Source organism: Pseudanabaena cinerea FACHB-1277 (genome assembly GCF_014696345.1).
Classification (GTDB): Bacteria; Cyanobacteriota; Cyanobacteriia; order Pseudanabaenales; family Pseudanabaenaceae; genus Pseudanabaena; species Pseudanabaena cinerea.
On the sequence record NZ_JACJPY010000010.1, the window covers coordinates 1 to 57,671 of the forward strand.

Annotated in this window: 56 protein-coding genes and 2 pseudogenes (1 of these 58 running past the window's edge); 31 read left to right on the plus strand and 27 right to left on the minus strand. The window is 44.2% G+C overall.

The features are described from left to right. Window positions 1-89: 89 nt before the first annotated feature. The 5 genes from H6F44_RS05230 to H6F44_RS05250 all read right to left on the minus strand — a co-directional run bounded on the left by H6F44_RS05230 (window position 90) and on the right by H6F44_RS05250 (window position 4,427). A complete protein-coding gene (locus H6F44_RS05230; protein WP_190349904.1) occupies window positions 90-575 on the minus strand; it encodes a GAP family protein in 486 nt (161 codons plus the stop codon). Between the two features lie 29 nt (window positions 576-604). Then, window positions 605-1,777 carry an ABC transporter permease DevC gene (devC, locus tag H6F44_RS05235; RefSeq protein ID WP_190349905.1) on the minus strand — a complete coding sequence of 391 codons (1,173 nt, stop codon included), beginning with the start codon at window positions 1,775-1,777 and terminating at the stop codon, window positions 605-607. A 14-nt stretch (window positions 1,778-1,791) separates the two neighbouring features. After that, window positions 1,792-2,475 carry a GNAT family N-acetyltransferase gene (locus H6F44_RS05240; protein WP_190349906.1) on the minus strand — a complete coding sequence of 228 codons (684 nt, stop codon included), beginning with the start codon at window positions 2,473-2,475 and terminating at the stop codon, window positions 1,792-1,794. A gap of 19 nt (window positions 2,476-2,494) precedes the next feature. After that, entirely contained in the window at window positions 2,495-3,676 is a 1,182-nt protein-coding gene (locus H6F44_RS05245; RefSeq protein ID WP_190349907.1) for an ABC exporter membrane fusion protein, read from the minus strand. Window positions 3,677-3,851: 175 nt separating this feature from the next. After that, window positions 3,852-4,427 (minus strand): TetR/AcrR family transcriptional regulator, encoded by a 576-nt coding sequence (locus tag H6F44_RS05250; RefSeq protein WP_190349908.1) that lies wholly within the window; start codon window positions 4,425-4,427, stop codon window positions 3,852-3,854. A 333-nt stretch (window positions 4,428-4,760) separates the two neighbouring features. Between H6F44_RS05250 and H6F44_RS05255 the strand changes: the two genes are divergently transcribed. Next, window positions 4,761-5,000, plus strand: a complete 240-nt coding sequence (locus H6F44_RS05255; protein ID WP_190349909.1) for a DUF2281 domain-containing protein — start codon at window positions 4,761-4,763, stop codon at window positions 4,998-5,000. Between the two features lie 13 nt (window positions 5,001-5,013). Here H6F44_RS05255 and H6F44_RS05260 read toward each other — a convergent pair whose 3' ends face one another. The 5 genes from H6F44_RS05260 to H6F44_RS05280 all read right to left on the minus strand — a co-directional run bounded on the left by H6F44_RS05260 (window position 5,014) and on the right by H6F44_RS05280 (window position 9,775). Then, complete coding sequence (locus tag H6F44_RS05260) at window positions 5,014-5,388, minus strand: DUF5615 family PIN-like protein (protein WP_190349910.1); 375 nt, start codon at window positions 5,386-5,388, stop codon at window positions 5,014-5,016. Then, a complete protein-coding gene (locus H6F44_RS05265; RefSeq protein WP_190349911.1) occupies window positions 5,385-5,618 on the minus strand; it encodes a DUF433 domain-containing protein in 234 nt (77 codons plus the stop codon). Before H6F44_RS05265 ends, H6F44_RS05260 begins: the two co-directional genes overlap by 4 nt. 90 nt (window positions 5,619-5,708) lie before the next feature. Further along, window positions 5,709-6,899, minus strand: coding sequence for a restriction endonuclease (locus H6F44_RS05270; RefSeq protein ID WP_190349912.1), 1,191 nt, complete (start codon window positions 6,897-6,899; stop codon window positions 5,709-5,711). A 632-nt stretch (window positions 6,900-7,531) separates the two neighbouring features. After that, the gene (locus tag H6F44_RS05275; RefSeq protein ID WP_190349913.1) at window positions 7,532-8,503 is read right to left on the minus strand and encodes an NAD(P)H-dependent glycerol-3-phosphate dehydrogenase; all 972 of its coding nucleotides are present in this window, start codon (window positions 8,501-8,503) and stop codon (window positions 7,532-7,534) included. A 69-nt stretch (window positions 8,504-8,572) separates the two neighbouring features. After that, on the minus strand, window positions 8,573-9,775 hold the full coding sequence (locus H6F44_RS05280) for a glutathione S-transferase family protein (protein WP_190349914.1): 1,203 nt from the start codon (window positions 9,773-9,775) through the stop codon (window positions 8,573-8,575). 85 nt (window positions 9,776-9,860) lie between these two features. Here H6F44_RS05280 and H6F44_RS05285 point away from each other — a divergent pair, with 85 nt between their 5' ends. The 10 genes and pseudogenes from H6F44_RS05285 (at window position 9,861) to H6F44_RS23940 (ending at window position 18,074) form a co-directional block, all read left to right on the plus strand. Next, the gene (locus H6F44_RS05285) at window positions 9,861-10,937 is read left to right on the plus strand and encodes a WD40 repeat domain-containing protein (protein ID WP_190349915.1); all 1,077 of its coding nucleotides are present in this window, start codon (window positions 9,861-9,863) and stop codon (window positions 10,935-10,937) included. A gap of 34 nt (window positions 10,938-10,971) precedes the next feature. Further along, window positions 10,972-11,652 (plus strand): Yip1 family protein, encoded by a 681-nt coding sequence (locus tag H6F44_RS05290; protein WP_190349916.1) that lies wholly within the window; start codon window positions 10,972-10,974, stop codon window positions 11,650-11,652. A 107-nt stretch (window positions 11,653-11,759) separates the two neighbouring features. Next, window positions 11,760-15,533, plus strand: a complete 3,774-nt coding sequence (locus tag H6F44_RS05295; protein WP_190349917.1) for a class I SAM-dependent DNA methyltransferase — start codon at window positions 11,760-11,762, stop codon at window positions 15,531-15,533. A 60-nt stretch (window positions 15,534-15,593) separates the two neighbouring features. Then, complete coding sequence (locus H6F44_RS05300) at window positions 15,594-15,920, plus strand: DUF433 domain-containing protein (RefSeq protein WP_190349918.1); 327 nt, start codon at window positions 15,594-15,596, stop codon at window positions 15,918-15,920. A gap of 3 nt (window positions 15,921-15,923) precedes the next feature. Beyond that, on the plus strand, window positions 15,924-16,265 hold the full coding sequence (locus H6F44_RS05305) for a DUF5615 family PIN-like protein (RefSeq protein WP_190349919.1): 342 nt from the start codon (window positions 15,924-15,926) through the stop codon (window positions 16,263-16,265). Further along, window positions 16,256-16,435: pseudogene (locus H6F44_RS23935) on the plus strand (hypothetical protein); the annotation flags it as partial. The gene H6F44_RS05305 and the pseudogene H6F44_RS23935, both read left to right, overlap by 10 nt. 56 nt (window positions 16,436-16,491) lie before the next feature. Further along, window positions 16,492-16,764, plus strand: coding sequence for a hypothetical protein (locus tag H6F44_RS05310; RefSeq protein WP_190349920.1), 273 nt, complete (start codon window positions 16,492-16,494; stop codon window positions 16,762-16,764). Further along, entirely contained in the window at window positions 16,761-17,171 is a 411-nt protein-coding gene (locus H6F44_RS05315) for a type II toxin-antitoxin system VapC family toxin (RefSeq protein ID WP_190349921.1), read from the plus strand. Before H6F44_RS05310 ends, H6F44_RS05315 begins: the two co-directional genes overlap by 4 nt. A gap of 187 nt (window positions 17,172-17,358) precedes the next feature. After that, on the plus strand, window positions 17,359-17,601 hold the full coding sequence (locus H6F44_RS05320; RefSeq protein ID WP_190349922.1) for a DUF433 domain-containing protein: 243 nt from the start codon (window positions 17,359-17,361) through the stop codon (window positions 17,599-17,601). Window positions 17,602-17,640: 39 nt separating this feature from the next. Then, window positions 17,641-18,074: pseudogene (locus H6F44_RS23940) on the plus strand (putative toxin-antitoxin system toxin component, PIN family). A 73-nt stretch (window positions 18,075-18,147) separates the two neighbouring features. On the opposite strand, the gene H6F44_RS05330 reads toward H6F44_RS23940, so the two are convergent. From H6F44_RS05330 to ppc, 7 genes are all read right to left on the minus strand, one after another. Beyond that, window positions 18,148-18,873 carry a hypothetical protein gene (locus tag H6F44_RS05330; protein WP_242016448.1) on the minus strand — a complete coding sequence of 242 codons (726 nt, stop codon included), beginning with the start codon at window positions 18,871-18,873 and terminating at the stop codon, window positions 18,148-18,150. A gap of 16 nt (window positions 18,874-18,889) precedes the next feature. After that, window positions 18,890-20,689, minus strand: a complete 1,800-nt coding sequence (locus H6F44_RS05335) for an ABC transporter substrate-binding protein (protein WP_190349923.1) — start codon at window positions 20,687-20,689, stop codon at window positions 18,890-18,892. A gap of 57 nt (window positions 20,690-20,746) precedes the next feature. After that, window positions 20,747-21,223, minus strand: coding sequence for a 2-C-methyl-D-erythritol 2,4-cyclodiphosphate synthase (ispF, locus tag H6F44_RS05340; RefSeq protein ID WP_190349924.1), 477 nt, complete (start codon window positions 21,221-21,223; stop codon window positions 20,747-20,749). A 108-nt stretch (window positions 21,224-21,331) separates the two neighbouring features. Beyond that, on the minus strand, window positions 21,332-24,235 hold the full coding sequence (locus H6F44_RS05345) for a UPF0182 family protein (protein ID WP_190349925.1): 2,904 nt from the start codon (window positions 24,233-24,235) through the stop codon (window positions 21,332-21,334). A gap of 151 nt (window positions 24,236-24,386) precedes the next feature. After that, the gene (locus H6F44_RS05350; RefSeq protein WP_190349926.1) at window positions 24,387-24,899 is read right to left on the minus strand and encodes a porin family protein; all 513 of its coding nucleotides are present in this window, start codon (window positions 24,897-24,899) and stop codon (window positions 24,387-24,389) included. 207 nt (window positions 24,900-25,106) lie between these two features. Further along, complete coding sequence (locus H6F44_RS05355; protein ID WP_190349927.1) at window positions 25,107-26,147, minus strand: Gfo/Idh/MocA family protein; 1,041 nt, start codon at window positions 26,145-26,147, stop codon at window positions 25,107-25,109. A 139-nt stretch (window positions 26,148-26,286) separates the two neighbouring features. Beyond that, window positions 26,287-29,223, minus strand: coding sequence for a phosphoenolpyruvate carboxylase (ppc, locus tag H6F44_RS05360; RefSeq protein WP_190349928.1), 2,937 nt, complete (start codon window positions 29,221-29,223; stop codon window positions 26,287-26,289). A 567-nt stretch (window positions 29,224-29,790) separates the two neighbouring features. On the opposite strand from ppc, the gene H6F44_RS05365 reads away from it, so the two are divergent. Together H6F44_RS05365 and H6F44_RS05370 are read left to right on the plus strand one after the other, a co-directional pair. After that, window positions 29,791-31,014: a UbiH/UbiF/VisC/COQ6 family ubiquinone biosynthesis hydroxylase gene (locus H6F44_RS05365; RefSeq protein WP_190349929.1), complete on the plus strand. Its 1,224-nt coding sequence runs from the start codon at window positions 29,791-29,793 to the stop codon at window positions 31,012-31,014. A gap of 28 nt (window positions 31,015-31,042) precedes the next feature. Beyond that, a complete protein-coding gene (locus tag H6F44_RS05370) occupies window positions 31,043-31,549 on the plus strand; it encodes an ureidoglycolate lyase (RefSeq protein WP_190349930.1) in 507 nt (168 codons plus the stop codon). Here H6F44_RS05370 and H6F44_RS05375 read toward each other — a convergent pair. Next, window positions 31,541-33,058: a peptidoglycan-binding domain-containing protein gene (locus H6F44_RS05375; RefSeq protein ID WP_190349931.1), complete on the minus strand. Its 1,518-nt coding sequence runs from the start codon at window positions 33,056-33,058 to the stop codon at window positions 31,541-31,543. The two genes, H6F44_RS05370 and H6F44_RS05375, sit on opposite strands and share 9 nt — an antisense overlap. Window positions 33,059-33,384: 326 nt before the next feature. Beyond that, window positions 33,385-34,155: an ABC transporter ATP-binding protein gene (locus H6F44_RS05380; protein ID WP_190349932.1), complete on the minus strand. Its 771-nt coding sequence runs from the start codon at window positions 34,153-34,155 to the stop codon at window positions 33,385-33,387. Window positions 34,156-34,244: 89 nt separating this feature from the next. Between H6F44_RS05380 and gcvT the strand changes: the two genes are divergently transcribed. Next, a complete protein-coding gene (gene gcvT / locus H6F44_RS05385; protein ID WP_190349933.1) occupies window positions 34,245-35,330 on the plus strand; it encodes a glycine cleavage system aminomethyltransferase GcvT in 1,086 nt (361 codons plus the stop codon). Between the two features lie 5 nt (window positions 35,331-35,335). Here gcvT and H6F44_RS05390 read toward each other — a convergent pair whose 3' ends face one another. Further along, on the minus strand, window positions 35,336-36,061 hold the full coding sequence (locus H6F44_RS05390; protein WP_242016449.1) for an NnrU family protein: 726 nt from the start codon (window positions 36,059-36,061) through the stop codon (window positions 35,336-35,338). A 144-nt stretch (window positions 36,062-36,205) separates the two neighbouring features. Here H6F44_RS05390 and H6F44_RS05395 point away from each other — a divergent pair, with 144 nt between their 5' ends. From H6F44_RS05395 to H6F44_RS05415, 5 genes are read left to right on the plus strand one after another with little or no spacing between them, the layout of a single operon-like run. Further along, on the plus strand, window positions 36,206-37,405 hold the full coding sequence (locus H6F44_RS05395; RefSeq protein WP_190349934.1) for a DNA cytosine methyltransferase: 1,200 nt from the start codon (window positions 36,206-36,208) through the stop codon (window positions 37,403-37,405). 17 nt (window positions 37,406-37,422) lie between these two features. Next, a complete protein-coding gene (locus tag H6F44_RS05400; protein ID WP_190349935.1) occupies window positions 37,423-38,001 on the plus strand; it encodes an endonuclease VII domain-containing protein in 579 nt (192 codons plus the stop codon). A gap of 39 nt (window positions 38,002-38,040) precedes the next feature. Continuing rightward, complete coding sequence (locus H6F44_RS05405) at window positions 38,041-38,664, plus strand: flavin prenyltransferase UbiX (RefSeq protein ID WP_190349936.1); 624 nt, start codon at window positions 38,041-38,043, stop codon at window positions 38,662-38,664. A 36-nt stretch (window positions 38,665-38,700) separates the two neighbouring features. Then, window positions 38,701-39,285, plus strand: coding sequence for a LapA family protein (locus H6F44_RS05410; protein WP_190349937.1), 585 nt, complete (start codon window positions 38,701-38,703; stop codon window positions 39,283-39,285). Window positions 39,286-39,321: 36 nt separating this feature from the next. Beyond that, window positions 39,322-40,803, plus strand: a complete 1,482-nt coding sequence (locus H6F44_RS05415; RefSeq protein WP_190349938.1) for a cyclic nucleotide-binding domain-containing protein — start codon at window positions 39,322-39,324, stop codon at window positions 40,801-40,803. Between the two features lie 39 nt (window positions 40,804-40,842). Here H6F44_RS05415 and H6F44_RS05420 read toward each other — a convergent pair whose 3' ends face one another. The 3 genes from H6F44_RS05420 to atpD all read right to left on the minus strand — a co-directional run bounded on the left by H6F44_RS05420 (window position 40,843) and on the right by atpD (window position 43,158). Further along, window positions 40,843-41,052: a hypothetical protein gene (locus H6F44_RS05420; RefSeq protein ID WP_190349939.1), complete on the minus strand. Its 210-nt coding sequence runs from the start codon at window positions 41,050-41,052 to the stop codon at window positions 40,843-40,845. A gap of 139 nt (window positions 41,053-41,191) precedes the next feature. Beyond that, complete coding sequence (atpC, locus tag H6F44_RS05425) at window positions 41,192-41,596, minus strand: ATP synthase F1 subunit epsilon (RefSeq protein ID WP_190349940.1); 405 nt, start codon at window positions 41,594-41,596, stop codon at window positions 41,192-41,194. 131 nt (window positions 41,597-41,727) lie between these two features. Then, window positions 41,728-43,158, minus strand: a complete 1,431-nt coding sequence (atpD, locus tag H6F44_RS05430; RefSeq protein ID WP_190349941.1) for a F0F1 ATP synthase subunit beta — start codon at window positions 43,156-43,158, stop codon at window positions 41,728-41,730. A 333-nt stretch (window positions 43,159-43,491) separates the two neighbouring features. Between atpD and H6F44_RS05435 the strand changes: the two genes are divergently transcribed. Continuing rightward, window positions 43,492-45,003 (plus strand): phosphomannomutase/phosphoglucomutase, encoded by a 1,512-nt coding sequence (locus tag H6F44_RS05435; protein WP_190349942.1) that lies wholly within the window; start codon window positions 43,492-43,494, stop codon window positions 45,001-45,003. Window positions 45,004-45,011: 8 nt separating this feature from the next. Here H6F44_RS05435 and H6F44_RS05440 read toward each other — a convergent pair whose 3' ends face one another. Both H6F44_RS05440 and purH read right to left on the minus strand, forming a co-directional pair. Then, on the minus strand, window positions 45,012-46,157 hold the full coding sequence (locus H6F44_RS05440) for a murein hydrolase activator EnvC family protein (protein WP_190349943.1): 1,146 nt from the start codon (window positions 46,155-46,157) through the stop codon (window positions 45,012-45,014). 142 nt (window positions 46,158-46,299) lie between these two features. Further along, complete coding sequence (purH, locus tag H6F44_RS05445; protein WP_190349944.1) at window positions 46,300-47,895, minus strand: bifunctional phosphoribosylaminoimidazolecarboxamide formyltransferase/IMP cyclohydrolase; 1,596 nt, start codon at window positions 47,893-47,895, stop codon at window positions 46,300-46,302. 89 nt (window positions 47,896-47,984) lie between these two features. Here purH and sfsA point away from each other — a divergent pair, with 89 nt between their 5' ends. From sfsA to H6F44_RS05460, 3 genes are all read left to right on the plus strand, one after another. Beyond that, window positions 47,985-48,701 (plus strand): DNA/RNA nuclease SfsA, encoded by a 717-nt coding sequence (gene sfsA, locus H6F44_RS05450; protein ID WP_190349945.1) that lies wholly within the window; start codon window positions 47,985-47,987, stop codon window positions 48,699-48,701. A gap of 387 nt (window positions 48,702-49,088) precedes the next feature. Continuing rightward, the gene (locus H6F44_RS05455) at window positions 49,089-49,613 is read left to right on the plus strand and encodes a hypothetical protein (RefSeq protein ID WP_190349946.1); all 525 of its coding nucleotides are present in this window, start codon (window positions 49,089-49,091) and stop codon (window positions 49,611-49,613) included. Between the two features lie 93 nt (window positions 49,614-49,706). Further along, window positions 49,707-50,354: a glutathione S-transferase gene (locus tag H6F44_RS05460; RefSeq protein WP_190349947.1), complete on the plus strand. Its 648-nt coding sequence runs from the start codon at window positions 49,707-49,709 to the stop codon at window positions 50,352-50,354. Here the strand turns inward: H6F44_RS05460 and H6F44_RS05465 are convergent. Continuing rightward, the gene (locus tag H6F44_RS05465; protein WP_190349948.1) at window positions 50,351-50,965 is read right to left on the minus strand and encodes a ribonuclease HII; all 615 of its coding nucleotides are present in this window, start codon (window positions 50,963-50,965) and stop codon (window positions 50,351-50,353) included. The genes H6F44_RS05460 and H6F44_RS05465 overlap by 4 nt on opposite strands. Before the next feature lie 126 nt (window positions 50,966-51,091). Between H6F44_RS05465 and psbE the strand changes: the two genes are divergently transcribed. From psbE to H6F44_RS05485, 4 genes are all read left to right on the plus strand, one after another. Continuing rightward, on the plus strand, window positions 51,092-51,337 hold the full coding sequence (gene psbE / locus H6F44_RS05470; RefSeq protein ID WP_190349949.1) for a cytochrome b559 subunit alpha: 246 nt from the start codon (window positions 51,092-51,094) through the stop codon (window positions 51,335-51,337). Between the two features lie 50 nt (window positions 51,338-51,387). Further along, complete coding sequence (gene psbF / locus H6F44_RS05475) at window positions 51,388-51,522, plus strand: cytochrome b559 subunit beta (RefSeq protein WP_190349950.1); 135 nt, start codon at window positions 51,388-51,390, stop codon at window positions 51,520-51,522. A gap of 108 nt (window positions 51,523-51,630) precedes the next feature. Continuing rightward, window positions 51,631-51,747 (plus strand): photosystem II reaction center protein L, encoded by a 117-nt coding sequence (locus tag H6F44_RS05480; RefSeq protein WP_175356135.1) that lies wholly within the window; start codon window positions 51,631-51,633, stop codon window positions 51,745-51,747. A 49-nt stretch (window positions 51,748-51,796) separates the two neighbouring features. After that, on the plus strand, window positions 51,797-51,916 hold the full coding sequence (locus H6F44_RS05485) for a photosystem II reaction center protein J (protein WP_190349951.1): 120 nt from the start codon (window positions 51,797-51,799) through the stop codon (window positions 51,914-51,916). Between the two features lie 54 nt (window positions 51,917-51,970). Here H6F44_RS05485 and H6F44_RS05490 read toward each other — a convergent pair whose 3' ends face one another. Further along, window positions 51,971-52,699, minus strand: a complete 729-nt coding sequence (locus H6F44_RS05490; RefSeq protein ID WP_190349978.1) for a pseudouridine synthase — start codon at window positions 52,697-52,699, stop codon at window positions 51,971-51,973. A 382-nt stretch (window positions 52,700-53,081) separates the two neighbouring features. On the opposite strand from H6F44_RS05490, the gene H6F44_RS05495 reads away from it, so the two are divergent. The 4 genes from H6F44_RS05495 to H6F44_RS05510 form a co-directional block, all read left to right on the plus strand. Next, window positions 53,082-54,647 (plus strand): ferredoxin--nitrite reductase, encoded by a 1,566-nt coding sequence (locus H6F44_RS05495; protein WP_190349952.1) that lies wholly within the window; start codon window positions 53,082-53,084, stop codon window positions 54,645-54,647. Between the two features lie 79 nt (window positions 54,648-54,726). Then, window positions 54,727-56,073, plus strand: a complete 1,347-nt coding sequence (locus H6F44_RS05500) for a CmpA/NrtA family ABC transporter substrate-binding protein (RefSeq protein ID WP_190349953.1) — start codon at window positions 54,727-54,729, stop codon at window positions 56,071-56,073. A gap of 312 nt (window positions 56,074-56,385) precedes the next feature. Next, complete coding sequence (ntrB, locus tag H6F44_RS05505) at window positions 56,386-57,315, plus strand: nitrate ABC transporter permease (protein ID WP_190349954.1); 930 nt, start codon at window positions 56,386-56,388, stop codon at window positions 57,313-57,315. A gap of 281 nt (window positions 57,316-57,596) precedes the next feature. Next, window positions 57,597-57,671 carry the beginning of an ABC transporter ATP-binding protein gene (locus H6F44_RS05510; protein ID WP_190349955.1) on the plus strand. It continues 762 nt past the right edge of the window, so the window shows 75 of its 837 coding nt (coding positions 1-75); its start codon is at window positions 57,597-57,599; its stop codon lies off the right edge, out of view.

Genomic DNA, 57,671 nt, shown 5'->3' on the forward strand with positions numbered 1-57,671 from the left:
TATTGAAACTAGCTCCCAATAAGTTAACCTACTATCAACGAGGTAAGAGGGCTATGCAGCTTGTCACGGCTACGTTTTAGATGTCTTTGTCACCCCCTCAGTGCCAAGATACTCATAGTTGATAGGAGATCTAGGTTAGCGCGGACGATCTGCTCGATCGCTGCGAAATAGGGTAAAGCGGTAGGAAGTTCTAAAATTGTTACAGACATTCCTAACAGAAAAGTTTTTGCCAAGTTTAATTTTTGCGGTGCTTTTACTGGTTCAGCTTGAGTAGGAATTCGGAGAGTAACGCCTACTATCAATAGAATTATGCCAGTCAGAAATTGAATTATATAAAATAAAGATGTGGACAAAGAGAATCCAGAGTTTGCAATTACGGTCTGAATTAATCTATCTAAGCCTAATACAGCCAATAATCCCGATGTCCAATAGGCGAAAAATATGCCAATTACAAAGGCGATTGATCGCGGAACTGGTTTTGTCGTTCCTAGCAAATAGACTTGTAAAGCGATCGCCGATGGATTAAGGCTATCGAGCGCCGCGATCGCTATTAGCGATGGAAGTAAGGCTGACATAAAGTTCAAGCATCAAGTTCAAAAAATGATTAGAAAATATCAGCAGGATCGGCGGTTTGGAGTTTTCGCATGGCGATCGCCCCTGAAGTTACGCACATGATTACAGTCATCACAAATACGGAAGTGGCACGTTCTACTGTCATTTTGATCGGTAGCATGGTGGCAGTGTAGGTCACTTGATAGAGTCCCACAGAAAGTAAGAAACTGGGCAGAAATCCCAAACAGGCTAATAGAATTGCTTCCTGAAAGAGAATGCTCAAGAGAAAGCGATCGCTGTAGCCCATCGCCTTGAGAGTGGCATATTCCGCAAGGTGATCGGAGACATCGGAATAGAGAATTTGATAGACAATCACAATACCGACAATAAAGCCCATCGCCACGCCCAAACCAAAGATGAAGCCAATACTAGTTCCCGTTTCCCAATAACTTTTTTCGACACCTGCCCATTCTTCGGTAGTCAGCACGCGCATATCATCAGATAATAGACTAGCAAGTTCCCTTTTGACTTGCTGCACGTCGGCTCCTTCTTTAAGATGAATTAATCCCATCTCAATGCGATCGCTGCGTCGGTCTGGAAATAAACGTAAAAAAGTCGCGTCACTGGTGATGATATTGCCATCGGCAGCAAAGGAAGAACCAACTTCAAATAGTCCACTTACCTGTACTAATTTATTATTTAGTTGAGCTTCTAATTCACCCTTTTGCATAAACATATTCGCCACATCGCCATATTCAGGACGACCAGCGCGATCGAAGAGAACGCGATCGAGTTGTTGAATCTGGGGAATTTGCTGAGCAGGATCGGGTAGCCTGACGCTAGGATTACCCGCATCGACTCCCCAGATAAGAATGGCGCGATTTTGGCGAGTTTCAGGATTGCGCCATTGACCAGCAACGGAAATGTAGAGGGGAGAAACAGATTTAACTTGAGGATGGGCAAGGGTTTGATAAAGGCGATCGCGTTGAAAATTAGGAGTGGAGATGAGAGTTTGAAATTGTGTACTAGCGATCGCTAAATCCGCCTGAATCAGTTCGCGATAGGGCTTCATCGCTGAATCATAGAGCGCTCCTTCAAAACCCATCTGCACGAACATCAAGATATCGGCAAAGGCAATACCTGATAGCGCCACAATAAAGCGAACTTTATTACGAGTCAGTTGGAGCCAAGCAAGGGGAGTTTTTCGCAGCAATTTACGAAGCATAGATCCTCCTGATATTAAACTTGAGGCGATCGCATCATCATCCATAGTGGTGGTGCATCGTTGAGAACTCGCAGTTCCTCTCGCACCACAAATCCATGTCGTTGATAGAACTTGACAGCGCGATCGGTGGAAGTAAAGAGATAACAAATCTCCCCTTGGCGATCGGCTTGCTGCAAGACGGGTTGCAACAGCAAACCGCCAATTCCTTGACCTTGAGCCTTTGGCGATACACCCAATCCTTCTAGATACCAATGGGGTGTCGGGCAGTCATGCAAGCGATAGGCTTCCGTTTTTGTCAGTGTGTTGAGAACTCGTTTTGTGGAAAGGAATCCATTCTTTAGGAAAATCTCCAAAATCAGGGGTAGCGATCCTAGCAATGAAGCGGACTTGGCGTTAGGTGGCAACCAAGCCGCGATTCCTAAAATGGGAGAGTTGCCAACTGAATCAGAAATATCATCATTGCCTTGATAGCCGCAATAGACGTGACCTAATGGAAAGTTATGATTTATTGTCTTACTCCAAGCTTTTTCGAGAATTCCTAAGCGATCGCGTTCGTTGGGAATGAGATAGCAGGACAGGGGATCACCGAAAAATGTATCCGCCATCATTTTGGTAGCATTGGAGATTTGTGATTCTGGAAGGGAGATAATTTGTGGTTCTTCTTTGCTAATAACCATTGTATCATGATCAATATTCATAAATGGAACTCCTGATTAGTTAATTTAGAGAAGTAGGTTGAATCTTGCCTTGAACTTGTAAATTTGTGAGCGCTGCAACAAGGCGGCTATCTTCAGGATTCAGGCGTACTGTGACCTCGATAATGCGGCGATCGAGATTCTCGCCTGGTTGGTTGCCAGCAATTCGTTGGCGTTCCACCTGTAAGCCAATTTGCGAAACAATGCCCCGCACTTCGCCTTGAAAGGCTTGCCCCGTAATCGTTGCCGCTTGCCCAACCCGCACCCGCTCAATCTCCGTTTGATAGACTTCCAATACCGCAACCATGCGATCAGTTGCTCCCAATTCAACGATGCCCTCACTGCCCACCTTTTCGCCTAGTTTGGTATGGATTTTGAGAATCTGTCCATCCCTAGGGGCGCGGATATAGGCTTGGGCGAGGTTGGTTTCCGCAAGTTTGAGAGCCGCGATCGCACTGTCTACTTCTCTAGCTTTGGTGGCAATATCCACAGGGCGCACTTCAGCGATGCGATCGCGTGTACTACTTGCTTCAAGGATTTGGGCTTGGAGCGTATTAGCAAGGCGATCGCGGGTACTCAGAGCTTCTTGTAATTGGGCGCGGGTTGTCTCCGCCGCAAGACGTTTCGCATCCAAAACTGAAGCAGAGACTGCACCTTGGGCATAGAGTTGTTGAAAACGTGCCAACTCTGCCTCCGCAGTACGAACCTCTGATTGCCAACGGGAAATCGTCGCCGATTGAGAAGCTTCACCACCGCGTAAATCCGCTTGCAGTCTCAATATCGATGCTTCTTGGGCTTGAATTTCCGACTGTTTTGCACCAGCCTGAACCCTTGCAAGTTCCGCTTGAGCAATTTCCACCTGAGCCTTAGCTTTAGTCACTTCATCGGCAAAGCGATCGCTAGCATCTAGTACCGCGATAATTTGACCCGCTTTCACCCGATCGCCAACTTGGACGCGCAATTCCTTTAAGCGATCGCCATCTAGGGCAACGGGAGCCGCCAAACGCATGACTTCTCCTTCTGGTTCCAATCGACCCAGCGCCGTTATGGGTAGGGGCGCACTGGCGATCGCGGCAGAATTATTGGCAATATCGGGCTTGCTAGAAGATATAACGCTATAAATAGAAAGCCCTGTAGCTAGAGTCGCAAGGACAATTCCCCCAAGCCAAAGATGGCGGGAGTTAAAGAAAGATTGAGATGTCATATTTTACTAATCCATTTCAAAAAGGTTTGGAGATCCCCCTCAATTCCCCTTATACCAATTTAAAAAAGTGTTGTCATACTTTTTAAATTGAAAACCAAACCCAGTAAGGTTTTTAATCAAGAAATGGCGTAGCCATTTCTTGATTTGGTATTAAAAAGGGGGAAGAAGATAATTCTCATTCATCGGCGTAGGTCATTCGTATTAGCTCCTCAACTATCCGCGATCGCTCCTGATCTGAAACACAGTTAGTCCCCAGCAAGATGTTTAGAGACAACCCATCCATTGCTAAGAGAATGATTCCTGCTTTTACTGGTGCAATTCCACAATTAAATGCGTCTTGCTGCCATTTTTGATAGACATCTCGAAGCGGTTGCAGCAGTCGGCTATCCTTCGATACCGCCGCTAACAATCCTGACTGAATGGCTGCATTCTCGCGATCAAATAGGTCTTGAGCGCGGATGTAAGCCCTCAACCATGCGCCTTTGATGGTGCGATCGCCTTGGCGAGTCAGTTCTATTTCTAGTAACTGCTCGAACTGCGCGATCAGGTTTGCCACCATGCCTATGAGCAGAGCCTCTTTATTAGGAAAGTGATAGAGCAGGCCGCCCTTACTTACGCCTGCCTCTTTCGCAACCGCATCAAGGGTCAAAGCATCAGCCCCAAACCGCAAAACCACTTCACCCGCCGCATTGAGCAGCGATTCTTTGGTTGTTGATTGCGATCGCTTGCCTACCTCTAACGCTTCTGCCATTTACTTCTACCTGAATACTAAAAATTTAAGACAATTGACTTGTCTTAAAAATAACTATACCGTCCAGACGGTTTAGTGTCAATAGGCAAATTACTAACTCCACCTAAGCAGTAAACGTAGGGTGCGTTAGCGCCAGCGTAACGCACAAATTTTTAACATTAGATGAGGTGCTTTACATTCCATTAACGCACCCTACCAGATCGGCGATCGTGCTTGTGTTTGCTTGCAGCGAATAAGTTTTATATTAGGCGATAATCGCTTAAATCATTTGGTCAGCGATCGCCATATAACTAAGTGATGAGGTTATATCGTGATGAACAAGGCACTAGAGCAATGATCACTGTAGAAACAATTGTAAATGAATTAAATTCATTGCCAGAGCCTCTATTAGCGGAGGTACTCAGCTTTATTCGGGGTGCTAAAAATAAATTTGTGCAACCATCTCAACAATTAGGGTTTCAGCGTGTTGCTGGGTTGCATGAGGGACAAATCTGGATGAGTGATGATTTTAATGAGCCTTTATCAGATGAGTTTTGGTCAGTAATCGCTATTCTGATCAAACAAAAAGTCTGAGTCAATGTAGCCCCTACCTAACAGGTAATTTACGGATGCGAATACTTTCATCTTGAATTGTAATTGCAGAACCTTCTTGTAAGGCTTCTTCTATTTGAGGCAATACATCTAACAGTTTTTGGGTCACGATGTCGGGTTTTGCTGATGAAAGGCGCAAGGTGATTAAGCTGGGCTGACTGTATCTGCTAAGTGCTACTAGCATTGAGAAGTCTAGATCTTGAGTCAATACAACCCAGTTGTCAGTTCTGGCAAATTCTAAGATATTGATGTCTGGGGCGTTGGCAGGTAAGACTTCTGAGCTACGCATAATTTCATAGCCTTGTTTTTGTAAGTCTGCAACTGTTTTGGGTGAGATATGGACATCTGCAAGTAAACGGATATTTTTCACGCGAGAACACCGTGAGTTTGATCTGAGACTGCCCAAGCTGCATAGTTGAGGACTTGTCTAATGTCTTCAAGTTCTAGTTCAGGATAGGCTTCTAGGATTTCTGGGACGGATAGGTTGCTGGCTAAGAGTTTGAGGACAAAGGCTACAGTAATCCTCAATCCTCTGACGGTTGGCTGTCCGAGACAGACATCGGGTTTAATGACAATTCGATCTAATCCTATAGTTTTCATTTTTGTTTCCTAATGATTAGCTTTCTAGTGGTTACTGATATATTTAAAAGATTTGGAATGGAAAAATAAGTTTAATACTAAAAAAAGATTTTATCGCAGACTAAAATCTGCAACTATGTTTGGTCGTGAAGCCAGAATCTTTGAGAGATGACTTTCTGCCCACATCTCTATTCTCAAAGCTGAATCAGAGCGATTATAATTTTCAACAAAACTGACCGCATCTGCTGTAAAACTGCCTGATGTAGCAATTATTAGAACATCTACCCTTTCAGGTTCCCAAAGTTTTATTTGGTCTTTCAATATGCTAATGTCTGTTAAGGAAATGCCTTTATCTCTCCAATGTTTGCATTGTAAAATAACCCTGTTTCGTATTGTACCACTTAACCCATCTTGACTAATTCTATAAGCAGAAATATCACGTCCACGATCTGGTGCATTAACATTAGTCAGTAATTGAGGATTTTCATAATTTTGTTCTGATGCAACTAGTGTAAAGATCAAACGTTCAAAATCCCCAGGACTAAGTTTTTCCCAGTTTAATTTTGTTAAAACACCTCCTGATGGATTTGATGCAACCAAATCACCTAAATCATAAGTTTTTACTGGAATTGGCTCATGAGTTATTAAGAGAGACTTTGTAAGTCCTTCTTTAACTGAAGGATAATCTGAATTAATAATATCTCTAAGGTCATTCGTCTCCTTGAAAGAAAGGTGACGGTGTAAATCGCTCCATCTAGGAGGACGAGGAACACTACTACCAAGCAATATATCTATCTGCTTTATTTTGTCAGAAAGCATTTGCCAATTTGGATGATCAATTTTTTTGTACCCAAAATCTTCGTCTTCTATAGGAAAAGCCTTTCTCAGTTCATTGAGAAGATTTTCAATTTCATTAAAAGACTGAAATACTATTTTTTGAATAAGATGCTTCCTTTTTAGATTGAACTTAAATCTATACTCTCTCAATTCTTTGCCAGGTTGTTCAATAGAACGATCTACTGCAATTTGAGCAGCTAGTTCTCCAACATCAATCGCATCTGAACGAGACAATGCTATTTCATCAAGACCCAGAGGTAGTGTATGTGGCTTCCAACCATCAATATATGGCAAGCCTAAAAGGAACTGTTCATATGAACGACATGCATCTTCATAAACAGGATTTACAGCAAAAGAAACACTTTTAGGAGTATGTTTTTGCAGCAAAACCCACAATTTTTCAAGCTTAGCAAGATTCGCTTCTGATGCTTCAAATTGGCGTAACGCTTCATCTAAATGACTCATAAACAACGAGCCTCTAAAAATTCTTCTGATTCAAAGCTAGGATCATTAAAAGCGATCGTAAATTTAATGCTGGAGTTAGAAGCCATAAGGGACTCAACGAGTTATTTATTTTTTTCGCTAATCGAAGCAAATTATATCATTAAGCAACCTTTAATTTTTCATGCTGACAAACCTTGTATTTACCCCGCTCTTAGCAACTGTCCTGCATATGATCGTCTGAAAGTTTTATTAAACCTGCCTTTTCCCATTCATCTATGAGCATTTCACCAAATTGTAATTGCGTATGGATTTGGCTGGTGACTGCAATTAAAAGAATATCTAGCTTTTGTTGGTCATAGGCATTTGAGCTAATACAATACTTCGGACAGTTTTAAAGATTGAGCCAAAAAAGCTATTCATCGGATAAGGTGCAAGTAGTGAACCAAAGCACCAAATGAATAGCATTAGCGACATAATACCGAAAGTAGCAAGCAAAGTACAACAGAGATTTCTGACCATCCTGTTTTCGACAATCATAGTAAATGTAGGGTGCGTTAGCGCCAGCGTAACGCACAAGTTTTCAACATTAGATGAGGTGCTTTACATTCCATTAACGCACCCTACCAGATCGGCGATCGCACTGCTTTCACAACTCATGAGTGTTCCTGTAAACTTTCGGCTTTGAGATCTCGATCCATTAAGCCTTCGACTGCTTGCTGCAAGGTGATCTCGCCCCGCAGTAAGCGATGCACATAACGCGATACAGGTACGCTAATTTGGGCGCGATCGCAGATTTCCATTAAGACATGGGCTGTATTTACACCCTCGGCAGTGCCGACTGTACTGGCGATCGCCGCCTCCAAGCTTTTACCCTGCGCGATCGCATAGCCTACTTGATAGTTGCGACTGAGGCTGCTATTGCAGGTTGCTAAGAGATCCCCTAGTCCAGACAAGCCCCAAAAAGTCTCAGGTTGCGCCCCAAAAAATACCCCCACGCGAATAATCTCAATCAGGGATCTGGTAATTAAGGCAGATTTGGCATTAGTTCCCAAATTTAAGCCATCGCAAGCACCAACGGCGATCGCAATCACATTTTTGAGCGTGCCGCCCAGTTCCACACCGATGGGATCGGGATTGGTATAGACCCGAAAGTTACGTGAAGCAAAGATATTCTGCACCAATTGGGCGGCGTGAGGATGCTCACTTGCTACGACTGTGGCGGTTGGTTGTCCTGCCATAATCTCTTTAGATAGGTTGGGACCCGACAACACCACCAATGGATAGACTGGTAAGAGCGATCGCCAAATTTGCGAAGGAGTGGCAAGGGTGGCAGGCTCTAAGCCTTTGGTGGCGCTGACTAAAATGACATCGGGGCGCAGGTTTGCGGTTTGTAACTGGGTGGCGATCGCCCTGACTCCCTTAATTGACACCGCCGAAATAATTACATCACTATCCGCAACCATTGCCGATAAAGGAACTTCACTTTGGCGCGACCAGATCTGCACCTGATGATGGTTTTGGTTTAACAAAAAAGCGATCGCCGATCCCCAAGCGCCAGCGCCAATCACCGTAATATTTTGCGGCACATATTCGCTTGGGCGATCTGGATTGGATAGTAAATTCATATTTGCCGATTTTTAATGGGGAGAATTTTCTTCTTCCCCCTTTACAAGGGGGATTGAGGGGGATCTTATTTAATGCCGAAACTTAGCAGGATCTTGATCGCGGCGGTGGCGGGTGGGAATCGGTTCGCCTTGGCGATCGCCGACTAATGCCGCCGTTGATTCTAGGGCAGAACGTAGACGCTTAGCGGCGTAAATTGACATATCGCGGGGAACACTAATGCGATCGCGCAAATACCTCAAGGCTATGTCCGTGTCCTTAGGCGGAGGGCAAGCTGCACCTGTCATCATCTGCGTTAAGGCACAACGCATTGCCAGATCAATCATTTCGGGTTCCGCAGGATTTGCTTTGATAATATTTTCGCGATGCTTAAGGACGCGGTGCAAAGCCTCTTGACGGGAATTAGCGGGTTCAGGATAACCCACATCGGGCAGCCCAAACCAATCGCCATGATCCACCCTTGCCTGATTAATTCGCATTTGCGGTTCCCCATTTTCATAGCAACCGCCCATTTGAGGGGGCAAATCATGGGCATGGGTGTGGAAATCGCTTTGAGTGCCGCGATAGGTGGGGCGAGTTTCCATGGCTTCAAACCAAGCTGCCATGCGTGGGTGCGATTCTCTCAGGGAATAGCCTTTGTAATAATAGAGACTGGCATTCATCCGTTCCACATAGGGCGTAAAAATGACATCGGCTGTACCAAATTCTTCTAAAAAGTAAGGGCTAGGCGTATTCGCTAAGGTGGATTCTACCGATCGCATCACTTCGATAAACTGCGATCGCAAACGCTGCTCCTGTTGAATGGAAACCATCGGGCGACAGAGCCATTCGCACCATGCCCGAAACAGAGTTCTTTCCAACCTTCTAATGGGCATTACCTTTGCCTCAGTCATGCTGTGCTGCAAAGCGCCATAGACCTTTTCGAGGGCAATGAGAATGTCATCACTTTCCGTAATGATTTTGCCATCAAGGGCGATCGCAGGTAGCATTCCTGAAGGGACAACGCGCTTGTACCATGCTTCCTTTTCGCCATAGCAAAACATTGTCACCTTCTCAATGCGATAGGGAATTTGTTTTTCTTCGAGCCAGAGCCAAATCTTTTGACAATAGGGACACCAAGCATGATAATCGCGGTAGAGTGTGACCCTGACTTCCGTTTCTGAATGCCCAAATAGCCGCAATCTCGCTTGAGAATTAGTTGCACCATTGACAGGATCAATTTGGAAATCAGTAAGCGCTGCTAATTCTGTCCATGTTAAGGGGGCTGTAGTCATGCTCTAAATATCCTAAGATCTGGATCGATTAACTTAATTCAATAACTGGGATTTTACCGCAAAGCCACAGGATCATCGCGTCATTATGCCTAAACCTAAAACCAAAATTCTGCTCAACCCCAAAGCCCATGCTCAAGTTACCCTTAGCGAATATGTCACCGCGATCGCTTGGTCGCCTCAAGACAAGAGCTTAGCGGCAGCCACCGCTTCGGGCGAAGTGGCGATGATTAACACCGCGATCGCCTCTAGCAATTTGCAGACTCTCCAAGAACCCACAGAACTAGCTGTGAATTGCTTAGCATTTTCGGCGGATGGGCGCTGGCTGGCAGCAGGGGGACAGAGTGGCAAAATTCAGGTTTGGGACTTAGCAGCTAACCCAAGGGCGATCGCCGCCACGATCGATGTGGGCAATACATGGATTGAACATATCCAATGGCATCCCACCCGTCCCGAATTTGCCTTTGGCTTAGGTAAATATGTCCAAGTTTGGAGCGCGGCAACCCTTGATATTGTCACCACTTTGCATTTTGAACAATCAACGGTTTTAGCGATCGCTTGGCATCCCAGTGGCGATTATTTAACCATTGGCGGCGATCGGGGCGTTAAAAATTGGTCCTGCGCGGACTGGTATGAAGATCCAATTATTTTTGAGTTTCCCACCGCCGCCGCCAAGATTTTATGGAACAGTTCAGGCAATTACTTAGTTTGCAGCACCCTCGATAATTTGGTGGTGGTCTTGCAATGGCTAGGTACGGACTTCGACCCTTCGCCTTGGCGAATGCAGGGGTTTCCTGGGAAAATCCGCAGCTTTGACTGGTCAACCCATCCATCCCCCCTACTTGCTTCTGCTAGCGGCGCAGATGTCGTCATTTGGGAGCGCCACGCCGACCTGAATGTGGGTTGGGAAGGCGAGGTGATCAAGGGACATAACAATATGGTTGGTCATGTTGCCTTCGACAGCACATCTAATTATCTTGCCTCTGCCGATGCCAATGGGCGCGTGGCGATCTGGCACAATAATGGGGAATGGCTACAGGCTTTAGAAACCCCCATGAGCGAAATCACTGCGCTGCAATGGCAGGGCAGAAAATTAGCCGCCGCCAATGGCGATGGCGATGTGATGATTTGGACAGAATCATCGCAGGGTAAAGGCTTTCGCTAAAAATTTTAAAATACCTACCAAATAACGAAAATTTATGAATGTTAGTGAGCCAAATTCCGAATCAAATTCCGAATTAAATTCTGAGCCAAACTCTGAACTAAACCCTGAGCAAATGGCGGCGATCGCCTCAGATAATGCCGACAATGGCGATAGTGTGATCATGCCTACAGTGCCGCAACCAACTCCGTTACAAAGCCTAGGTATATTTTTAGATCGGCTCTATGGGACATTGTTTTTACCTAGGGATACCTTTGCCAATATCAAGGCTAAGCCTTCATTTTGGCAAGGAGCAAGCGTCATTGCTTTAGTTAATATTCTGGAAATAACTCGCCTTGAGCAATTGAGTGTATTTAGAGCCATTGTCGCGATCGCTAGCAGTCTAATTGGTTGGCTATATTTTACGTTTCTGCTCAAACAGTTAGCAGGGGTATTTCAAAAAAATGTCAAAATGTCTGAACTGCTGACCCTAACTGGATTTGCTAGTCTGCCTTGGCTATTTATGGCTCCTGCTCTCAGTTTGCCGCCCAGATTTCGCACCATCAGCGCGATCGCTGTGATCCTCTGGTTTATCTTTTGGCAGGTGTGGAGTGCCTCTATCGCCCTTAATATCAAAAGTTGGAAAACCCTAGCAATCATTCCTCTAGCGATCGCTGGTGGCGTAGTTGCTTTGATTTGGCTGAGCAATGCGATCGGATTAATTGTTAGTATTTTGTAAAAGCGGCATCTGCTAAAATTATTAACCTGTCATCTGAGTCGACAGGGAAAATGCAGTAGGAGATGTACACTCTCATTAGTCGATAATTTTACTAGATATAAAATTTGATGATCGCCAATAAGCTCGAACCTAAGCAAGCATTAAATAAGTCCTATAAGTCCTATTTAAAACTTAAGCCTGATGCTGAGAATATTCGGGATTTTAAGGCTGAGTTGGCGCGGTTGCTAGAGCTTTGTGATGAGAAAAAGGATGAGGAATTTAACAAAAATCTGTTGAGTGATTTTTTAAAAAAGAGTTTCTATGACGATCGCTACTTCATTAATACCAAAGATATGAGCGATCTGGTCATTCATAATGACAAGGGGGCAGATAGTAAGGTTGGGGTAATTTTTGAGACAAAGAAGCCCACAAAAATTAGTAGTGCAGAGATGCCGAGGGTTGATGCTCTCAATCACAAGGCTTTTCAGCAGTTGGTTTTATATTTTTTGCGGGAAAGGGTGACGCATCGCAATTTTGCAGTAAAGCATTTGATCGTTACAAATATTTATGAGTGGTTTATTTTTGATGCGAAACTGTTTGAGGAGTTGTTTGTTAGAAATCACGATTTAGTTAAGGAATTTGAAGAATTTGAAGCTAAGCGCCTGAGTGGTACTAAGACAGATTTTTTCTATAAGCAGATTGCGGAACCTGCGATCGCTTCTGTAATTGATCAGATTAAGTTTACGCATTTTGATCTGCGCGATCTTGAGAATCTAGATTTAATCGATCTTTACAAGATTTTTTCGCCTGAGCATTTGTTGAAATTGCCCTTTGCTAATGACAGCAATAGTTTAAATAAGCCTTTTTATAATGAGTTGCTGTATATCATTGGCTTGACGGAAGAGAAGGATAAGGGCAAGAAGTTAATTAGACGGATGAAGGAAGGCGATCGCCAAGATGGTTCGCTAATTGAGAATGCGATTAGTCGTTTGGAGAGTTTGGGTAAGCTGTCGCGTTTGTCTAAGCCTGAAGAGTTTGGGGATAATGATGAGGAGCGACTTTTTAATGTGGCGTTGCGGTTGTCGATTAATTGGATTAATCGCATTTTGTTTTTGAAGTTATTGGAGGCGCAGTTAATTAAATATCATCAAGGCGATCGCGAATATGCTTTTCTCAATTTAGAAAAAGTACAGAATTATGATGATCTTGATAGTTTGTTTTTTGATGTGTTGGCAAAGGAACAGGATAAGCGCGAGGCAAAGGTTAAGGCTGTTTTTGCAAATGTGCCTTATTTGAATAGTTCGCTATTTGAGCCAACGGAAACGGAGCAGGAAACGATTGTGATCGGCAACCTCAAGGATCGGGATTTGCCAATTTTTGGTGCGACTGTTCTTACGGATAGCAAAGGTAATAAGCGATCGGGTAAGTTGAATGCGTTGGCTTATTTGTTTGAATTTTTGGGAGCTTATAGATTTGATCGCGATGAGTTTGAAGACTCGCAAGATGATAGTGAGAAGTTAATTAATGCGGCGGTGTTGGGGTTGATCTTTGAGAAGATTAATGGCTATAAGGATGGGTCTTTTTATACGCCGAGTTTCATTACGATGTATATGTGCCGCGAGACGATACGGCGGGCAGTGGTGCAGAAGTTTAATGAGGTAAAAGGATGGAATTGCGAGACGATCAAGGATTTGTATGGAAGAATTGAAGATAAAAAGGAGGCGAATACTATTATCAATAGTCTCAAGATTTGCGATCCTGCGGTGGGTTCGGGGCATTTCTTGGTTTCAGCTTTGAATGAAATTATTGCGATTAAGAGCGAGTTGCGGGTTTTATTAGATAAAAAGGGATGGTCGTTAAGGGATTATTATGTAAGGGTTGTGAATGATAAGTTGGTTGTCCGTGATGATGAAGAAAATTTATTTGTATACAAGCCTAAAAATTACGAGAGAACGAGGGTGCAGGAAGCACTTTTTCATGAGAAGCAGACAATTATTGAGAGTTGTTTGTTTGGGGTGGATATTAATCCCAATTCGGTGACGATTTGCCGTTTGCGGTTGTGGATTGAGCTTTTGAAGCACGCTTACTATAGACCAGATGGCAATTTGGAAACTTTGCCAAATATCGACATTAATATCAAGTGTGGAAATTCTTTGATTAGTCGGTTTGGGTTGGATGTGGATGTGAAGCAGGTTTTGCAGAAGCAGAAGTTTAGTATTGAGCAGTATCGTGATGCGGTGCAGACTTATCGCAGTGCGGAAAGTAAGGCGCAAAAGCGAGAAATGGAAGGTTTAATCGCGAAGATTAAGGCTGGTTTTAGTTCGAGTTTGTTGGCGGGTGATCCGAAGAAGGTGAAGTTACGGCAGTTACAGGCGGAGCTTTATGGTGTGGAAAATCAGATGTTGTTGTTGGAGGAGAGTAAGGCAGAGATTAAGGCTAGGGAGAAGCGGGTTAATAAGTTAAATAATGAGATTGATAAGTTAAGTGCAGAGATTGAGGATATTGAAAGTGGTCGGCTATATGAGAATGCTTTGGAATGGCGGTTTGAGTTTCCTGAAGTTTTGAATAAGGATGGTGATTTTGTTGGGTTTGATATAGTAATTGGTAATCCGCCATATATCAGACAAGAAGAAATTAAGGAACAAAAACCACATTTACAGGCTAATTTTACAACCTATTCGGGAACTGCTGATTTATATGTATTTTTTGTTGAAAAAGGATTTGAAATCTTAAAAAATAAAGGTCAATTTTCTTACATCATGCCTAATAAGTGGATGCAAGCAGGTTATGGAAAAGAATTAAGAAAATACTTTTTAGGAACTCAATTACAAGCGATTATTGATTTTGGTGATTTACAAGTATTTGAAGAAGCAACTACTTATCCTTGTATTCTCAACGCTTCAAAACAAATGAGCAATACTAATTTTATTTCTGCTGCGGTGAAGACACTTAATTATAGCAACGGATTTGGAGCGTATATAGAAAGCATCTCTAATGCAATAACATCCGAATCGTTAAATAAGGAAACTTGGATGATTTCCTCTAGTGATGATCAGGAATTACTTTTAAGAATAAAAAAGATATGTATTCCATTAGTTGAATATACAGAGATTAAAAACCCCTTAGAATTTCTCTTTGATAACCCTATTGGTAATGAAGCTCACTATGGCGTAAAAACAGGATTAACTGAAGCTTTTCTTGTTAATGATGAACAAAAAGATCGAATGCTAGAGAAAGATTCTAAAAGTTCAGAATTATTAAAACCTTTACTGCGTGGTAGAACTATTAAAAAATGGTATGCAGAACAGGATAACCTATGGTTAATTGGAACTTTTCCTGCATTAGATATAGATATTGATGACTACCCAGCAATTAGAGATCACTTACTTAGTTTTGGGAAAGAAAGACTTGAACAATCTGGTAAAAAAGGAAGTCGCAAAAAAACAAGTGGTAAATGGTTTGAGACTCAAGATAATATTGCTTATTGGCAAGAGTTTGAAAAACCTAAGATAATGTATCAAGTTTTTCAAGTAAATCCCTGTTTTATTTATGACGATCAAGGGCTTTACTGTAATAACTCTATGTGGTTTATTTCAAAAGATGACAAAGTTCTTTTAGCAATTCTTAACTCAACTATGGGTTGGTGGCTAATTTCAAAATATTGCACCGCTATTCAAAATGGTTATCAATTAATTTGGAAATATTTTGGACAAATCCCAATTCCAAAAGCAACCCAAAAACAAGCAAAACTAATCACCTCAATCGTTGATGAAATTCTCACTGCTAAAAGAGGCGATCGCCATGCTGATACGACAAAAGAAGAAAAGGCGATCGATGATTTGGTTTATCAACTTTATGGGTTGACAGAAGAAGAGATTAAAATAGTAGAAGGAGAGAGGTAACAAGGAAAAATTAGAAAGAAAAAAGTAGAATCAATTTATAAATACCCAATTCAAAAAACTATGACACTTAAAGAACTAGAACCTCAACTACTCGCACTCTCACCCACAGAAAAATCTCAAGCAATTCAACTAATGCTGAACAGCCTACTAAATAGTTGGCACGGAATTGAGAAAACCTTAAACGTATGTGGCGGCGATGCTTGTATTCGTAGCACCAGAATCCCCGTTTGGCTATTAGTCAGCTATCAACAACAAGGGCTTAGCGACGCAAAAATATTAGAAGCATATCCAACCCTAAACGCCGTTGATCTAGCAAATGCTTGGATATATGCCGAAAGCCATCCCCAAGAAATTGCCACAGCAATCCTTGAAAACGAGGCAGATTAGGCAATGGTCAAACTCTATGCAGATGAGCAATTTCCATTGCCTGTCATCAAAATTTTGCGGACATTAGAATATGACATTCTGACTGTACAAGAGGCAGGAAAAGCAGAACAAAAAATCCCCGATCCTGAAGTCCTGCACTATGCCATTAGTCTCAATCGAGCCGTTTTAACTATGAATCGCCGAGATTTCATTCGTTTACACGCACAAACACCCCAACATAAAGGCATCGTGATTTGTAGAAGCAGCACCAATTGGGAAAAAATCGCCCAAGCTATACATAATCATCTCTCTCAACTTGAAACTATAGAAAAACAACTCATTAGAATCAAATTACCATCGTTGTAAAAATTCTCACTGCTAAAAAAGGCGATCGCCATGCTGATACAAGCGAATTAGAAAAGGAATGCGATCGCTTAGTTTACAAACTCTATCAACTCACCTATGACGAAGTAAAAATCATTGATCCAGAATTTGAACTAACAGAACAAGAATACACAGCAATTAAAATAGAGTAGAGCCTGTGATATAGATAAAAAAATCCCAAAAACAAAAAACAATAGGAGTAATCATCATGTCAGACAAAGAACAACTAATTAATGAACTCGATCAAGCCCCAGACTTTCTAGTGCGTGAAGTCTTAAACTTCTTACTGTTCATCAAAACCCGAACCAACGAAATCTCCAAACAAGAGCCTATTCAAAAAGCTAAAGAATCGAATATTCCAGATTTTTTGAGCTTTATCGATCAAGTCAATTCTGAAACACCAACAGAAACAAATATTCCCAAAGACCTTGCCAAAAACCTAGATCATTATCTTTACGGCACACCCAAAGAACAAGCATGAAGAAAGTATTTGCAGACACAGGCTATTGGATCGCCTTGCTCAACCCCGAAGATGACCTACATCAAAAAGCCCGACAAATATCAGTTACCTTAATCTCAACTCCTATAGTTACCAGTGAAATGGTATTTACGGAACTACTCAATGCCTTCTCTGGCAAAGGTAAATCCTATCGACAAAAAGCCGTTAGATTTATCAAACACGCCTTTACAAATCCTGAAATCGAAGTGTTTTTGCAGACTGATGCACTATTTCAAAATGCTCTTGAGCTATACGATCAACGTCCCGATCAAGCTTGGAGTCACACAGATTGCACATCATTTCAAATCATGCGGCAACAAAACATATTAGAAGCGATCGCCTATGACAAACATTTTGAGCAAGCAGGATTTATAGCTTTGCTGAGATAAACCTAATGAGCGATCGCCATACTGATACGAGCGAATTAGAAAAAGCGATCGACGATTTGGTTTATCAACTTTACGGGTTGACAGAAGAAGAGATTAAAATAGTAGAAGGAGAGAGGTGACAAGGAAAAAGGAAAAAGATAAGTGTTGATTTTTGTGAAAATGTTCAGCTTATATAAGGAAATAGATTATGAAAAAAAGCATACTAACTGATGTAATCACCATTGACAACGAAATCCAACATAGTAAACCCGTACTAAAAGGAACTCGTCTTCCGATCTCCATAATTATCGGCTCCCTCGCTGGGGGCATGACCTATGACGAAGTAATTCAAGAATATGCAGTTACCCGCGAACAGATTCTTGCCTCACTTGCTTACTTTTCCGAGCTTTTAAACTATGAAACAGTCTATTCAATGGAGAAAGTAAGTTGAAATTACGTTTTCTAATCGATGAAGATTGCCCATTAAGTATTGAGAGTAGTCATAGATACAAATATTTGGATTCGCATCCTGTTAAAAGGGCGCGTTACACTCCCAGTCTTAGAAGCATTTAATCAAGATAAATTCCAATTAGTCATGAGCCAAAATCTTTTGATGAACTACATGAAGTATGGAACCGACCACGATTAAGCAAATATATCGACCGAAACCAAGCCATACGCCTAGAGCAACAGTTAAAAAATCGCGCTATCTGGATTGAACCGAAAACAATCCCCCCTTATTGTCGTGATCCCAAAGATTTACCCGTATTAGCTACCGCCATTGACGGCAAAGCAAAAATCATTGTATCGGTCGATGACGACTTACGCACCGATGAAACATTGAGAGAAGCAATGGCATTATATTCCATCGAATTATTAGGAGTTAATTCTTTTCTGAAATATTTAGAGGAATCTGAAGAATAAGCCTCATCTGCTAAAAGAGGCGATCGCTATGCTGATACGAGCAAATTGGAAAAGAAGTGCGATCGCCCTATATCTAAAACCAAAAGAAGCTGGCGATATTAAAGCCAATCATTAGATTGATTAATAGCCCTAACACGATCGCCCCACCAATCAAGTTAGTTTTTACAGAAGTTGGCAAATAGGCAGGCTTGAGCCAAAATCGTAATTTTTGGGCAATGACGGGCATCACCACGATGCTTAATATCGTTGAAGTGACCAGATTGTTAACTAGCATTGAGTTGGCTAGTGACCATGACTGCATAATTCCCAACTTCGTGAATAGAAAAGACTGCAACATCACAATCGGATAAAGCCCCAATACTACCGCCAGAATTTGCTTCCAGCGTGGGGGACCTAAACCTGCATATTCACTATTGCCAAACTGTAAAGAGAACCAACCTTCTAGTCCTGTGGTAAAGGATTTAAAACGATAGGCAGAAAATACATCCTGACCCGAAGCTAATAACCGTTGCCGCTCACCAGACTCAATCCATTGACTTAAATGCATGGGTGAATCAAAGTGAATGATGTTGTAACACTTGATGACGCGATCGCGACATGGCAAAGGCTCCGATAGATCGCAGCGCAAAAAACCTGCGTAACCCTGCGCCAACTCCACTAATTCCCCTTGCCATTGCTTAAAAATCAGTTCATTCTCTTTAGGGACAATATGTTCAGTCACTAAACTAGAATAGAAAATATCTGCGGATTGGCGATCGGGTGAGTCTTTGGGAAAGAGATTGGGCAAAGATTTAGGCATGAATTTTTCACTAAACTTATTGCAAAACTAGCTGATCGACATTCCATAATGCCCCTGCCACCCCCGTGCTACCAGCAAGAGATTTAGGTTGAGCATTTTGGACGCGATCGCGCACTGCCACCAAATAAAGCGGAATCGTCAAATGAATGAGCGGCAATTGTTCCTGTACTAATTGTTGATATTCGGCATAAATAACCTTACGCTTAGCTTCATCAATTTCCTGCGCTCCTTTTACCATGATTTCATGAATCTTTTTCTCCCAATCGGCAACCTCGCGCCCTGGGAAAGGTGGTTCATCGCCAACGGGTCCCTTATTAAACATATGAGAATCGCCATCGGGAGCCCAAAGATTAATCGCGCTATTGGGTTCGGCTCCGCCTGTAAAGCCGAGAATAGTGGCATCCCATTGTTTAGAATTATCCAATTTGTCGGTAATGATCCGAAAGTCAACGGGATTTAAATCGACAGTGATACCAATGGCATCAAGATCCTTTTTAATCAAGGCAGCTAAAGCCACCCGCGCCCCCGCAGGAACCATCATCGTAAATCTTACAGGATTGCCTTGAGCGTCTAATAGTCTGGGCTTACTCTCCGTATTGTATTTGTATCCCGCCTGTTGCAAAATCTGTTTCGACTTTTCAGGTTGATAGTCATAGACCTTCAGTCCTTGTTCGGGAGAGAAGTAATAGGGGCTAGGAATGGAAACGGGAGAGTTTTGGGTTTGTGCCAATCCCCGTGAGAGGTTGTTGATCATTGCTTCGCGATTGAGGGCATAGGCGATCGCCCGACGGAAGTTGACATCATTAAACCATTTTGATTTTATCGGTTCCACAAAGGGTTCATTGGTTTTAGGATTGCGCCCTTTATTGAGGTTGAACATGATGAAAGACTGCCCTGTAGCAGGTCCTGCGTTATAGATGGTAAAGCGATCGCGCTTCTCAAAACGCTTCATTAATTGGAAGTCTTCACCGCGCAACCGATACATATCCAAACCCTGCGATCGGAAGTTGAGCAGCGCCGTGTCTGGAGACTCCACTATCTGCATGACTAGCTGCTTGATTTTGGGGTGATCTTTTTTCCAATAGTAAGGATTGGGTTTATAAATAATGCGCTGAGAGGGACGATATTCTTGAATTAAATATGCGCCACTGCCCACAAGCTGATTGACGGGAGTGCCTAATGTCCAAGTTTCCAGAAATTTGAGTTTCTTATCCTTTTGCTGTGGATCTTCTTGAATAGTCGGCTCAAAAATATGCTTAGGTAAAATACTCAATCCGCCAATGCTACGCAGAGCAGGGGCAAATGGTTCGCTCATGAGAAAGGAAATGCGGCGATCGTCTAGCTTTTCGAGCTTTGGTAAGGTTTGCGCCTGTCCGATCCTTAAAATATCGCGATTACCTGTGGGAATCTTCTCGTTAAAGATTACCTTTTCATAGGTAAAGAGAACATCATCAACGGTGAGGGGCTGACCATCCGACCATTTCAAATCGGGGCGCAGGGTAAAAATCAATTGCTTGCCATCTTGCTGAAACTCCCATTTTTCGGCGAGTTCAGGTTCAAACATTTTTGTAAGCGGATTTTCGGCTATTAGCCCTGAAAGCGTGAAGCCGATCGCAATACCGCTATAGGCATCACCAATTAATACGGGATTAAAGGTTTTGATATCGCTATCCAAAGGAATTACTAGCCGATTTTTGGCAGCTTCAGGTTTAACCGCACAGCCCCATAGCATTAACGAACAAATGCTAATCAGGATTAATAATACTAATGCTTTCCAGCGTTTGACCTTGACCCGTCTTTGGATGCTTTTTCTCACGATCGCCATTTCCTACAATTAAACGATAGGATTGGCAGCACAAATTGCCACCTCATCCTATTTTACTAATAAAACCACAGCATGGACAGCGATCGCTTCCTTTTGACCGATCGCATCCATCCCTTCATTGGTGGTTGCTTTGACACTAACACAGTCAATGGTTAGGTTCAAGGCAGCAGCAAGGCGATCGCGCATCGCTACAATATGAGGTTTTAGTTTAGGCGCTTCAGCGATTACCATTGCATCAAGATTATTCACCCGCCAACCCTGCTCACCGATTAATTTCTGCACCTGTTGCAATAACACAATACTGTCGGCTCCTGCCCATTGTGGATCGTTAGGGGGGAAATAATGCCCAATATCGCCTAGGGCAAGCGCTCCCAACATGGCATCCATAATCGCATGGGTGAGTACATCGGCATCGCTATGTCCCAATAGCCCTTTTTCGTAAGGGATTTCGACACCACCTAAAATGAGGCGGCGATCGCGCACTAGTCGATGCAGATCATAACCATTGCCAATACGGATATTCATAGATTGTTTTGAGATTGTTTTGAGATTGCTTTGGGATTGTTTTGGATAGTGATGCAAAGTAATGGTAAAGCTGTAAAGTGGAATAGTCAACGCTAGTTGATCGATCAATTAAGGAACTGCGGCAGGAGCCTCAACGGGGCGAATAATTGGCGGGGCTGTAGTGGTTTCGGGTTGAAAAATGGCAGCGATCGCCTGTTGCAGAGTTTGCGCCATCACAATGCGATTTTCGTAAGCCACGACCACGCGCACAAGGGTTGGCAATTTATTTTGCGTGGATTCCAGATAAATTGGTTCCACATATAACAAAGACTGCTCAATGGGAATGATGAGCAGATTGCCTTGAATTGCCCTTGAACCTTGGCGATTCCAGAGGGAAATTTGTTGCGAAATGATCGGATCTTGATTGATTCTTGCTTCAATTTGTTCAGGACCATAGACCAAAATTTGCTTGGGAAAGGTATAGAGTAATAATTTGCCATAATTCTCGCCATCCGATCGCGCCGCTAACCATGCCACGAGATTAGGGCGTTCATTGGGAGTAAAGGGAAGTAAGAGAATAAACTCTTCAAAGGAAACATTGGGAAGACTGGTAATGAGATAGTAGGGCTTAACTAATAGGGATTTATCATCATAGACCTCATTGGGAATTTGCCATAGATCCTCACGGTTATAGAATACCTGCGGATCGGTCATGTGATAGATCATCAAACGCTCTGACTGAATCTTGAATTGGTCAACGGGATAGCGCAAATGCTGTTGCAGTTCGCTAGGCATCGCGCTTAAGGGTTGAAATAGAGCAGGAAATATTCTCGACCATGTGTTAATAATCGGATCTCGGACATCGGCGATGTAGAAGTTAACATTGCCGTGATAGGCATCCACAATCACCTTCACCGAATTGCGAATATAGTTCAATCCCTCATTGCCAATGTCAGAATAGGGATAGCGATCGCTAGTAGTATAGGCATCAATAATCCAGAAGAGTTTACTGGGATCATTGACATCATTTTGAGCATTAGCCGCCACTAAATAGGGATCGCTGTCATATTGCAAAAAGGGGGCGATCGCCTTGACCCGACTGAGAATATTGCGGCGAAATAAGAGCTTGGTATCAGGGAGAAACTCTGGTGTCACCGCCATGCGCCAATCATGGAGATAGACCGCAAACATTAGCCTTTGCCAAAACGAACTAAGCCGCACACCGCCCCGACCATCATAAATGTTGTAAACATTATCATTGTCGCTGGGGTAATCTAGCTCTTTAACCTTTGTCCCCGTCATCACATAGGTATTCGTATTCTCGCCATAGTACAGGCGTGGCTTGCCAATGGGAATACTATCGCGGATATCTTGACTGGAGGTTGTGAGGGGTGTGCCTGCGGTAATGCCAATGTCTTTGATGAAGTATTCGGGCAGACCACCAGCCCCCACCCGATTGACAGGGCTAAGGGTGAAGCCATAACCATGGGTATAAATTAAATGCTTGTTTACCCAAGTTTGTGCCTCTGATGGCACGGCGCTATAGTCCAATTCACGGGCAGCGATAATCGTTTGCTGTTGATTGGAACTTTGTCGATTGGCGGTCTTACCAAAACCAATGCGATAGCGATCGATATCTGCATCAGGAAAACTGTAATAGAGACGAATTTGTTGCAGTTGCCGATTGGTGGCGAGCAGTGGTTGCTGATCCCAGAGGCGAATATTGCGAATTGTTAGCTCATTGTTTTGAATTGATTTTTCCGTGAGTTTCCCTTCAGGATTAAATACCTGAGCATCAATGACATCTAGCCCAAAGGCAGCGCGGGTGAGGGCAATGGTGCGCTCAATATAGGGACGTTCCCGCTCTAGTTCATTAGGCTGCACGATCAATGATTGGACGGCATTGGGCAGGAAAATACCTAAGCCGATCGCCATGATTAAATAAATAATTACGGCGATCGCCACGGGCTTACGACTGGCGGCTTGACGGGGCAGTTTCCAAGTTCTTGCCAATAAAAAACCAGCGATCGCCAAAGCTAAAACACTCAGCCCCGTATAGACTGGCAACTGCACCACAATATCGGTATAGCTGGCTCCATAGGAAATGCCCCTTGGTGAATAGAGCAGTTCGTAGCGATTGAGCCAATAGCTAAAACTGACCACTAGCATAAATACGCCGCCCAAGCCGTAGAGGTGGCGCTGTTGCTGACGGGAAATGCCCCTAAATTTGCCATCACTCAGGCTATTGCCCGAAAGCAGATAGGTGAGCAGGACTGCCAAAAATCCATAGAGGCTAATCCCTGTGATCGCAAACTCCAATACCTCAAGGGCAGGCAAATTAAAAATATAGGCGCTGATATCTCGAGCAAAAACTGGCTCCGTACTTCCAAAGCTAGTGGGCTGTAAACTCGGCAAAATCCTAATCCATTGCCGCGATAACACCCATGCTGTACTACCACTCAACCATATCGCGATCCCCCGCAATAGCCAACGCGGATAAATTATCATGGCGATCGCCGCCACAATCACCACAATACTCACATTGCGCTCTTGCGTAATTGTCATCACTAGTTGCCACAATGACAATGGGCGAAATAATGTCGGCGAATCGGACAAGGTTCGCACCTGCGCGATCGCCACCTGCCCATAATGCAACACCAGCAAGCAAATCAATAGACTAAGACCGAGGCTCAAAGGCAGTAACCACCGCAATCTCAAGGCACTGGGTATATACTGCGAACCATGCTGCTCATATAGAGAGTCATGACTGCCCCCATATTTTAATCTTTGGGCAATTTGCAAATTCTTAAATAGATAGAATAGGGCGATCGCTAAAGTAACTATGCCCAACCCCAACTGTACTACGACCCGCAATAAATAAATTGGCAAATAGCCCAACTCTTGAAACCAGAGGATTTCACCACCTAAGCGCGAGATTCCCTCAATTGCAATAACGCTAACAGCTAATCCAATTCCCAAATTTCTATAGGTTTGTGGCGATATCGCATTGAAATTAGGAAGCTTGAATTTCATGGCTGCTGCTTAGGGAAGTGGTTTGCCATATTATAGGGCTTACACAACAGCAAAAACACAACAGCAAAAAGTAGGAGCAATTCATGAATTGTCCCTACTTTTTAATTAGCTAGGCATATCAACTTTCGCAAATTGGCATAATCACATTACCTTAGAACTGGACTCCCACCCCTGCCTGCACAGAAGCGCCAGCAGAACCATTATTTTGTCCATTAAAAGGAATTACAGCATTGCTGTAAAGTAAGACTCTGCGATTGAGGCTAACTTCAACGCCTGGTTGAATTGCAAAGGAATTGCGATCGCCTGTTAGAGAGCTTTCGCCACCAACCTTAAAGGAACCACCAGCACCTAAATAAACATTGGTGCGATCGCCAACGGGTAGATCATAGGAGACAGTTGGCACAACGGAGGCTCCACCATTGCCAAAGATTACGGAACTACGGGCAGAGAGCGGAACTCCCTCAAACTTATAACGACCCGCCAAGTTTGCACCAATTACAGAAGGATTCGTCGCAAAGCTTTGAAGAGAGATACCTGCGCCCACATAGCTACCAGGTAATCGAGGGGTCTCTGCCGCAGCGATCGCACTGAAGGAAGTGACTACAGAGGCGGCGATAACTGCACCGAGAGAAAGCTTGGTAGAGAAATTAATTAGAGATTGCATGGAATTCACTCCTTTAATGGATTTGTTGCTTAACATGACTCATTTGACTGGAGAGAATTGGCATTGTTCCCATTAGGTTGCACCATAAAAAAAGGTCTAAGAAGCTTATAAATCAAGCACCTTAGACCTTTTAATTGATTTCTATCTCTTTAAACTCATGCTAACGGGTGAGAAGATTGTTAAGTTGATTTTTGGCGAAGCCAAAAATTAGCTTAACGTTGCAACTTCCCGTAATTGCAAATCGCAACTGCGCCATACTTGACCATCGATCGCCGTTTGTTCGATCAGACTTGCCAACCGCAGGGTCTTGAGTGCCTGTGCGCCACCCACCGAAGGCTGAGCGCGATCGCGTACACAGGCGACAAAATGCTCTAGCTCTGCGTGCAGTGGTTCAATATTACTGGTATGCACCTTCTCGATAAAACCATCTTGGCGATATAAAACTTGACCATAATCCGTTGTCCAGTTGGCGGTTGTCTGGCGATGGATCAAGATTTCATTATTTAAAAAATTGGACTCCGTGAGGGAGTTAGTGCAGTGCGCTGTAATTTTGCGCTTTTTGCGATGGGTAACTTTGCTGGCGGTCAGGGTGGCAATTATGCCACATTCAAACCCAATCGTTGCGGTCACATAGTCGAGATATTTAGATTCGGGTGAGACGCAATTGCCATGTGCCGATACCCGTACAATTGTTGATGGTACAAGCTCTAGCACCAGATCGATATCATGGATCATCAGATCAAATACCACCGAGACATCATTTGCCCTTTGGGAATAGGGACTCATGCGATCCGCTTCGATCGCCAAAATCGTCTCATGCTTTAAAACCTTGCTCAATTCTTGGAAGGCAGGGTTAAAGCGCTCAATATGACCCACCTGCAAAATGCAATTTTGATCGGCGGCAAGTTGCACTAAAGATTCAGCCTCGGCGATCGTCGCAGCGATCGGCTTTTCGATCAAAACATGAATGCCTGCCTTGAGACAGGTCGTGCCGACATCGTAATGCAGACGGGTTGGCACAGCGATACAGACCGCATCAACCTTGGGCAGCATTTCTCGATAGTCTTCAAAAAAAAGGACTCGATGCTTACTAGCAGTGTCGCGCCCCCTCTCAACATTCACATCTGAGACTCCCACAAGTTCGGCATCCTTGAGCAGGCTCAAAACTCTGGCATGATGCTGCCCCATATTGCCTATACCGATGACACCAACCCGAATGGGATCGTGGAAATTGCGACTGGGGCTCATATTCCTCACACACGCTCAGTAAATCGCTAAATAAATGCGCTCAATTTGTCAAAAATCCTAGCATGGATATAGATCTGTTACTAGTTTTGTTACAACACAAACTAGACAAAGGGCGGCGCAATGCGCTGCCCTTTGTTGATCAGCCTGTATTTCGCATCCCTGCGGCAATACCATTGATGGTCAACAATGCGCCGCGTAATAATTCGTTTTTAGAATAGCGCGATCGCAGGTCAACGGTGTCGGCACGATGCTGGCGCAAGCGCTTGAGCAGTGAAGCTTGAATAAAGCCAAGGGGGACAATCGAGCCGTTGCGGAGTTGCACAGAGCGTTGCAAGTCGCGATCACTATCAAGGATATGCTTATTGCCAGTAATCATCTGCATGACATGGCGGGTACGCTGAAACTCTTCTAGAATTTCAGCAAAAATACTGATGAACTCCTGCTCATAGCCCTCCTTTGTCAGTTCGCGCATATAGTGGTGAGCGATCTGTAAATCGGCTTTAGCAAGGGTCATTTCCACCCGTGAGATCACGGTTTTAAAGAAAGGCCATTTGCTATAAAAATATTGCAACAGCGACAAATGCCCCTCTGGATTTTGTTGGAGAAATTCTTCTAGAGCCGCGCCGATGCCATACCAAGATGGCAACAAAAATCGGCTTTGTGTCCAGCTAAATACCCAAGGTATAGCGCGTAAACTACCAAGGTCGCGTTTACCAGCCCGCCGCGCAGGACGTGAGCTAATCTGTAGCTGACTAATTTCTTCGATGGGTGTAACTTGATGAAAAAACTCGACTAAGCTAGGCTTTTCATAAATGAGGTCGCGATAAACTTGGCGCGATCGCACCGAAATTTCTTCCATCGTATCTAGCCAACAGTCAAGGGTATCAGTGCTGCTTGGTAACAGCGATGCTTGAATTACGGCAGTGGCGATGGTTTCCAGATTATAAAGCGCAATTTCGGGCAGCGAATACTTAGAGGCTAAGACCTCACCCTGTTCTGTAATTTTGATCCTGCCTTCAATGCTGCGCCCTGGCTGTGCCAAAATCGCCTCATAGGTCGGACCACCGCCGCGCCCGACTGAGCCACCCCGCCCGTGAAACATCCGTAAATCCACATTGTATTTTTGGCAAACATCCTGCAATGCTCTCTGAGCCTTATAAATCTCCCAATTACTACTCAAGAAACCTGAGTCTTTGTTGCTATCGGAATAGCCTAGCATCACCTCTTGTAGATGATCATGATTTTCGAGATAAGCGCGGTAAAGCGGTAGTTCAAACAGCTCTGTCATAATGGGCGGGGCGCTTTGCAAATCTTCCACCGTTTCAAATAGAGGCGCAATACTAAGCGAACCCTTACCTGTTGCTGGGTTATAGAGTCCTGCTTCCTTGGCTAAGAGCAGTACCTCTAGAATATCGCTGACGCTGCGGTTCATGCTGATCACATAGTTGTGACAAATCGCCGTTGAAAATTCCTGCTGTACCTTGGCAACCATCCGAAAAGTTTCAATAATTTCGTTGGTTTTGGCACTGAAATTGAGTTGAGCAGGGATCATCGGACGACGAGTTTTTAGCTCTGTGGTCAGCCATATTACTTTTTCAGGTTCTGATAGTTCATCATAGGGGCGCTCTAATAGTTGCAGCGTATCAGCTATTTCGGCGATCGTATTGCTATGTTGGGTGCTTTCTTGCCGAATATCGAGATGCGCCAAATGGAATCCATAGACATCAACTTGACGAATTAAGTTTTCGAGAGGCTTAGGATTAAGATTTGTCTCGATCAGGCTGGACTGGATTAATTTTAATTCTGTTAAAAAGTCCGCAACATCGGTATAAAGACGATGCTCTTGACCTTTGGTGGACAAGTCCATTTCTGAGGCTTGCCAACCACTATGGCGCAGTTTTTGGTTGCGATCGCGGGTACGCACTAGCCGTTCGCGCACATATGCCAATTTGAGACGGTAAGGTTCTTGACGAAATTTAATCGAGTTTTTTTCGTAAATTTCGGGCAGATGAATCTGATCGTCACCAAGGGAGTCGAGCAAGTCTTGAGAAACGTCACTGAGACTTTGAGAGAGCGACAGCATGCGGCTGAGATGCTCAACGGACTTGATGTATTTATTGAGGACGAGATTGCGCTGATAGCAAGCAGTTTGCCAAGTGACTTCGGGGGTGACATAGGGGTTGCCATCGCGATCGCTGCCCACCCATGAGCCAAATTTGCAGAAGTTGTAGCTGGGTAACTGCATTTTGGGGAAGGTGATGGCGATCGCTGAGGCAAGGCGATCATACAAAATAGGGATCGCATCAAACAAAACCTCTTCAAAATAATGCAGCGTATAGTCTGCCTCATCAAGTACCGTTGGCTTAATTTGGTTGAGTTCATCGGTGCGCCACCAGAGCCGAATTTCTTCAGCAATTTGTTCTTGCAAAGCCGCAGATTCCCAGTCCAGGGCGATCGTTTGTGGTGCAACATCATCACCGCGGAAACCGATCAACCGATCAAGTTCCTTGAGCATTTTGGCAATCATCCTCTGTTTTTCACGGATCGTATGACGGACGATCTCGGTGGGATGGGCGGTGAATACAAGGCGAATATCAAGATTGTCAAGAACCTTCTGGATCTGACGGGTTGGCACATTCAGCTTTTTGAGGACAGGAAACAGCCAGCGAAACGTGCCATTGGCATATTCAGGTTCGCTATTAACACTACTTAGGGGGCTGACACGCTGAATGCTGGTTTGCTCCTGCTCGTGGTCCTGTTCGACAATATTGATCAACTGAAAAAACAAGGCAAAAGCTCTGGCGGCAGTGGTAGCTTGGTGTAAGTCTAGGCTTTCGACCAGCTTTAGCACTTCTTCGGCAGGATATTCAGGGGCTTGACCTTCAGGGGAGCACATGGCGCGGAGTTGCCGCAATAGATCCACTAGGTCTTGACCACTTTCCCTCAATAAAACTGATTCCCACAGATCCACAACTAACTTAAGCCGAAATCGCAGACGAGAATTGGCGGCACGCAGATCGCTCTCGATATTTACCATTTGGACTAATGACGCTGACAGTGCTGCTGGGGAACTCATCCAACTTTCTCCAAAATTTTCTTGCTAATCCCAAATCTTCTCATTATAAGGTTATCTAGTCTTTTGCTAAGTTATCAATTGATACAATTAATAGTTGTTTTTGACAAAAGACCTATAACTTTTTGTAGGATGCCATCGTAGGATTTATATAGTTTCTATACCATATCAGCTAGACGATCGCCTTACATTGATTGCCACAGAATTAAAAATTTCCTAGGGACGCTACACCTTCAAGCAACCTGTTAAGAATTTATTAAAAATGCCTACAATCCTGCAATATTTCTTTACAAATTGTTGATAATAGTAAGCATATGTCTGCCCAAAAATAGCCTGTCAGCTCAATCCATACAAGTATCACAATACTTGTATGAATTAAAACTAAAATCAAGTAGATTTTTGGCTTAATCTAGCTTGATTTAGATTAATAAAGTGCGATCGCCATTTTTGGGGCTGATGTCGCGTGATGACGCGATACAGCACTTGGCACTAAGTCAAAATTTTTCTGTGCTACTCAAAGCTTCCATAGACTGTAATTGATTTAATTCTTAATTTGATGACCTTTAACCTATGTTTGATGTCTTAATTGTTGGTGCGGGAATGGTGGGGGCAAGTCTAGCCTGTGCGCTAGGTGCTAAGAATGGTGTGCTTGATCGTAATTTGCGCGTGGGCATCATTGAGAGCAACCCTAATTTTGGACATGGCGAATTTACCGCCGATGGTCGAGCTAGCGCGATCGCCTATGGCTCAAGCCAAATCTGGCAAAATATCGGTGTGTGGGCAGGAATGCAGCGCCGAGGTGTGACCCCCATGCATAGGATTAAGGTGTCAGAGGGGGATCTGCCCTATCAGGTGCAATTGTGTCGCGAGGATGCTGGTAAGGAGGCGCTAGGCTATATTGTCGAAAACTCTGTTACTTTAGCGGCATTGTGGGAGTTTGCAAAGGAATGTCCCAATATCGAATTGCTATGCCCTGCCCAAGTTGTGGATCTTGACTATGCTAGCGATCGCTCAGGGGTGATGCGCGTGAAAATCAGTTCGACGATCGGTGAGCAGTATTTGGAGACAAGGCTATTGGTGGCGGCGGATGGTGGGCGATCGCAGGTGCGGCAATTGGCAAATATCGAAATCGATGCATTAAATTACGAGCAAACCTGCATTGTCACCACCATTCAAAGCGATCGCCCCCATGAAAACTTTGCCCATGAGCGCTTTCAGCCCAGTGGTCCCTTTGCGGTACTGCCCTTGGGTAGCGATCGCGCCTGTGTAGTTTGGACTGCCACCAAAGCGGAAACACCGCAGCTACTTGCCCTTGACGACACTGCCTTTCTCCAAGAGTTAGCCCAACGTTTTGGTAAGCCCTTGATGGAGCAACTAGGCAATATCCGCGTAATTTCCCATAGCCGCGCCAACTATACTCCCCGATGGATGCACACCAAAACCTATATCCAACCCCGCCTAGCTCTCATTGGCGATGCCGCCCACACCACCCACCCGATCGCAGGACAAGGTATGAACTTAGGCATTCGTGATGTGAATGCACTTGCCCATGTGCTGAAGACCGCCCATCAAAACCATGAGGATATTGGCTCATTAGCAGTTTTGAAAAGGTATGAGTCCAAGCGCAAATGGGATAACCTCGGCGTGATTTTGTTAACGGATATTTCTAATCGGCTGTTTTCCAACCATAATTGGTTCTTTAAAACTGTGCGGCGCTTAGGCTTGCTGATTTTGCAAATTTCTTTGTTTAAGCGTTTATTAATGCACTTTATGATGGGAATGCACCAAATCTAAATTCTTCTATCTAAATTCTTCCAAGAGCTTGTCCATGAGTGCCACTTCCCAGCTTTTACCCGTTCAAAATATTACTCCCCAAAGCTTTCAGCCCTATGGACAGCTAATCTTGCCCTCCAACGACGGCAAGCTTTTTGATCAGGATGATGCTCAGCTATGTTTAGAAGGGATACCACGTTTTTATATCATGCGATTAGCCAAGACTGGGATCAGGTTTCAAAGTTTGGCACGTCATCAAAAATGCACACAATGTCTTGGCTCCGTGGGTGGTCAAGATTGGTTCATGGCAGTTGCCCCTGCATCTGGAAGTGAACTCGATGGCGATCGCCTTGATCTAGACCAACTTGCTGCTTTCAGAATTTCTGGCAGTTGCTTGATCAAGCTCAACTTAGGCACATGGCACGCTGGCCCCCTATTTATGGCGGATAGTATGGACTTTTATAACTTAGAACTTCACGACACTAATATTCATGACTATGGGGTTTACAACTTACGCAAGCTGCACAATACAAGCTTTGAGCTAGATCTAAATTAGTTCTTCAGTAACTACTCGCCGCAAAATTTCGGTGACGGTGGCAGCCATACGCGAATCAATTTCTAGGGCTTCACGGGCAGGATTTTGTAAATCTAGAACAGCTCTTAAGGTCATGTTGACCGAGCGAAATTTGGGCGTGGGAACATCTTGATTTGTAGCAAGGTGATCGACAAACTGGATGCAGGCAGTATAGGTCAATTCGCTGCGTTTACGTTGATCGCTATAGCCAAAGCCCATTTTAGAGATGACAACGGGATCACTCATGAAATAGGTCAGACCCAAGGCAGCGATCGCCACATCGACATATCTGGCGGTGTCATGAGCCATTGCATTGATCAGGGCGCTGAGACTATGCCACTGGGCAGATGCGAGGCGATCACTAGGAGGAATATGGCGATGCCATGCAATTTGGGAGACAAGGCGGGTGAGGTCGTAGGCGGAGATCAGGTTATCGCCACGATGGGGTTCTTTGACCCCTGTGACCAAGGTTTTGCCAGTAATGTCCTTGAGATACGGCTGCTCAATATAGGGAACTTCACCATAGCGCCCCATAAACGATAGTTGTTGATTACCTGTGATCTGTTTGAGCCAGTTTTCGAGATTTTGTGGGGTTGTGAATTGCTTAAACATTGCCGCTAAGCCGTTGGAACTAATGTCCTTGGTTTCGTAATAGCCACAAATGCGCTGGGCCAATTCCGAAAAGGTGCGCGGACTTTTTCGATTATTCGGATCGGCAATCTGACAAACGGCGATCGGTTGCTTAAAATCTGCTTGATTGGCTTGGCAGATGGTGTATAGCAGGGGAATAATTTTGGTGGAACTCCAAAACTGCACATTGTGTAAGGCATTGCGTCCGATCCATCGAGCAAACATCTGCCCATTGACCACCGAGCCTACACAAATACAGGCTTCATAGATGCTGGGATCAAGAAATTCTAAACCGATATCTTCAATGTTAGGAATTTCACCAAGTTTGGGATAGGGGCGAAACCTTACCCTGATTTGCGAACCCGATAGCATCGCCACTTCACCATAGGAAACGACATTGACCCCATCGGGCAGCTTTGCTAAACGCTCTGGATAGCTGGGCACATGGCTCAAAAGTGGTGATTGGGCAAAGTTGCGGTTGGGTAGATCCTTAATCGAGCCCACAATAGAGCCATTAAGTCCCCGATCTAAAAAGCCTAAGTGATTGGAGTCTGCTTGTCCCATGTTCACAAAAATGCGTTGGGAGTTAGTAAATTTCTGAAAGAGGCGATCGCCACTGCCAAGTAATTCCAATAAATGTCTAACCACGGATGGCATTTGCAAAAGTCGATTGGTGAGATCCTGCGATCGGGCATCAAGGATCGTATCAATACTAAGGGCGTTGGCAAACTGGACAAAGGCTGCCTCTGTCAATTTGCCATAGACGTTATCGACTTTGCCATCGTATAAACCCAATTGCTGCAAATAAGTTTGCGCTTGGGATAGCTCACTCAGTGCAAATTTCGCTTCGATCACCGCCATTTATATACTCTTCCCAAAAGCCCTATAAAAAAAATGCCACTTATACGTGTCCTTAATTTTATCGGTATAACGGGCGATCGCTATGTTCTGTCAGCTACGATTCTGGAAATTTTAACCAAACCTTAAATACAACCATATTCAAAAAACATGGAACACACTACATATTGTCTCCATACAGCCTGTTGCGGACTCACTTTATTTTTGCCTTTTATAAAAATATAGCTTATGTAAAATCTTATTATTCATCAAGACCCGCCAAGGCTATGCGAAAGTATCCTCAAACTGGTGGGTTACTATTTTTTATGGGTATAGATGTATTGCTACGACTATTTGGCAAAATTGCCGACCCCTAGATATAACTCGGCAACTTCGGGATCGTTTAATAGATCTGCACCCTTGCCTGTAAACTCATCCTTACCAAGGTGCATCACATAGCCGCGATCGGCGATCGCCAGCGCTTTGCGTGCATTCTGCTCCACCAAAATTATTGAAGTCCCTGACTGGTTAATCGTCTGGATCAAGTTAAAAATATCCTGTACCAAAATTGGCGACAATGCCGCCGATGGCTCATCTAAAATTAACAGCTTCGGCTCTAGCATCATTGCCCTTCCCATTGCCAACATTTGGCGCTCACCGCCCGATAGAGTTCCCGCCCTTTGGTGACGGCGCTTTGCTAAAGCGGGGAATATGTCATAGATTTTATCCTTGAGCGCTTGGATATTGCCTTTGCGAATGTATGCCCCCATTTCTAGATTTTCGGCGATGATCAAGGATGGGAAGACATTGGCTATTTGCGGCACATAACTAATGCCTAAGCGCACAATTTCTTCAGGTTTCAGTCCGATTAGAGGGCGATCGCCAAATAATATCTCGCCCGATCGCACAGGCACTAAGCCAAATATGGTTTTGGCAAATGTCGATTTACCCGCACCGTTAGAGCCAATCACCGTCACAATCTCCCCTGCATAAACCGCAAGATTTGCGCCCTGAAGAATATCCACCCCTTCAACATAGCCAGCGACAATATCACGGGCTTCGAGAATTAGTTTTGCAGAAATCTGCCGATCGGCTTGGGGTTGAGATGAGTTGGCGTTCATGGATGAGCAAGGAGACTAGGTTTTAAAAAAATGCAGAAAACGATAAGACTGCATAATTATAGATGTAATTTATTTTTTGAATGGCAATCATGAGCAATTCTCTCAAACGCACTCCTTTATACGATCTCCATGTGGCTGCGGGGGCGCGGTTAGTGGAATTTGGCGGATGGGAAATGCCTGTGCAGTACAAGGGGCTAGTGGCTGAGCATCAAGCGGTACGATCGCAGGTGGGGATGTTTGATGTGTCGCATATGGGTAAACTGGCGATCGCTGGTGCTGACGTTTTGGAGACTCTGCAACAACTTGTCCCTTCTAATTTAGGGCGGTTAAAGGCTGGACAGGCGCAATATACAGTACTCCTCAATGAAGAAGGCGGCATCATCGATGATGTAATTTTTTATCGCCATGACAACGATGCTGCTAATCAAGAGAATTGGTCAGTAATTATCAATGCGGCTACGACAGCTAAGGATATCGCTTGGTTGCAGCCATTTTTGGGCGATCGCCTCATCGATCATTCAACTTCCCAAACCCTAATCGCAGTCCAAGGCAAAACCGCGATCGCCACTTTGCAAGCGATCGTTAATATTGATCTGTCGCCATTACCCAAATTTGGACATACTAGGGCTGAGATTTTCGGCAAGTCCTGCTTTATTGCGCGTACAGGCTATACAGGCGAAGATGGCTGTGAAATCATGAGCGACATTGAGACGGGGCAGGCGCTCTGGCAAAAGTTAACCGACTTGGGGATGGCTGCTTGTGGGCTAGGTTGCCGCGACACCCTGCGCCTTGAGGCAGGAATGCACCTCTATGGACAGGACATGAATGATCGCATCACTCCCCTCGAAGCCGATCTCGGTTGGCTAGTGCATCTCAAGGAAAAGGGGGATTTTATAGGGCGGTCAGTTTTGGAAAACCAGAAAAAAAATGGACTGTCCCGTAAGCTGGTGGGGCTAGAACTAGCGGGGCGCAACATTGCCCGCCATGATTATCCCATTGTTTACGAAGGGGCAGAGGTGGGTATTGTCACCAGTGGCACGATGTCACCTAGTTTAGGCAAAGCGATCGCCTTTGGCTATGTGCCGCCCCATCTCGCCAAAATTGGGCAGACGGTACAGGTACAAATTCGCAATAAAGAATTTCCCGCCCAAGTAACCAAGCGCTGCTTTCTGTAATGACATTACCAATTTACGTTGGCGGCAGCCCCAATCGCGATGGGATGCAGCCAACGGAATAAAACTACAGTAATCGCCACCCCAATATAGGCGGGGCGCACAAATTCTGAGAATACTAATTGCTGACGACCTTGGGCGATCGCCACAAAGGGCAGGATCGAGGTGCGGGCTTTAACCGCCAGAAATGCATCACCATAGCGCTTAAACAAACGGCGATCGCCATGCCACACAGCAAACAAATGGTAAATCACCAAAGCGATCGCGGTTGTCACGGTAAAGGAAGTACCCAACCATAGGGCATGGGCGATCCCCCATAGGCATTGACCGATCATTTGGGGATGGCGACAAATGCGGGTGATGCCAGTTTCAAACAAATGCACTTCAGGCTTTTTAATAGCTGCTACTTCCGTGAGGTTGAACGTAGCAGGATAAAGAAATAAAAATGAAATTGCGGATAGAACTAATACAAATTCATTGACTCCTGATATTCCCTGCACATTCCATAGCTGCACCCCATCGTAGCGATGATTAAAAAAGTAAATCAGCAGCACCACGGCGAGCGGGATACTAACCAATGCAAAAATCACCCGATATAGTCGCGCTCCAATTTTGGCTTCTGCCGCCATTCGCAAAGAGGCTAAACCGCTATGGGCGATCGCAAAGGTTAAAATCAAGCCCATCATTACAAAATGGCTATTGTAGTTGGAGAAAAAGTCACGAAAAGAGGGCATAGTTGCTGAATTCCGAGAGTTGATTGATAATCACAAAGATAAAAAGTGCAATTGTGATATTGTATCATTAAGTAAAGACTTATATCTGCAACTTCAAAAGGCGATCGCAATCAATATTTAAACTTTATCTAAACGAGATTGTATATGATAAATAGCAACAAAAATAACAATAAGAATAATTTTAAAGTTTGCTCTCTTTTTTCTGGTTGTGGTGGCTTAGATCTGGGCTTTAAGGGAGGGTTTACACACAATAACAATCAACTTAAATCACTACCTTTTGATATTGTATTTGCCAATGATGTAGACAAAGATGCTGTTAATATCTACATGGAAAACATCAAGTATTTTGGTAATCATAAAATCTTGCTAGATGATATTAGGAATGTAGATCCTCAAGATGTAGGTGATTTTGACGTTCTTCTGGCAGGGTTTCCTTGTCAACCTTTCTCCAATGCAGGTAATCGCAAAGGGGTTTATGATTCCAGAGGCACATTATTTGAAGAAGTATTTCGCTTCATATCCTCAAAGCCCCCAGAAATAATCATCATGGAAAATGTGAAAGGTATTTTATCTACCAAAATGCAAAATGGCAACAAGGTATGTACTGAAATTATTGATAGATTAAAAAGTGTTACTACGAGATGGGGAGAACAAGTTTCCTATAACGTTTCCGAGCCAATGTTAATCAATTCAAGTCATCTTGGTGTACCTCAAAATAGAGAAAGAGTTATTATAATCGCCATTAAATCTATCTACGGCTGCACACCATCGAAGTCAGATTTATTTAAATTCTCAATTAAATTTAGCCAATCAGATCTATTAGTAAAAAATATACTAGACTATCCAACCAATATGCCCAATGTGGATGATGTTTGGGCATTAGCTCCACAGCAAGAAAAGTTAGTCCCACATATAAAAAGATCTTGGAAAGATATCCCTTATGATCTATTGCCAGAACGATTGAAACGTATCAGAAATAATATGAAAGAATATCGCTCACCTAATTTCTTTCGCAGATTTAATGTGAATGAAATTAATGGGACTATTACAGCCTCTGCTCAACCTGAAAACTGTGGAATACTCCACCCCTATGAAAATCGCAGATACAATGTTAGAGAAATTGCTAGGATTCAAAGCTTTCCAGATGACTTTACATTTAATAATGCAAGTATTTCTCAGAAGTATAAAGTGATAGGCAATGCAGTACCACCTGTTCTTGCATATACAATAGCCTCCTATTGTTCAGCAATGTTAAATAATCAGCTTACAAGTAGCACAAATCAGATTCAAGACTCTAAACAGCTATCCATATTTAATTTTTTACATGAGTTACAAATTGCTTAAACTTTAAGGTTATTACTGTGAAATATGTGTATTTGTCTTCTCAATATCCAATTACAGATGAAATAGAGATAAACGATGTTGGAATAATACTAAGCGAGGAGTTGGATCAACAAGGTCGATTAGAAGTAAATTTTTTACGAATTGGTAAAGCATTTTGGCTAGAAAGTCATTACTTCTCGTACTTTGTGATTGAGGAAACTGGCGATAGATTTGAATTTAAGATATGCGATCGATGTTTCAAATTACTGCCTACAGACATACATTTTTCGGGTAATAGACTCAAAAAAGATAATATTATTACAAACCGCCCTTCTTGTAAGTTATGCCGAAAAAAGAAGGATGGAGTACAAGTATCTAGAGCAGAGAAGAAAGAATGGGAAGCTAAACGTCCACAGGACTACACTTCGTTCATATGCCCTATTTGTCGAAAAAACTTAATTGTTGGGATTAGCAAAATAGTTTTGGATCATGACCACTCAAACGGAAAAGTTAGGGGATGGCTTTGTGAAAGCTGCAATACTGGTATTGGACGCTTTGATGATGATCCTGAGATTGTATATAAAGCCGTTGAATGGCTCAAGAAAGGGCGCAAATAAAAAGTCACAAATCTAGAAATTCATTTTTGAAAAGACCCAATGCAAAATCAAAAGGCTATCGTGTTAGGAGTATCTGGGGCATCAGGCATGATCTATGCTGTACGATCGCTGAAGTTTTTGCTCAATAATCATTACAATGTCGATCTCGTGGCTTCTAAGGCGGCGATGATGGTTTGGCAATCGGAAAATGATGTTGCTATGCCAAGTAACCCGCGATCGCAGGCACAATTTTGGCGCGATCGCTGTGAAAGCGAAACAGGTCAACTCACTTGCCATCAATGGGCAGATGTGGGCGCAACCATCGCCAGTGGCTCCTTTCGGACTCTGGGAATGTTGATAATTCCCTGTAGTATGGCAACGGTTGCCAAGATTGCCCATGGGCTTAGCTCTGATTTATTAGAACGCGCTGCGGATGTACATCTCAAGGAAGGGCGGCGTTTAGTAATTGTGCCAAGGGAAACCCCCTTTAGTCTGATCCATTTACGCAATTTGACCGCCCTTGCTGAAGCAGGGGCGCGAATTGTGCCAGCGATTCCCGCTTGGTATCATAATCCTCAAACCATAGAGGATCTAGTTGATTTTGTGATTGCCCGCGCCCTTGATCAATTAGATATTGATGCCGATTTAATTCAACGCTGGCAAGGGCGAAAATCAATAGAATAGTTGGCGCAAAGCGCTGTAATACTAGAGGAAAAAATTATGACGCGATCGCCAGATAAGCCCAAAGCTAAAACCAAATCCGACAATCAGCTAATTATCCAATTGCTAATTTTAGGATTAGTAATTACGCTCATAGCATTGTTAGTTGTGCAGAATCTTCAGCCTTTAGTCGAGATCTTTTTCTTAGGACAGAAGACCCTGCCGATTCCCTTGAGCGTGACGATGCTAAGCGCTTTTGTGATCGGTGGCTTAATTGCCTATGTGGTCAATGCGATCGCCGATTGGCAACTAAACAAAATCATGCGCCGTGCCGCCGCTAGTGAAAATCGCCCCAGCAGCGCTACAAATGCTCAGAGTCAGCCCACAAATAAGTCTACAGAACCTCAGAATCCTGCTGTTTCCCATCAGCAAGATAATAGTCAAGACTTTATAGAAGATGATGAATATTACGAAGATGATGAGTACGATGATGAGGACGAATATTATGAAGATAATGACCTTGACGATCTAGAAGTCCTTGATGATGATCCTGACACAATCCCCTATGGCGATCGCCTCAAGTACAAAAGCAAGCGATCGCCTCATAGCGATCGTCCACCATTAGAAGCAAAATATATCAAATAAACAGCATCAAATAGTTGATAGGAAAAGCTACTGCAAATGGATGTTTTACTAGCACAATTAAGCAAAATATTTACCATAGAAATTTTAGATATTGGTGGCGTAAAATTTTCCATCGCGACGATTATATCCCTAGTTATTTCAATTATTCTTGCCTTTTTTATCTCTAAAGTTGTTAGTGAGATTATCCAACATTCAATCCTAGAAAGACTCAAGCTTAATCGCGGACTACAGGCAGCAGTAACTGTATTTATCAAATACTTTTTGATTACCATTAGCAGCATTATTATTCTCCAAACCGCAGGGGTTAACCTCAGTTCCCTAGCAGTGATTGCAGGGGTAATTGGCATCGGTATTGGCTTTGGTTTACAAAATATTGCTAGCAATTTTATTAGTGGTTTAGTCTTGCTCTTTGAGCAAACGATCAAGGTTGGCGATTATATTGAAATTGGTAATCTCAAAGGCGTAATCGAAAAAATTGCCATTCGCTCCACGATTCTTCGCACCGATGATGATCTATTTGTAATTGTGCCTAATCAGCGTTTTTTAGAAAATGATACTGTCAACTGGAGTTATGGCGGTCATACCTGCCGTATTCACATTCCCATTGGCGTTAGTTACGATACCGATGTTTTGGTTTTGACAGAAGCTCTACTCACTGCTGCCCGCAATGAGCCGCGTGTCCTTACCAATCCTGCTCCAGAAGTTTGGTTTGACAAATTTGGTGAGCATTCTCTCAATTTTGAGCTTTTAGTGTGGATTGATGAACCCGATGCTAATGAACCAATTCGCAGTTCTTTAAACTTCAGAATTGCCTACGAACTACGTCAACAAAATATTAAAATTCCCTATCCTACCCGTGAAATTATCTTTCAAAACCCTGAAGCGATCCAACAACTTATTAATCAAAAATCTTATCAATACAATTTAGCAACACCCAATCCATCTACCACATTTAGCCCCGAATCTAGCCCTATTACTAAGAATACTAACTATGTAAATAATCGCAGTTTACATGACTTATTACGCAGGGTTTCTTATTTTGAAAGATGTACTGAGGTTGAATTATTTGCCTTAGTCGCCAGAGGCTATCGTAAACATTTTCGAGAAAATGAGATCATCTTCCATGAGGAAGCACCTAGCGAAAACTTCTTTATTATTTTGTCAGGCAGTGTTGAAGTCTTTTCTGAGAAGAATAATCAAGTTATTGCGACTTTGGGAGAGGGCGAATTTTTTGGTGAAATTTCTTTGCTTACAGGTACTCCCCGCACCGCCACTGTGCGATCGCTTGCTGCGGATACTTTGCTATTTGTGGTAGAGAAGCAACAGTTACAGAAGCTTTTAAATGAGCATCGTGAATTAGGCGAACAAATTGCCATCAAGTTATCAGAAAGGCAACAGATATTAATTAGTTTAGGATTGTTGAATGAGGAAGAATTGCAAAAAGCGCAGTATGTAGCTCTCTCATGGGTGCGCGATCGCCTCAATAATCTATTTGGCATTAGTTTGGGCAGAGGATAACATCCAAATTAAAGCGCTACTCTAATTTGGATGCTGAGATTATGGGCGGGTAACGACCGCTTCAACTTGAGCAATTTTCTTAACTTCAGCCGTAACAGCATCAACCTGTTCATTAATAGCTGTAATTGCCCAACGCAATGGCTCACCTTCTGCGGCTAAGGTTTGCTCGATCGCCTGCTCAAGATTTTGGGCGATCGCCTCTTGGTTGGCATTGATTTCGACTTCAGCAGTGATGAAATGGGTGGTCATGGTTTTTAGTTATTTTTTTAATTATTTTTTTTAATTATTTTAAAGTTAACTGCGGTTCAAGTTTTGCATTGTAAAGCAAAAGAGGTGGCACTTTGCGCCACCTCTTTTTATTAAACTACTTTAATTTCAATGCTTGAAACTAAATAGAAGTCGTAGCTTGCAATCTAGCGCGAGCCGTCCGCAAAGCTTGCTCAGCCTGAATCTTACCTTGCTTATCTTCAGCCTTAATACCAGCCAAAGTTTGCTCAGCCTCTTCCAACTTCTTGCGAGCATCATCAGGATTAATCGCACTGCCCAACTCGCCACTACGAACTAAAACTGTGACTTCGTTTTCTTCGACTTCAGCGAAACCACCTGTTAGAGCGATCGCAGCCCAAGCCTTATCTTTACGAAAGCGCAGTACACCAGTTTCGAGTGCCGAAATCAGAGGAGCGTGATCGGTCAAAATACCAAGCTGCCCCGTAGCACTAGGCAAAATCACTTCCTCCGCGACAGTATCCAGAATTGTTTGATCTGGAGCAATTACTTTTACAGTTAGGGTCATTTTAAAATTAACAATTAATTTTTAGCTATTAGTTAGGGAGGCTGTTAGCTGCTAGCTGTTAGCTACTAGCCGTTAGCTGTTAGCTTTTTCAGGAGCTAAACGCTAACAGCTAAACGCTAATAGCTAAACATCTACTTAGACTTGAGCTTTTCTGCCTTAGCGATCGCTTCTTCGATGTTGCCAACGAGGTAAAAAGCTTGCTCAGGTAGCTCATCGAGTTCACCCTTGAGGATCATGTCAAAACCCTTGATGCTTTCTTCGAGGGTGACATATTTACCAGGAGAGCCAGTAAATACTTCGGCAACAAAGAAGGGCTGAGACAAGAAGCGCTCAATCTTACGGGCGCGGGCAACTGCCAACTTGTCTTCTTCGGAAAGTTCGTCTAGACCCAAGATGGCGATGATATCTTGCAGTTCTTTGTAGCGCTGAAGAATTGCTTGGACACCACGGGCGACACGGTAATGCTCATCGCTGACCACACCTGGCTGCAACATGGTTGAAGAAGAATCGAGAGGGTCAACCGCAGGGTAAATACCCTTAGAAGCCAAGCCACGGGACAATACGGTGGTTGCGTCAAGGTGGGCAAAAGTGGTAGCAGGTGCGGGGTCAGTCAAGTCATCCGCAGGTACATAAACTGCTTGTACGGAGGTGATTGAGCCTTCGGTGGTGGAGGTAATGCGCTCTTGCAAAGCACCCATGTCGGTGGCAAGAGTTGGTTGATAACCTACAGCCGATGGCATCCGACCTAGCAGTGCAGATACTTCCGAACCAGCTTGGGTAAAGCGGAAGATATTGTCGATGAACAGCAATACATCTTGCTTGGAAACATCACGGAAATATTCCGCCATAGTCAAAGCGGTCAAGCCCACACGCATACGCGCTCCAGGTGGCTCATTCATTTGACCGTAAACGAGCGCGAGGTACTGAAGTACACCCGACTCCTTCATTTCGTTGTAAAGGTCATTACCTTCACGGGTGCGTTCACCCACACCACCAAATACGGATACACCAGAGTGCTTTTTGGCGATGTTGTTAATTAGTTCTTGGATCAATACGGTTTTGCCAACACCAGCACCGCCGAATAGTCCAATTTTGCCACCACGACGATAGGGAGCAAGCAGGTCAATGACCTTAATGCCCGTCTCAAAGGTGCTGGGTTTGGTTTCGAGGGATGTAAATGCAGGGGACGGACGGTGAATGGGGAATTTTTCTTCGGTGCTGACAGGACCTAGTTCATCAATAGGTTCGCCTAATACGTTGAAGATACGACCAAGGGTGTTGGGACCAACGGGAACACTAATCGGTGCGCCTGTATCAGTGACATCCATACCTCTAACGATGCCGTCAGTGGTACTCATTGCCACAGCACGAACTTGGTTATCGCCTAATAATTGTTGGACTTCGCAGGTGACATTAATGACTTGTCCTGCGGAGTTGGTGCCAGTTACGACAACGGCGTTATAAATTTCGGGGATTTTGCCACTGGGGAATTCGGCATCGACCACAGGACCGATGATCTTGGTGATGCGCCCGACGGATACTTTCTCTGCGGTTGTTACCATGCTTGCTGTTTACTCCAGCCTCTTAAATTAGATTCTAAAAAATTTGCGATGAATTGACGTGCAAGACAAGAAAAGCGGTTAAGCCATAAAAGCTTAACTTTTTGTTTAACTAAAAGTTTAACTTTTTGCGATCGCACATCAAGCTAACCATGACTCAAAATATCATTTAATGGGTATCAAGCGATCGCGGGTTTACCGAAATCTGATTTGGCTAGAGTGGATTACACCTGTTTGCCTTGACCTTCTAAGAAATTTGAGTTGTCACTATGACTTCACTGCGTACAAATATCAAGATGCTATTATGCGCTTGTTAATTCCCTTGAGAGAGAAACTATGACAAGTTTTGATTGGAAAAAGCTGCAAAATGGGTCAGATATTCGTGGTGTGGCGATCGCAGGGGTTCCCAATGAAGATGTAAATTTAACAGCCACGATCGCGCTGACCCTAGGACAGGCCTTTGCAACTTGGTTATCACAACAGCAAAATAAACCAACTGCGGCATTAATTATTAGTGTCGGGCGCGATAGTCGGTTGTCGGGATCTGAATTAATGCAAGCTGTGATGGAAGGAATTAGTTCTCTGGGCTGTCAAGTATATGATTTTGCGATCGCCTCGACCCCAGCAATGTTTATGAGTACGATTACCGATGGCTTTAACTGTGATGGCGCGATCATGCTTACTGCCAGTCATTTGCCCTTCAATCGCAATGGCTTAAAGTTTTTTACCGCACAGGGTGGTTTAGAAAAAAAAGATATTACCGATATTCTGGCATTGGCAGCAAGAAATGAATTTGACACCACTAATGCTGTTGGCAAAATTACTGCACATGATTTTATTTCTATTTATGCTCAGCAATTTGTCGATAAGATCCGTGCTGCCGTTAGCCATCCCGATCACTACGAGCAACCCCTGAAGGGCTTAAAAATTATTGTGGATGCAGGCAATGGCGCGGGTGGATTTTATGCTAATAAGGTCTTGGAGCCTTTGGGAGCAGATACTACTGGCAGTCAATTTCTCGATCCCGATGGCACTTTTCCCAATCATGTTCCCAATCCTGAAGATAAAGTCGCAATGGCTTCTATTTGTGAGGCTGTCATTAGGCATCAGGCAGATTTCGGGATTATTTTTGATACGGATGTCGATCGCAGTGCGGCGGTGGATCAATTTGGTAAAGAGCTTAATCGTAACCGTCTAATTGCCTTAATTTCGGCGATCATTCTTAAGGAGCATCCCCAATCAACGATTGTCACCGACTCTATTACTTCCGATGGCTTGGCTAAGTTTATTACCGCAGATTTGGGCGGGACACATCATCGCTTTAAGCGCGGTTACAAGAACGTCATTAATGAGGCAATCCGTCTCAATCAATCTGGACAAGAATCTTGGCTGGCGATCGAAACTTCTGGGCATGGGGCTTTGCGCGAAAATTATTTTCTAGATGATGGGGCTTATTTGGTCAGTAAGCTATTGATCGAGTTGGCTAAATCGAAATTGGTGGGTAAATCGCTGACGGATCTAATTGCGAATTTGCAAGAGCCGATGGAAAGTCAAGAGTTACGGATCAAGATTAAGGGCGAAGATTTTCATGCTATTGGCGATCGCGTCATCCAGCAATTAAAAGACTTTGCCGCCATTCAAGCCGATTGGCAGATCGTTGCCAATAATTATGAAGGGGTGCGCGTAGCCTGTACGGATGCGGCTGAGGATGGCTGGTTTTTATTAAGGATGTCGCTCCATGATCCTGTGATGCCTCTAAATATTGAGTCCAATGTTCAAGATGGGGTTGCGAAGATCACGCAAAGATTATTGGATTTTGTCAAAACCTTTGATGATCTGGCGGTCTAAGTTCATCATTACAAATAGGCAGCAGGATCGATCGGTTCGCCATTGGCACGTAACTCGAAATGTAAATGAGGTCCCGTTGAGAAGCCTGTAGAACCAACTGCGGCGATCGGTTGCCCCTGCTGCACAGCATCGCCATCACGGACATACAACTCGCTACAGTGAGCATAGAGCGTGGTGATGCCATTGCCATGATCGATGATGACCGAGTTGCCATAGCCACCATACCAATCGGCATAAATTACGCGCCCACTCTGACTAGCATAGATTAGACTGCCGTAGTCTGCCCCAAAGTCTATGCCTGCATGGAAGCGCTCTGTACCAAGGATGGGATGTATACGCCAGCCAAAGGAGCTAGTAACTTCGCCGATGGTGGGGTACATCAGTTGCCCTGAACCAGGGGGCAAGATTAAACCTGAGTAAGGCTGAACTTTGGCAATAATAATTTGAGACAAGCGGCGGGAGTCCTCGGCAAGGCGATCTTCGGCGAGGGCAAGGGCTTGGCGATCGCTTTTGAGACGATCGATCGCATTTTGCTGAGCCACCACTTCAGCCTCAATATTTGACTTTTGATATTTGAGCTTTTGGGTTAACAAGTCTAGTTCATTTTTTTGGGTCGCAATTTGTTGACGTTGCTTATCTATCTGTGTCGATCGCTGGGTTAGTTCCGCTAGTAATAGGCGATCGCTGTTATAGATCCGCTCAATTTGACGGCGGCGATCGGCAAATTGATTGAGATCTTTACTACTGAGCAATGTCACCCACCATCTTTGCAACTGTTGCCTTTGTAAATAGCGCAACCTTGCCGAGGTCGCATCCTGCCTTTTATTGAGGTCATATTCTAGCTCTTGCAGTCTCAACCCCAGTTTTTGCAACTGTTCCCTAGCAAGGCGAATCTTCTTTTCATTGTCTTTGATTTGCGTATCGGTCACACGTACATTGCGCCTGAGCGCTTCCAATCGATCTTGGGCTGGTTTGGAGAGCGCGTTAATTTGTGCCTGCTGTTTTTGAATAATTTGACGCTGTTGGTCGACATAGTTTTGATAATTTTTTAGCTCGTCCACAGACTGCGCCTGAACTGGCATCGCAAAAAAGCAGCCGATCGCGATCGCAATCATCAGCGAACAAATTGGGATTAACCACTTAGGTCGAGTCATGGGGCTATTCTTGAGGCAATTTCAAGGCGATTTCAAGGCGATTTCAAGGCAACTTATTCTACAGCGCTTTGCACTCAAACCCGCACCAAAAAGAGCTAGAAAGCGCTGCAAAGCAACGCTTTCAAATTTTTTAATGCAAGAATTAATGCAAGAAATGACGCACACCCGTGAATACCATGACTAAGCCTAGTTCATCGGCGGCTTTGATCGAATCGGCATCACGCAGACTGCCGCCAGGTTGGGCGATCGCGACAATACCTGCGGCGGCGGCAGTTCGCACTGTGTCATCAAAAGGAAAGAAGCCATCACTGGCAAGACAGGCTCCTTGAGTATTTTCACCTGCTTGCTCGATCGCAATCTTAGTGGAGCCAACCCGATTCATTTGTCCAGCGCCGATGCCAAGGGTGGTGAAATTTTTGGTGATAGTGATCGCATTGGATTTGACATGGCGGCATACTTTCCAAGTAAAGGCAAGTTCTTTTAACTGTGCAGGGGTGGGTTGCTTTTGAGTAACAATCTGCCATTTTTCAGGGTTTACGGCTTCATCATCTGCCCTTTGCACCAACATTCCCCCCGCGATCGTCTTTACAGTTTCCGCAGAGCCATGTTTGAGATCCGACAGCACTAGGACTCGTAGATTTTGCTTCTTACCTAAAATCGCGGCAACACTCGGCACACAGGCAGGTGCAACCACACATTCCAAAAAGGTTTTGGTTAGGAGTTTGGCAGTTTCTTCATCAATGGCACGATTTAGCGCCACAATGCCACCAAAAGCCGATGTGGAATCAGCATCAAAGGCTTTTTGATAGGCTTCGGCAATGGTGGGGGCGATCGCCACGCCGCAGGGGTTGTTGTGCTTGACGATTACCGCACAGGGTAGATCATCAGCAAATTCAGCAATAATTCTTCTTGCAGATTCTAGATCCAATAAATTGTTATAGCTCAGTTCCTTCCCTTGCAATAATTGTGCGGCTGACCAACCCTTAGGGGTTGCGCCCACCTGATACCAAGTTGCAGGTTGGTGGGGGTTTTCGCCATAGCGGAGGGGTTTGGGATTGTTGCAGAGTAAGGTGTAGGAAGAGGATAGATTGCTGGTTAATGGCTCAGACGGTTCCGCATCGGCAACAGTGCTAGGAATAGGGGCGGAAATAGTTTGTTGATTGAGATAGTTGGCGATTGCGAGGTCGTAGGCTTGAGTATGTTGGAAGGCAGCGATCGCCAATTTTTGTCGAAATTCTAAGGTGGTTGCCCCATCATGCGCTTGCAATTCTGCCAAAAAATCGGCATATTGGCTAGGGCTAGACAATACAGCAACGTGCTGATAATTTTTGGCAGAAGCCCGAATTAGGGTGGGACCACCAATATCAATATTTTCGATCGCATCGGCAAGGGTGACATCAGATTTGGCGATCGTCGCTTCAAAGGGATAGAGATTCACCACCACAATCCTAATGGGTTGAATCGCATTGTCTTCAAGATCCTGCTGATGCTCAGGCAGTTCTAGTCTTGCCAAGATGCCCCCATGAATGCGTGGGTGCAAAGTTTTTACCCGACCTCCCAAAATTTCAGGAGCGCCCGTATAATCAGAAACCTTGGTAACATCTAATTCGGCTGCCTTGAGCGCCTTGGCAGTACCGCCACTACTAATCAACTGATAGTTATAGACGGTCGAGAGTTCACGCGCAAGTTCAAGTAAACCAGCTTTGTCGGATACACTCAAAAGGGCAAGGGGTTTCATGGCGTTTGGTTCTTACACAATTTTCAAATTATCCTACAGCCTAGTGTGCGTTAACATAGCGCAACATATCGATTAACCTTCCAAACTTAATGGCAATTGTACATACATACCCCGAACTGAGCAAAGGGCGACTGGTCAGCCGCTACAAGCGTTTCTTTGCAGATATTGAATTAGAAAATGGGACATTAATTACTGCCCACTGTGCTAATACGGGGCCAATGACGGGGGTATGTGAGATTGGTAGCCCTGTACTGGTGTCTTATCACCCAAGTCCTAAACGCAAACTTGCCTATAGCTGGGAAGCAATCTATCTTGACAATCAATGGATCGGTATTAATACCAGTTTGCCCAATCGCATTATTGGCAATATGCTTGAGCGCCATCTCATTCCAGAGCTAGAGCCTTATACCACTGTCAAAGGTGAGGTGTCCTATGGTCTGGAGAAGAGTCGCATTGATTTTTTATTGACCGATGCTGCAACCGATCGCCAAATCTATGTGGAGGTCAAAAACACCACTTGGGCGATCGCGAATTTAGCTTTATTTCCTGACACCGTGACCACACGCGGGCAGAAGCACTTACGGGAGTTAATGGCTGTCATGGACAATTCTCATCAACCAACTGAGGCAGCTTTGATATTTTTTATCAATCGTGGTGACTGCGATCGCTTTGCTTCGGGGGATCAAGCCGATCCAGAATATGGCAATTTACTAAAAACCGCGATCGCCAAAGGCGTGAAAGTATTACCCTGTCGTTTTGCGATCGACCCGCCGCAAGTAATTTATCTGGGGCTAGCAAGCCTCTAAAAAACCTTAAAAGTGCTGCACAGCAACACCTTTAAGGTTAATCGAGACATCCTCAAGAGTTTTGTCAAGTCTTTATATAGTTCCAAACGAAGTGACAATTTTCCAAAAAGTGTATGGCACGCCAACACTTAGAACGACGTAAATTGCTAGTTCTGCCATAGTTTCCTGATTTGTTATACAGCGATCGCCTATAGACGCGATCATTAATTCACAGCATTATTATCTTACAGTTTTTGAAATTGATATAACTATATCCAGTAGGTTGATATAAGTATTTATTATCAAATAAATGTCTCAAATATGCCGACTTGTGCTAGTCTGTCTGCCTGAAGGATTTAATCCAATCCTGATGGTTTGAGCTATCCCTCACGCAAGGAAGTGATATTTGTGAAAAACTTATTTAACCTAGCTACCACTTTACTAAGCTCTGCGGCACTCGCATCTTTCGCCGCGATCGCTACACCTGCCGTCCAAGCCCAACCAGCCTATGGTAGCTATTTAGGAGCAGGTGCGAGTTTCGGTTTTACCAGTGGCAACACTAACATGGGCGAAAATTCGCGCACCTCGGCACTTGTATCTGCTCGCTATAAATTTTTGGAATTTCCGATCTCCTTGAGAACCCAAATTTTGATTGGCAGTAGCACGGCGGTTGTGCCAACAGTCTCTTTTGACGTGCCACTAAACTTTGATACTGATATTTACATCGGAGCAGGTGTTTCCCTCGCAAATACCATTGATACAACCCCTGTGGGCAACAAAAATGCCTTTGTGATTCAACCTGGTATTGATTACACATTACCTAACAGTAATCTAGTTCTATTTGGTAATGTCATTTTCGCCTTTGATGCCTATCGCAATTCCGCAGGCACATCGGCGACTTCTTTACAGACTGGTCTGGGCATTAGGTTTTAATAGGGAGGGAATTTATTTGCCAGCTCACTTCCATCTCGCCACTCATCATTGGCAATCCATAGAGTGCGGGGTTCCCCGTTTGCATTAGCTAAAATGTCTAAGCCAATTCTTTATTCATTTCGCCGATGTCCCTATGCGATTCGGGCGCGGCTTGCCCTTGCCTATGCCGCAATTGATTATGAATTGCGAGAAATTTCCTTAAAAAATAAGCCGCAGGCGATGTTAGATATTTCGCCCAAGGGTACTACGCCTGTATTGCAAATATGGGATGGGTTTCCATCCCATCAGTCTTGTACGGTGCTAGAAGAAAGCCTAGATATTATGTATTGGGCATTGCAGCAAAATGATCCTGCGGGTTGGCTGAACCTATCCAAGGATGATTTGCCGATCGCCCAACAATTAATTGTCACAAATGACGATCAATTTAAGAAAGCCCTCGATCGCTACAAATATGCCAATCGTTTTCCAGAGCGATCGCCGCTAGATTATCGCCAAGATGCCGAGAATTTTTTGCAAATTTTAGAGCTGCGCCTAGCAGCAATGGATTTTTTATTTGGCGATCACCCCACTATTGCGGATATGGCAATTTTTCCATTTATCCGTCAGTTTGCCTATGTTGACTTTGACTGGTTTCAGACTAGCGCCTATGTACATTTGCAAAAATGGTTGGCTGGGCATGAAGCCAGTAATTTATTCGAGTGCGTCATGATCAAAGTACCGCTATGGCAAGCCGTAAGCTAAATTTTTTTGAGTGTGAAAGATCGGCGATGCATTTCGCTGTAACCAATTTGGGCGATCGCCTCTCGGTGTTTTGCCGTGCCGTAGCCCTTATTGGTGGCAAGGTCGTAACCCCTATAGACTTCCGCAAGCTCCACCATGCGTCGATCGCGCCATACCTTGGCGACAATGCTAGCAGCAGCAATGGAAAGGCAGAGTGCATCCCCCTTGATTACCGTGGTTTGCGGGATCGGCGCGATCAATTGAAACCTTAATTTTTGATTGCCATCCACTAAACAATGCTGCGGTTGCGGCTTTAATTGGGCGATCGCCCGTTCCATCGCCAATAAACTCGCCGCTAAGATATTCATCGCATCAATTTCGCTAACTGAGGCTATACCAATTTCGCAAGCGATCGCCAATGCGCGGATCGCCTGATCAAGATTTTCACGGCGGCTTGCTGATAACTTTTTGCTATCGGTTACGCCCAGATTCTCTAGCATAGCCAGTTGATCGAGGGGCAGAATTACGGCGGCGGCGACCACCTCACCAAATAATGCGCCCCTGCCCACTTCATCAACCCCTGCTACAGGAAAACACTGGATTTCTAGCGCTCTAATTTCGGCTTGGTTCATCTTGATCTTAAAAAAACTGTGGCAATTGCGAATGGAAGCAGCACTATTGCTATTAAAAGTTGGTACAATACTAAACTATTATTTTAGATAAAGATTTTCATACATTACTTAATTTAGAGGACTGTTATGGCAGGCACTACTGGAGAAAGACCATTTTCCGACATTATTACTAGCGTGCGTTATTGGCTCATCCATAGCCTGACGATCCCAGCCTTATTCTTGGCAGGTTGGCTATTTGTCAGCACAGGCTTAGCCTATGACGTATTTGGCACACCACGCCCCAATGAGTACTACGTCCAAGACAATCAGGCTGCACCGATTGTCACCGATCGCTACAATCCTGCCAAAGATATCCCCTCTATGGGCAAATAATTCTCTTTGTCTTTTAAATCAACGCATTAACCACACAATATTTAACGCATATGGCAAGCAATAACCCTAACGAACCCATTCAATATCCAGTATTTACCTTCCGTTGGTTGGCAGTACATGGTTTAGGAGTCCCCACTGTATTCTTCATCGGCGCGATCGCCGCGATGCAATTTATTAGCCGCTAGTCAATTCGCTTACTGTGGCTGAATGTTGCAATAATTAGTTTGCAATAATTGATTTGCTAATGAATTGTTTGATCTATCTAAAAAAATTACCTAAAGATCTAATTAACTATGGCTCCTAAGAATCCTAACAGCCAACCCGTAGAGTTAAACCGTACCTCTCTATATTTGGGTCTGTTATTAATTTTCGTAACTGTTTTGCTATTTTCTAGCTATTTCTTCAACTAGTTTTTTGCTTTTACTCCTGTTCATTTTTATTATTTTTGAGGCTTAATTCATGCTTAAAAACGGACGTATTCCTCTTTGGCTAGTCGCTACCGTGGCTGGTACTGGTGTATTGGTTGTAGTTGGCTTGTTTTTCTATGGCTCTTATGTTGGCTTAGGGTCTGCAAGCTAGAAATTTATTCTTAAAAAAGGGAGGTGCTTTGCGCCTCCCTTTTTTATTGGCTATTTATTGCTTTTTTAGCATGATGACTTCTTGATTGGTTAATAGGCGATACTGTCCCGATCGCAGTTGATCGAGATGAATATCAGCGATTGCCAGTCGATGCAGCTTGCTCACAGGATGCCCCAGTTGCTCGGCAATACGGCGAATTTGACGATTGCGCCCCTCTGATATGGTGATTTGTAAATGGGTGCAGTCTTGTTCAACTTTAAGCAAATTCTCAATCACATTAATAATTGCGGGTTTGGTGATTTTGCCATCGAGCATTACCCCTGTCCGCCACAAATTTAAAATGCGATCACTAGGAATGCCACGCACCCAGACGCTATAGGTTTTGGGGACATGGTGGCGCGGGTGCATCATCTGATTTGCAAATTCGCCATCATTGGTGAGGATCAATGCACCACTGCTGTGATAGTCCAGTCTGCCCACGGGATAAAGGTGTTGATATTGGGGGGGCAGAATATCGATGACGGTCTTCCTGCCTTGGGGATCATCGCAGGTACAGACAATGCCTAGAGGTTTATGCAGTAATAGATAAATAAACTTTGGGGCGGCGATCGCTAAAATTTTGCCATCAACGGCAATGCGATCGCTGCTGGGATCAGCCCTAGTCCCCAATTCTATGATCTTAATTCCATTCACCTGTACACGACCTGCCAAAATCATCTGTTCGGCTTCGCGACGTGAAGCGATGCCATAGCGAGAAAGAATTTTTTGTAAGCGATCGAGCATTGATGAAAGGGATGAAAGGGATGAGAAAGCATAAATGGCATAAATGGCATTTATGAATATACAGCGCTCAGATCCAAACCAAGCAACATGATTGAAAACGGCCATTGACAAATAAGGCTAGATCATGAGTTGTTCCTATAGCTCAATGCATTTATTGCATAATCTGGTTGCATTTATTAAATAAAGGTTAAAAGTATGTATCTTGTGATACGAATTACTGTCAAAACGTTAAGTAACGTAAACCTATACAAAGTTATATTTTCCCTTACAACAAAATTCTAAGTTGGGAATTTGAACTTGGTGACTAATCCAAGTGGCGATCGCCAAATGCGATCACTAGAAATGAGAATTAATTCCCAAGGTTGAGCCAAGGATAAATTGCATGGCAAACAAAATTGAAACCCTAAAAGCTGCAAAGGATGGCTTAGCTGTTAAGGCTGAAATCCAACGCTTTGCTGAAATTGGCTGGGAAGCGATCGATGATGACGATTTGCAGCATCGCTTGAAATGGCTAGGCGTGTTCTTTCGCAAAAGTACCCCCGGACGCTTCATGGTGAGAATGCGAATTCCCAATGGTTTGCTCAATAGCGATCAAATGCGGGTACTTGCTGGGGTCGTGGAAAAATGCGGTGAACAACATGGGGTTGCCGATATCACTACCCGTCAAAACATTCAGATCCGCAGCTTTCCCATTGAAGATGTTCCCGAAATGTTCGAGAAATTCCGTTCAGTGGGCTTAACTAGTGTGCAGTCAGCGATGGATAATATTCGCAATATCACAGGTTCACCTGTGGCGGGGATTGATGCCAATGAGCTATACGATACCCGTGAACTGGCGATTCAAGTGCAAAATTTGCTGACTAATAATGGTGAAGGTAATCCCGCTTTTACAAATTTACCGCGCAAGTTTAATATTGCGATCGCTGGTTGTCGGGACAATTCCACCCATGCCGAAATCAATGATTTAGCCTTTGTGCCAGCTTTTAAAGACGAGAACAAAGAAACCTTTGGCTTTAACGTTCTCGTGGGTGGCTTCTTCTCTGCCAAACGGATTGCCGCCGCAATTCCTCTTAATGTATGGGTTGCTCCCGAAGATGTGGTTGCCCTTTGTGAAGCCTTACTAATCGTATTTCGCGATAATGGTTTGCGCGAAAAGCGGGACAAAGCCCGTTTAATGTTCTTAATCGATGAATGGGGAATTGAGAAATTCCGCGAGGAAGTAGAAAAGCAAATGGGTAAGCCCCTTGCCTCTGCTGCCACTAAGGACGAAATCGCATGGGAAAAGCGCGATCACATCGGTGTACATCCGCAAAAGCAAACAGGTTTGAACTATGTGGGCTTGCAGATTCCTGTCGGTCGGATGTATGCCTCTGATATGTATGAATTTGCTCGTCTCGCTGACAAATATGGTAATGGCGATCTGCGGCTCACCGTTGAGCAGAACCTGATCATTACCAATATCCCCGATGCACTTGTACCTGAACTTCTCCAAGAACCTTTATTAGAAAAGTTCCCAGCTTTTCCCGATAACCTCATGCGCGGTCTGGTTTCCTGCACGGGCAACCAGTTCTGTCCTGTGGCGATCGTGGAAACCAAAAATCGCTCCCTTGCCCTCACCAAGCAACTCAGCGCCGCCTACGACTTACCAAAGACAGTAAGGATTCACTGGAGTGGTTGCCCCAATTCTTGCGCCCAGCCACAGGTTGCCGACATTGGCTTTACGGGTTGTAAAGCGCGTAAGGAAGGCAAAGTCGTGGATGGCGTGGACATTTACATGGGTGGCACGGTGGGCAAAGATGCTCATCTTGGCACTTGTGTAATGGAAAAGGTTCCCTGTGAGGACCTGTACGAGGTCGTCGGCAAATTGCTTGTCGAGCGCTTCGGTGCTATTCCCAAACAGAATGGCACAGTGCTAACTCACTCCGCCGAGTTAGTTGCTGTGGGCTAAATCCATTCTTTCTAGCATCCTGCTAGGCAAAACAAATATTTAAAACACCAAAACAAACCAAAAAATCAGGAAATCAAACATGGGTATGTTCTCTCGCCGTAAATTTTTAACCACTGCTGGACTCTCAACCGTTGGCGCGATCGCCCTCAATGCCTGTACTAGCGAAACCCCGACTGCAACTACAACAACCCCTGCCGCCACCAGTGCCGCAACTACGGCTGCCACCACTGCTGCTGCCCCTGTCAATGCCGCCGATGCGCCCGAAACTACCAAGGCAAAGCTAGGATTCATCGCTCTTACTGATGCTTCGCCTCTAATCATTGCCTTAGAGAAAGGCTACTTCAAGAAATACGGCATGACTGATGTGGAAGTACTCAAGCAAGCTTCTTGGGGAACCACTCGCGACAATATTGTGCTTGGCTCGGATGCAGGTGGTATTGATGGCGCTCACATTCTCACACCCATGCCTTATTTGATTGCTGAAGGCAAGATTACCAACGGCAATAAAGTGCCAATGTATATCTTGGCAAGGTTGAATACCAATGGACAGGGGATCTCAGTTGCCAATAATTTTAAAGATGACAAAATTGGTTTGAAGAGTGACGTACTCAAAGAAACCTTTGCTAAGCAGAAAGCCGCAGGGAAAGACCTTAAATGTGCGATGACTTTCCCAGGGGGAACCCATGATTTGTGGATTCGTTATTGGCTATCAGCGAATGGCGTTGATCCAGACAAAGATGTTTCCACAATTGTAGTTCCACCAGCACAAATGGTTGCCAACATGAAGGCTGGCAATATGGAAGCATTCTGTGTGGGTGAGCCTTGGAATGCGCGTCTAGTTGCTCAAAATTCAGGCTATTCCGCCCTAATCACAGGCGAACTTTGGAAGGATCACCCTGAAAAAGCATTCTCATTGCGTGCTGATTGGGTGGACAAGAATCCTAAAGCGGCGATGGCTTTGCTCAAGGGTGTTCTTGAGGCACAAGTATGGTGTGAAGATCCTGCCAATAAAGAAGAGATGTGTAAAATCGTTGGTGCAGATAAATGGCTAAAAGTCCCTGCGATCGAAATTTTGGGCAGACAGCAAGGCAAGGTCGATTACGGCGATGGACGCACCCTTGACAATCCCGATCTATCGATGAAGTTCTGGAAAGACAATGCTTCCTATCCCTTCAAGAGTCATGATCTCTGGTTCCTGACCGAAGATATCCGTTGGGGATATTTTGATGCAACCCTTGACACCAAAGCGCTAGTCGATAAGGTGAACCGTGAGGATCTATGGAAGGAAGCAGCTAAGGCAATCGGCAAGGAGGCTGATATTCCTAAGAGTACTTCTCGTGGTATTGAGACTTTCTTCGATGGCGTGAAGTTCGATCCTGAAAATCCTAAAGCCTATTTAGACAGTCTCAAGTTCAAGAAGGTTTAGAAACTCTCAGATTTGCTTTCGGCGGTCAAAGGCTCGAAGAGATCCCCCCCAGCCCCCCTTGTGAAGGGAGGAGAACTTTCTTACTCCCCCTTTGTAAGGGGGATTGAGGGGGATCAAAACCTGAAAAGGCTCGAAGAGATCCCTCCAGCCCCCCTTGTGAAGGGAGGAGAGCTTTCTTACTCCCCCTTTGTAAGGGGGATTGAGGGGGATCAAAACTTTAAGACACCGATAGAGAGTCAATCAACAAGGGGCTTAAGCCCCTTGTCATCATTGCAAATAGTCATCTTTAACGTTTTAGGAGATATCTACATAATGGCGACAAGTAGTTTAAGTTCTCGATTTAGTCCCAATAAAATTGCTGAATGGTTTCAACAACAGGCAAAATTTATTATCCCTCCTGTAATTGCCTTGGTATTCTTGCTAGGCATTTGGCAGATTCTCTGCTCTGGCACAAAGCCACCACTGCCAGCCCCAGCCACAGTTTGGAAAGAGACTCAAGAATATATTTGGCATCCATTTTTTGATCGCGCCAGTTTTGATGTTAATACAGCCGAAAAAATCGACAGCCCCGCTCGCAAAGCCCTCAAAGAAAAGCTAACCATTGAGCAAGGGCTGGGCATAAAAACGATGACCAGCTTGCGCCGTGTGGCTGTTGGCTATACCGCTTCGGCAATTATTGGTATTTCCCTTGGCATAGCGATCGGCACTAACGCCTTTTTGTACCGTGCCTTTGACCCAATTTTCCAAGTATTACGCACGATTCCCCCCCTAGCATGGCTACCGATCGCTATGTCCGCCTTCCAAGGCGTTAACGAATCTCTCAAATCAGTGGGCTTAGATGTTACTGAAGCCGCCGCTCTATTCGTAATTTTTGTAACTTCCATTTGGCCGATCCTGATGAATACGGCGGTGGGAGTGCAGCAAGTCCCCCAAGACTATCGCAACGTATCGCGGGTACTGCGTTTGAGCAAATTTGATTATTTCATCACCATTCTCATGCCATCGGCAGCACCTTACATTTTCACTGGTTTACGGATTGCGGTTGGTTTATCTTGGCTAGCGATCGTGGCGGCAGAAATGTTAACTGGTGGTGTTGGCATTGGCTTCTTTATTTGGGATAGTTACAACAGCCAAAAGAGCAGCGAATTGATTTTGGCTCTGTTTTACATCGGCGTAGTTGGCTTTTTCCTTGACAAATTGATCTTTTATATCAGCAAGTTCACAGTTCAGTCAGATTCTTAGTTGGCTTTTAGCTTTTGGCTTTTAGCTTTTGGCTTTTAGCGATTAGCTTTTAGCTTTTCAAGTAATTTCTTAGTTTAAGTAAATACAGAATTTGCTAAAGATTATGAAATTAGACCTATGTATTTACTCTATATGTAACATCCAAAAGCTAACAGCTAATCGCTAACAGCTAAAAGCTAACGGCTAACGGCTAACAGCTAATCGCTAACGGCTAACAGCTAACGGCTAATCGCTAAAAGCCCTCCCTCTCTCCTAAATAACCCCAAATACCACTTTCCCCTATGCAAACCCTTGACATTACCGACAATCAACAACCTAGAAATCAAGATCCTTTTTTGGTGATTGATGGTGTATCT

Excerpts from the sequence above, each read along its gene's own strand:
- H6F44_RS05240 (WP_190349906.1), bottom strand. The coding sequence starts at position 2,475 with ATGAATATTGATCATGATACAATGGTTATTAGCAAAGAAGAACCACAA.
- H6F44_RS05465 (WP_190349948.1), bottom strand. The coding sequence starts at position 50,965 with ATGAACCAAGCCGAAATTAGAGCGCTAGAAATCCAGTGTTTTCCTGTA.
- H6F44_RS05395 (WP_190349934.1), top strand. The coding sequence starts at position 36,206 with ATGATAAATAGCAACAAAAATAACAATAAGAATAATTTTAAAGTTTGC.
- H6F44_RS05480 (WP_175356135.1), top strand. The coding sequence starts at position 51,631 with ATGGCTCCTAAGAATCCTAACAGCCAACCCGTAGAGTTAAACCGTACC.
- gcvT (WP_190349933.1), top strand. The coding sequence starts at position 34,245 with ATGAGCAATTCTCTCAAACGCACTCCTTTATACGATCTCCATGTGGCT.
- H6F44_RS05265 (WP_190349911.1), bottom strand. The coding sequence starts at position 5,618 with ATGAAAACTATAGGATTAGATCGAATTGTCATTAAACCCGATGTCTGT.
- H6F44_RS05350 (WP_190349926.1), bottom strand. The coding sequence starts at position 24,899 with ATGCAATCTCTAATTAATTTCTCTACCAAGCTTTCTCTCGGTGCAGTT.
- ppc (WP_190349928.1), bottom strand. The coding sequence starts at position 29,223 with ATGAGTTCCCCAGCAGCACTGTCAGCGTCATTAGTCCAAATGGTAAAT.
- H6F44_RS05315 (WP_190349921.1), top strand. The coding sequence starts at position 16,761 with ATGAAGAAAGTATTTGCAGACACAGGCTATTGGATCGCCTTGCTCAAC.
- H6F44_RS05300 (WP_190349918.1), top strand. The coding sequence starts at position 15,594 with ATGACACTTAAAGAACTAGAACCTCAACTACTCGCACTCTCACCCACA.
- H6F44_RS05405 (WP_190349936.1), top strand. The coding sequence starts at position 38,041 with ATGCAAAATCAAAAGGCTATCGTGTTAGGAGTATCTGGGGCATCAGGC.
- ispF (WP_190349924.1), bottom strand. The coding sequence starts at position 21,223 with ATGAATATCCGTATTGGCAATGGTTATGATCTGCATCGACTAGTGCGC.
- H6F44_RS05280 (WP_190349914.1), bottom strand. The coding sequence starts at position 9,775 with ATGACTACAGCCCCCTTAACATGGACAGAATTAGCAGCGCTTACTGAT.
- H6F44_RS05230 (WP_190349904.1), bottom strand. The coding sequence starts at position 575 with ATGTCAGCCTTACTTCCATCGCTAATAGCGATCGCGGCGCTCGATAGC.
- H6F44_RS05420 (WP_190349939.1), bottom strand. The coding sequence starts at position 41,052 with ATGACCACCCATTTCATCACTGCTGAAGTCGAAATCAATGCCAACCAA.
- H6F44_RS05245 (WP_190349907.1), bottom strand. The coding sequence starts at position 3,676 with ATGACATCTCAATCTTTCTTTAACTCCCGCCATCTTTGGCTTGGGGGA.
- H6F44_RS05495 (WP_190349952.1), top strand. The coding sequence starts at position 53,082 with ATGGCAAACAAAATTGAAACCCTAAAAGCTGCAAAGGATGGCTTAGCT.
- H6F44_RS05380 (WP_190349932.1), bottom strand. The coding sequence starts at position 34,155 with ATGAACGCCAACTCATCTCAACCCCAAGCCGATCGGCAGATTTCTGCA.
- H6F44_RS05415 (WP_190349938.1), top strand. The coding sequence starts at position 39,322 with ATGGATGTTTTACTAGCACAATTAAGCAAAATATTTACCATAGAAATT.
- H6F44_RS05310 (WP_190349920.1), top strand. The coding sequence starts at position 16,492 with ATGTCAGACAAAGAACAACTAATTAATGAACTCGATCAAGCCCCAGAC.
- H6F44_RS05290 (WP_190349916.1), top strand. The coding sequence starts at position 10,972 with ATGAATGTTAGTGAGCCAAATTCCGAATCAAATTCCGAATTAAATTCT.
- H6F44_RS05440 (WP_190349943.1), bottom strand. The coding sequence starts at position 46,157 with ATGACTCGACCTAAGTGGTTAATCCCAATTTGTTCGCTGATGATTGCG.
- purH (WP_190349944.1), bottom strand. The coding sequence starts at position 47,895 with ATGAAACCCCTTGCCCTTTTGAGTGTATCCGACAAAGCTGGTTTACTT.
- H6F44_RS05435 (WP_190349942.1), top strand. The coding sequence starts at position 43,492 with ATGACAAGTTTTGATTGGAAAAAGCTGCAAAATGGGTCAGATATTCGT.
- H6F44_RS05500 (WP_190349953.1), top strand. The coding sequence starts at position 54,727 with ATGGGTATGTTCTCTCGCCGTAAATTTTTAACCACTGCTGGACTCTCA.
- H6F44_RS05375 (WP_190349931.1), bottom strand. The coding sequence starts at position 33,058 with ATGGCGGTGATCGAAGCGAAATTTGCACTGAGTGAGCTATCCCAAGCG.
- H6F44_RS05365 (WP_190349929.1), top strand. The coding sequence starts at position 29,791 with ATGTTTGATGTCTTAATTGTTGGTGCGGGAATGGTGGGGGCAAGTCTA.
- H6F44_RS05330 (WP_242016448.1), bottom strand. The coding sequence starts at position 18,873 with ATGCCTAAATCTTTGCCCAATCTCTTTCCCAAAGACTCACCCGATCGC.
- devC (WP_190349905.1), bottom strand. The coding sequence starts at position 1,777 with ATGCTTCGTAAATTGCTGCGAAAAACTCCCCTTGCTTGGCTCCAACTG.
- H6F44_RS05250 (WP_190349908.1), bottom strand. The coding sequence starts at position 4,427 with ATGGCAGAAGCGTTAGAGGTAGGCAAGCGATCGCAATCAACAACCAAA.
- H6F44_RS05270 (WP_190349912.1), bottom strand. The coding sequence starts at position 6,899 with ATGAGTCATTTAGATGAAGCGTTACGCCAATTTGAAGCATCAGAAGCG.
- H6F44_RS05320 (WP_190349922.1), top strand. The coding sequence starts at position 17,359 with ATGAAAAAAAGCATACTAACTGATGTAATCACCATTGACAACGAAATC.
- H6F44_RS05410 (WP_190349937.1), top strand. The coding sequence starts at position 38,701 with ATGACGCGATCGCCAGATAAGCCCAAAGCTAAAACCAAATCCGACAAT.
- H6F44_RS05490 (WP_190349978.1), bottom strand. The coding sequence starts at position 52,699 with ATGCTCGATCGCTTACAAAAAATTCTTTCTCGCTATGGCATCGCTTCA.
- psbE (WP_190349949.1), top strand. The coding sequence starts at position 51,092 with ATGGCAGGCACTACTGGAGAAAGACCATTTTCCGACATTATTACTAGC.
- H6F44_RS05485 (WP_190349951.1), top strand. The coding sequence starts at position 51,797 with ATGCTTAAAAACGGACGTATTCCTCTTTGGCTAGTCGCTACCGTGGCT.
- sfsA (WP_190349945.1), top strand. The coding sequence starts at position 47,985 with ATGGCAATTGTACATACATACCCCGAACTGAGCAAAGGGCGACTGGTC.
- H6F44_RS05355 (WP_190349927.1), bottom strand. The coding sequence starts at position 26,147 with ATGAGCCCCAGTCGCAATTTCCACGATCCCATTCGGGTTGGTGTCATC.
- H6F44_RS05345 (WP_190349925.1), bottom strand. The coding sequence starts at position 24,235 with ATGAAATTCAAGCTTCCTAATTTCAATGCGATATCGCCACAAACCTAT.
- psbF (WP_190349950.1), top strand. The coding sequence starts at position 51,388 with ATGGCAAGCAATAACCCTAACGAACCCATTCAATATCCAGTATTTACC.
- H6F44_RS05255 (WP_190349909.1), top strand. The coding sequence starts at position 4,761 with ATGATCACTGTAGAAACAATTGTAAATGAATTAAATTCATTGCCAGAG.
- H6F44_RS05275 (WP_190349913.1), bottom strand. The coding sequence starts at position 8,503 with ATGAATTTACTATCCAATCCAGATCGCCCAAGCGAATATGTGCCGCAA.
- H6F44_RS05295 (WP_190349917.1), top strand. The coding sequence starts at position 11,760 with ATGATCGCCAATAAGCTCGAACCTAAGCAAGCATTAAATAAGTCCTAT.
- H6F44_RS05285 (WP_190349915.1), top strand. The coding sequence starts at position 9,861 with ATGCCTAAACCTAAAACCAAAATTCTGCTCAACCCCAAAGCCCATGCT.
- H6F44_RS05305 (WP_190349919.1), top strand. The coding sequence starts at position 15,924 with ATGGTCAAACTCTATGCAGATGAGCAATTTCCATTGCCTGTCATCAAA.
- H6F44_RS05390 (WP_242016449.1), bottom strand. The coding sequence starts at position 36,061 with ATGCCCTCTTTTCGTGACTTTTTCTCCAACTACAATAGCCATTTTGTA.
- ntrB (WP_190349954.1), top strand. The coding sequence starts at position 56,386 with ATGGCGACAAGTAGTTTAAGTTCTCGATTTAGTCCCAATAAAATTGCT.
- atpC (WP_190349940.1), bottom strand. The coding sequence starts at position 41,596 with ATGACCCTAACTGTAAAAGTAATTGCTCCAGATCAAACAATTCTGGAT.
- H6F44_RS05460 (WP_190349947.1), top strand. The coding sequence starts at position 49,707 with ATGTCTAAGCCAATTCTTTATTCATTTCGCCGATGTCCCTATGCGATT.
- atpD (WP_190349941.1), bottom strand. The coding sequence starts at position 43,158 with ATGGTAACAACCGCAGAGAAAGTATCCGTCGGGCGCATCACCAAGATC.